This window comes from Comamonas sp. Z1 (assembly GCF_008121555.1).
Classification (GTDB): domain Bacteria; phylum Pseudomonadota; class Gammaproteobacteria; order Burkholderiales; family Burkholderiaceae_C; genus Comamonas; species Comamonas thiooxydans.
This window is the reverse complement of record NZ_VOQT01000002.1, coordinates 284,571-340,909: the sequence shown is the minus strand read 5'-3', so window position 1 is coordinate 340,909 and position 56,339 is coordinate 284,571. Positions and strand designations below refer to the sequence as shown.

The 56,339-nt window shown below is 57.9% G+C and carries 52 protein-coding genes and 2 pseudogenes (2 of these 54 cut by a window edge); 38 read left to right on the top strand and 16 right to left on the bottom strand.

Annotated elements, in window-relative coordinates:
• Positions 1-974, bottom strand: the 5' portion of a protein-coding gene (locus FSY45_RS04935) for an AMP-binding protein (protein WP_148747944.1). The gene continues 736 nt to the left of window position 1, outside the view; the window shows 974 of its 1,710 coding nt (coding positions 1-974); the start codon lies at positions 972-974; its stop codon lies beyond the left edge, outside the window.
• 185 nt (positions 975-1,159) lie between these two features.
• On the opposite strand from FSY45_RS04935, the gene FSY45_RS04930 reads away from it, so the two are divergent.
• Entirely contained in the window at positions 1,160-2,167 is a 1,008-nt protein-coding gene (locus FSY45_RS04930; protein ID WP_148747943.1) for a triacylglycerol lipase, read from the top strand.
• On the opposite strand, the gene FSY45_RS04925 is transcribed toward FSY45_RS04930, so the two are convergent.
• From FSY45_RS04925 to hppD, 4 genes are all read right to left on the bottom strand, one after another.
• Positions 2,107-4,500: a DUF3772 domain-containing protein gene (locus tag FSY45_RS04925; protein WP_255443196.1), complete on the bottom strand. Its 2,394-nt coding sequence runs from the start codon at positions 4,498-4,500 to the stop codon at positions 2,107-2,109. The two genes, FSY45_RS04930 and FSY45_RS04925, sit on opposite strands and share 61 nt — an antisense overlap.
• Before the next feature lie 295 nt (positions 4,501-4,795).
• Positions 4,796-5,680, bottom strand: a complete 885-nt coding sequence (phhA, locus tag FSY45_RS04920; protein ID WP_003068006.1) for a phenylalanine 4-monooxygenase — start codon at positions 5,678-5,680, stop codon at positions 4,796-4,798.
• Between the two features lie 94 nt (positions 5,681-5,774).
• A complete protein-coding gene (locus FSY45_RS04915) occupies positions 5,775-6,809 on the bottom strand; it encodes a tripartite tricarboxylate transporter substrate binding protein (RefSeq protein WP_003068008.1) in 1,035 nt (344 codons plus the stop codon).
• 301 nt (positions 6,810-7,110) lie between these two features.
• Positions 7,111-8,232, bottom strand: coding sequence for a 4-hydroxyphenylpyruvate dioxygenase (gene hppD, locus FSY45_RS04910; protein ID WP_012839929.1), 1,122 nt, complete (start codon positions 8,230-8,232; stop codon positions 7,111-7,113).
• 219 nt (positions 8,233-8,451) lie between these two features.
• Here hppD and FSY45_RS04905 point away from each other — a divergent pair, with 219 nt between their 5' ends.
• From FSY45_RS04905 to FSY45_RS04860, 10 genes are all read left to right on the top strand, one after another.
• On the top strand, positions 8,452-8,934 hold the full coding sequence (locus FSY45_RS04905; RefSeq protein ID WP_034354614.1) for an Lrp/AsnC family transcriptional regulator: 483 nt from the start codon (positions 8,452-8,454) through the stop codon (positions 8,932-8,934).
• A 143-nt stretch (positions 8,935-9,077) separates the two neighbouring features.
• Positions 9,078-9,800 (top strand): GNAT family N-acetyltransferase, encoded by a 723-nt coding sequence (locus FSY45_RS04900; protein WP_034354611.1) that lies wholly within the window; start codon positions 9,078-9,080, stop codon positions 9,798-9,800.
• Between the two features lie 188 nt (positions 9,801-9,988).
• Entirely contained in the window at positions 9,989-10,870 is an 882-nt protein-coding gene (locus tag FSY45_RS04895) for an HlyC/CorC family transporter (protein WP_003068015.1), read from the top strand.
• Between the two features lie 152 nt (positions 10,871-11,022).
• Positions 11,023-12,684: an apolipoprotein N-acyltransferase gene (gene lnt, locus FSY45_RS04890; protein ID WP_148747941.1), complete on the top strand. Its 1,662-nt coding sequence runs from the start codon at positions 11,023-11,025 to the stop codon at positions 12,682-12,684.
• A gap of 189 nt (positions 12,685-12,873) precedes the next feature.
• Positions 12,874-13,398 (top strand): bifunctional 3-hydroxydecanoyl-ACP dehydratase/trans-2-decenoyl-ACP isomerase, encoded by a 525-nt coding sequence (fabA, locus tag FSY45_RS04885; protein ID WP_003073442.1) that lies wholly within the window; start codon positions 12,874-12,876, stop codon positions 13,396-13,398.
• The gene (gene fabB, locus FSY45_RS04880; protein ID WP_003068018.1) at positions 13,395-14,618 is read left to right on the top strand and encodes a beta-ketoacyl-ACP synthase I; all 1,224 of its coding nucleotides are present in this window, start codon (positions 13,395-13,397) and stop codon (positions 14,616-14,618) included. Before fabA ends, fabB begins: the two co-directional genes overlap by 4 nt.
• Positions 14,619-14,697: 79 nt before the next feature.
• Positions 14,698-15,285: an HAD-IIIA family hydrolase gene (locus FSY45_RS04875; protein ID WP_003068019.1), complete on the top strand. Its 588-nt coding sequence runs from the start codon at positions 14,698-14,700 to the stop codon at positions 15,283-15,285.
• Between the two features lie 131 nt (positions 15,286-15,416).
• A complete protein-coding gene (locus tag FSY45_RS04870; RefSeq protein ID WP_148747940.1) occupies positions 15,417-16,157 on the top strand; it encodes a 1-acyl-sn-glycerol-3-phosphate acyltransferase in 741 nt (246 codons plus the stop codon).
• 13 nt (positions 16,158-16,170) lie between these two features.
• Positions 16,171-17,163, top strand: coding sequence for a M48 family metallopeptidase (locus tag FSY45_RS04865; protein ID WP_057093635.1), 993 nt, complete (start codon positions 16,171-16,173; stop codon positions 17,161-17,163).
• A gap of 26 nt (positions 17,164-17,189) precedes the next feature.
• Positions 17,190-17,606: a rhodanese-like domain-containing protein gene (locus tag FSY45_RS04860; protein WP_003068022.1), complete on the top strand. Its 417-nt coding sequence runs from the start codon at positions 17,190-17,192 to the stop codon at positions 17,604-17,606.
• 24 nt (positions 17,607-17,630) lie between these two features.
• Here the strand turns inward: FSY45_RS04860 and galE are convergent, their stop codons facing one another.
• Both galE and lysM read right to left on the bottom strand, forming a co-directional pair.
• Positions 17,631-18,653, bottom strand: a complete 1,023-nt coding sequence (galE, locus tag FSY45_RS04855; protein ID WP_148747939.1) for a UDP-glucose 4-epimerase GalE — start codon at positions 18,651-18,653, stop codon at positions 17,631-17,633.
• Positions 18,654-18,732: 79 nt separating this feature from the next.
• Positions 18,733-19,203 (bottom strand): peptidoglycan-binding protein LysM, encoded by a 471-nt coding sequence (gene lysM / locus FSY45_RS04850; RefSeq protein ID WP_012839922.1) that lies wholly within the window; start codon positions 19,201-19,203, stop codon positions 18,733-18,735.
• Positions 19,204-19,373: 170 nt separating this feature from the next.
• Here lysM and FSY45_RS04845 point away from each other — a divergent pair, with 170 nt between their 5' ends.
• From FSY45_RS04845 to rfbC, 5 genes are all read left to right on the top strand, one after another.
• A complete protein-coding gene (locus FSY45_RS04845) occupies positions 19,374-20,147 on the top strand; it encodes a type III pantothenate kinase (RefSeq protein WP_034400350.1) in 774 nt (257 codons plus the stop codon).
• A 48-nt stretch (positions 20,148-20,195) separates the two neighbouring features.
• Positions 20,196-21,266 (top strand): dTDP-glucose 4,6-dehydratase, encoded by a 1,071-nt coding sequence (rfbB, locus tag FSY45_RS04840; protein WP_148747938.1) that lies wholly within the window; start codon positions 20,196-20,198, stop codon positions 21,264-21,266.
• A complete protein-coding gene (gene rfbD / locus FSY45_RS04835; RefSeq protein ID WP_148747937.1) occupies positions 21,263-22,168 on the top strand; it encodes a dTDP-4-dehydrorhamnose reductase in 906 nt (301 codons plus the stop codon). The genes rfbB and rfbD overlap by 4 nt, the downstream gene beginning before the upstream one ends.
• 62 nt (positions 22,169-22,230) lie before the next feature.
• Complete coding sequence (rfbA, locus tag FSY45_RS04830; RefSeq protein WP_043006833.1) at positions 22,231-23,115, top strand: glucose-1-phosphate thymidylyltransferase RfbA; 885 nt, start codon at positions 22,231-22,233, stop codon at positions 23,113-23,115.
• Positions 23,112-23,663 (top strand): dTDP-4-dehydrorhamnose 3,5-epimerase, encoded by a 552-nt coding sequence (rfbC, locus tag FSY45_RS04825; RefSeq protein ID WP_043375288.1) that lies wholly within the window; start codon positions 23,112-23,114, stop codon positions 23,661-23,663. Before rfbA ends, rfbC begins: the two co-directional genes overlap by 4 nt.
• Here rfbC and FSY45_RS04820 read toward each other — a convergent pair.
• Complete coding sequence (locus FSY45_RS04820; RefSeq protein ID WP_148747936.1) at positions 23,660-24,526, bottom strand: LysR substrate-binding domain-containing protein; 867 nt, start codon at positions 24,524-24,526, stop codon at positions 23,660-23,662. The two genes, rfbC and FSY45_RS04820, sit on opposite strands and share 4 nt — an antisense overlap.
• A 346-nt stretch (positions 24,527-24,872) precedes the next feature.
• On the opposite strand from FSY45_RS04820, the gene FSY45_RS04815 reads away from it, so the two are divergent.
• From FSY45_RS04815 to FSY45_RS04800, 4 genes are all read left to right on the top strand, one after another.
• The gene (locus tag FSY45_RS04815; protein ID WP_148747935.1) at positions 24,873-25,922 is read left to right on the top strand and encodes a putative 2-aminoethylphosphonate ABC transporter substrate-binding protein; all 1,050 of its coding nucleotides are present in this window, start codon (positions 24,873-24,875) and stop codon (positions 25,920-25,922) included.
• Positions 25,923-26,101: 179 nt separating this feature from the next.
• Positions 26,102-27,178 carry an ABC transporter ATP-binding protein gene (locus tag FSY45_RS04810; RefSeq protein WP_148747934.1) on the top strand — a complete coding sequence of 359 codons (1,077 nt, stop codon included), beginning with the start codon at positions 26,102-26,104 and terminating at the stop codon, positions 27,176-27,178.
• A gap of 2 nt (positions 27,179-27,180) precedes the next feature.
• Positions 27,181-28,941 (top strand): putative 2-aminoethylphosphonate ABC transporter permease subunit, encoded by a 1,761-nt coding sequence (locus FSY45_RS04805; RefSeq protein ID WP_148747933.1) that lies wholly within the window; start codon positions 27,181-27,183, stop codon positions 28,939-28,941.
• A gap of 97 nt (positions 28,942-29,038) precedes the next feature.
• Complete coding sequence (locus FSY45_RS04800) at positions 29,039-30,154, top strand: TIGR03364 family FAD-dependent oxidoreductase (protein ID WP_148747932.1); 1,116 nt, start codon at positions 29,039-29,041, stop codon at positions 30,152-30,154.
• Between the two features lie 106 nt (positions 30,155-30,260).
• Here FSY45_RS04800 and FSY45_RS04795 read toward each other — a convergent pair whose 3' ends face one another.
• From FSY45_RS04795 to FSY45_RS04785, 3 genes are all read right to left on the bottom strand, one after another.
• Complete coding sequence (locus FSY45_RS04795; RefSeq protein ID WP_148747931.1) at positions 30,261-31,355, bottom strand: TFIIB-type zinc ribbon-containing protein; 1,095 nt, start codon at positions 31,353-31,355, stop codon at positions 30,261-30,263.
• 88 nt (positions 31,356-31,443) lie between these two features.
• Entirely contained in the window at positions 31,444-31,827 is a 384-nt protein-coding gene (locus tag FSY45_RS04790; protein WP_050873941.1) for a VOC family protein, read from the bottom strand.
• Between the two features lie 29 nt (positions 31,828-31,856).
• Positions 31,857-32,966 carry an SPFH and helix-turn-helix domain-containing protein gene (locus FSY45_RS04785; RefSeq protein WP_003051020.1) on the bottom strand — a complete coding sequence of 370 codons (1,110 nt, stop codon included), beginning with the start codon at positions 32,964-32,966 and terminating at the stop codon, positions 31,857-31,859.
• 390 nt (positions 32,967-33,356) lie between these two features.
• Between FSY45_RS04785 and glyQ the strand changes: the two genes are divergently transcribed.
• The 11 genes from glyQ to FSY45_RS04730 all read left to right on the top strand — a co-directional run bounded on the left by glyQ (position 33,357) and on the right by FSY45_RS04730 (position 44,944).
• Entirely contained in the window at positions 33,357-34,295 is a 939-nt protein-coding gene (gene glyQ, locus FSY45_RS04780; protein WP_003051022.1) for a glycine--tRNA ligase subunit alpha, read from the top strand.
• A 97-nt stretch (positions 34,296-34,392) separates the two neighbouring features.
• Positions 34,393-36,507, top strand: a complete 2,115-nt coding sequence (gene glyS / locus FSY45_RS04775) for a glycine--tRNA ligase subunit beta (protein ID WP_043375271.1) — start codon at positions 34,393-34,395, stop codon at positions 36,505-36,507.
• A gap of 198 nt (positions 36,508-36,705) precedes the next feature.
• Entirely contained in the window at positions 36,706-37,107 is a 402-nt protein-coding gene (locus FSY45_RS04770) for an FdtA/QdtA family cupin domain-containing protein (RefSeq protein ID WP_043375270.1), read from the top strand.
• Entirely contained in the window at positions 37,104-37,568 is a 465-nt protein-coding gene (locus FSY45_RS04765) for an acyltransferase (protein ID WP_080731601.1), read from the top strand. Before FSY45_RS04770 ends, FSY45_RS04765 begins: the two co-directional genes overlap by 4 nt.
• On the top strand, positions 37,565-38,671 hold the full coding sequence (locus FSY45_RS04760; protein ID WP_043375267.1) for a DegT/DnrJ/EryC1/StrS aminotransferase family protein: 1,107 nt from the start codon (positions 37,565-37,567) through the stop codon (positions 38,669-38,671). The genes FSY45_RS04765 and FSY45_RS04760 overlap by 4 nt, the downstream gene beginning before the upstream one ends.
• Positions 38,668-39,927, top strand: coding sequence for an O-antigen translocase (locus FSY45_RS04755; RefSeq protein ID WP_043375265.1), 1,260 nt, complete (start codon positions 38,668-38,670; stop codon positions 39,925-39,927). Before FSY45_RS04760 ends, FSY45_RS04755 begins: the two co-directional genes overlap by 4 nt.
• On the top strand, positions 39,924-40,856 hold the full coding sequence (locus tag FSY45_RS04750) for a glycosyltransferase (RefSeq protein WP_051962254.1): 933 nt from the start codon (positions 39,924-39,926) through the stop codon (positions 40,854-40,856). Before FSY45_RS04755 ends, FSY45_RS04750 begins: the two co-directional genes overlap by 4 nt.
• Positions 40,849-42,138, top strand: coding sequence for a hypothetical protein (locus FSY45_RS04745; protein WP_144244972.1), 1,290 nt, complete (start codon positions 40,849-40,851; stop codon positions 42,136-42,138). Before FSY45_RS04750 ends, FSY45_RS04745 begins: the two co-directional genes overlap by 8 nt.
• On the top strand, positions 42,135-43,226 hold the full coding sequence (locus FSY45_RS04740) for a glycosyltransferase (protein WP_144244971.1): 1,092 nt from the start codon (positions 42,135-42,137) through the stop codon (positions 43,224-43,226). The genes FSY45_RS04745 and FSY45_RS04740 overlap by 4 nt, the downstream gene beginning before the upstream one ends.
• Entirely contained in the window at positions 43,223-44,131 is a 909-nt protein-coding gene (locus FSY45_RS04735; protein ID WP_144244970.1) for an NAD-dependent epimerase/dehydratase family protein, read from the top strand. The genes FSY45_RS04740 and FSY45_RS04735 overlap by 4 nt, the downstream gene beginning before the upstream one ends.
• A 12-nt stretch (positions 44,132-44,143) precedes the next feature.
• Positions 44,144-44,944, top strand: a complete 801-nt coding sequence (locus FSY45_RS04730) for a glycosyltransferase family 2 protein (RefSeq protein ID WP_043375258.1) — start codon at positions 44,144-44,146, stop codon at positions 44,942-44,944.
• 169 nt (positions 44,945-45,113) lie between these two features.
• On the opposite strand, the pseudogene FSY45_RS04725 reads toward FSY45_RS04730, so the two are convergent.
• The 3 genes and pseudogenes from FSY45_RS04725 to FSY45_RS04710 form a co-directional block, all read right to left on the bottom strand.
• Positions 45,114-45,239, bottom strand: a pseudogene (locus tag FSY45_RS04725) (IS5/IS1182 family transposase); the annotation flags it as partial.
• Between the two features lie 387 nt (positions 45,240-45,626).
• Positions 45,627-46,448 (bottom strand): IS3 family transposase, encoded by an 822-nt coding sequence (locus tag FSY45_RS04715; protein ID WP_003060102.1) that lies wholly within the window; start codon positions 46,446-46,448, stop codon positions 45,627-45,629.
• A complete protein-coding gene (locus tag FSY45_RS04710) occupies positions 46,445-46,759 on the bottom strand; it encodes a DUF1153 domain-containing protein (protein WP_148747930.1) in 315 nt (104 codons plus the stop codon). The genes FSY45_RS04715 and FSY45_RS04710 overlap by 4 nt, the downstream gene beginning before the upstream one ends.
• A 138-nt stretch (positions 46,760-46,897) precedes the next feature.
• Here FSY45_RS04710 and FSY45_RS04705 point away from each other — a divergent pair, with 138 nt between their 5' ends.
• Positions 46,898-47,467, top strand: coding sequence for an integrase core domain-containing protein (locus tag FSY45_RS04705; protein ID WP_255443195.1), 570 nt, complete (start codon positions 46,898-46,900; stop codon positions 47,465-47,467).
• 31 nt (positions 47,468-47,498) lie between these two features.
• Here FSY45_RS04705 and FSY45_RS04700 read toward each other — a convergent pair.
• Positions 47,499-48,268, bottom strand: a pseudogene (locus FSY45_RS04700) (IS5 family transposase).
• An 81-nt stretch (positions 48,269-48,349) separates the two neighbouring features.
• Positions 48,350-49,459 (bottom strand): glycosyltransferase, encoded by a 1,110-nt coding sequence (locus FSY45_RS04695; protein WP_051962253.1) that lies wholly within the window; start codon positions 49,457-49,459, stop codon positions 48,350-48,352.
• Positions 49,460-49,609: 150 nt separating this feature from the next.
• Here FSY45_RS04695 and argB point away from each other — a divergent pair, with 150 nt between their 5' ends.
• The 6 genes from argB to FSY45_RS04665 form a co-directional block, all read left to right on the top strand.
• Positions 49,610-50,509 (top strand): acetylglutamate kinase, encoded by a 900-nt coding sequence (argB, locus tag FSY45_RS04690; RefSeq protein ID WP_043006795.1) that lies wholly within the window; start codon positions 49,610-49,612, stop codon positions 50,507-50,509.
• A gap of 157 nt (positions 50,510-50,666) precedes the next feature.
• Positions 50,667-51,386 (top strand): response regulator transcription factor, encoded by a 720-nt coding sequence (locus FSY45_RS04685; RefSeq protein WP_003051054.1) that lies wholly within the window; start codon positions 50,667-50,669, stop codon positions 51,384-51,386.
• 129 nt (positions 51,387-51,515) lie between these two features.
• Positions 51,516-52,868, top strand: coding sequence for a sensor histidine kinase (locus FSY45_RS04680; RefSeq protein ID WP_148747929.1), 1,353 nt, complete (start codon positions 51,516-51,518; stop codon positions 52,866-52,868).
• 175 nt (positions 52,869-53,043) lie between these two features.
• Positions 53,044-53,739: a nucleoid occlusion factor SlmA gene (gene slmA / locus FSY45_RS04675; RefSeq protein ID WP_057093604.1), complete on the top strand. Its 696-nt coding sequence runs from the start codon at positions 53,044-53,046 to the stop codon at positions 53,737-53,739.
• A gap of 187 nt (positions 53,740-53,926) precedes the next feature.
• A complete protein-coding gene (locus tag FSY45_RS04670) occupies positions 53,927-54,721 on the top strand; it encodes a TetR/AcrR family transcriptional regulator (RefSeq protein ID WP_255443194.1) in 795 nt (264 codons plus the stop codon).
• A 77-nt stretch (positions 54,722-54,798) separates the two neighbouring features.
• Positions 54,799-56,339, top strand: partial view of an acyl-CoA dehydrogenase C-terminal domain-containing protein gene (locus FSY45_RS04665; RefSeq protein WP_148747928.1) — the 5' portion only. It continues 256 nt past the right edge of the window; only the first 1,541 of its 1,797 coding nucleotides appear in the window; its start codon is at positions 54,799-54,801; the stop codon falls past the right edge of the window.

Below are 56,339 nucleotides of genomic sequence, written 5' to 3'. Positions count from 1 at the left end.
AAGGTGTTCACGGCTGGCAGCACATGGAAGGGCCGCTTCTTGAGCACCTTCACAAATTTCGGGATATCGCGTGGGTTGGGAATCAGACTCAGACTGCCGCCCAGTCGCATGGCGAACAGGCTCACGGTGAGCGCGAAGATGTGATAGAGCGGCAAGGCCGCCACGATATGGGTCTCATTGGCCTTGACCCTGCCTTCCAGCGCTGGGGTGAACCAGGTATGGGCCTGCAGCGTGGCGGCGACGATGTTGCGATGGGTCAGTACCGCCCCCTTGGACAGGCCTGTGGTGCCGCCCGTGTATTGCAGAAAGGCGATCGAGTCCAGCGTGGCCGTGCTGGGGATGAGCTTGCGTCCTGCGCCCTCGGTCAGAGCCTTGCTGAACTGGGTGACCTGGCGCTGCTGGCTGCCGGCGCCTGAATCCGAGCCAAGGGGCAGGTCAAAGGCCGGCACCATCTTGGCCAGGTGGCGCACGGCAAAGGTGATCCAGCTGCCGTACAGGCCGCCGAGCAGATCGCCCATGCTGGTCAGGCAGATATGGCGGATATGGCTGCGCTCCAGCACCTGAGCCAGGGTGTGGGCAAAGTTCTCCAGAATGATGATCGCCGTGGCACCCGAGTCTTTGAGCTGATGCTCGAGCTCGCGCGCGGTGTAGAGCGGGTTGACGTTGACGCAGGTAAAGCCTGCACGCAGCACGCCGGCCATGCTGACGGCGAACTGCGGCACATTGGGCAGCATGATGGCCACGCGCGCCCCTGGTTCCAGACCCAGACTCTGCAGCCAGGCCCCCATCTGTGCGGATAGCCTGTCCAGCTCTGCATAGCTCATCCAGCGGTCCATGCAGACCGAAAACGGCCGCTCTGCATGCTGGCTGAAGGCCTCTTCGAGCAGGTGCACCAGCGAGCGGTACTGCTCGGGCTGCACATCGTGCGGCACATTGGGCGGATAGTTCTTGAACCAGGGAGCGGCAGCGTCCATAAAAGAGGTACCTTGCAGAAGCCGCTCGTCGTCCAGGGAAGCGGGCGGCGGGTTGAACAAAGAAGGCTAGCGTGCAAAACCTGCGCTGCGGCTGATTCTGCGGATGCGCTCTGTCAGGGTCTACGGGGGCTTGTCCTAGGCGCTGAGCGGCATGCTTGCTACGCTAGCGCCTGGAGGTGCAGGCTTTGAATACCTGGTTCTGGCGCGCAGTGGTGATGGGCAGCTGGCTGGCGCTGCTGCTCTGGTGCGGCTATTGGTGGCCGCGCTCAGTGGCTGTGGCACTGCTGGGTGCGGGGCTGATTGCGAGCGGAGCCGGGCTGCAGCTCGGCACGCAGATGCTGATGATGCGTGCGGTGCTGCGCGGTCGTGGATTGCCGCTGCCGCCTGCCATGGTCGCGTTGCGGGCCTGGTTTGCCGAGTGGCGCTGGGCCTGGCGGCTGTTCGGCTGGCAGATTCCTTTTGGCGAGCATGCAGAGCCCGATGGAGTGCCTGTGGATCGCGAGGGCAAGCAGGTGCAAGGGCAGGTGGGCGTGGTACTGGTGCATGGCTATTTCTGCAACCGTGGCGTGTGGACCGTCTGGCTGCGCAGGCTCAAGGCACGCGGCATTCCCTGCATGGCCGTGACGCTGGAGCCGGCTCATGGCAGTCCTGTCGATGCCATGGTGGACGATCTCGACAGATGCGTGAAAGCCATGGTCCAGCAAACCGGCTGTGCCCCGCTTCTGGTTGCGCACAGCATGGGCGGTCTGGTGGTGCGGGCCTGGCTCAAGCGGCTCGATGCAAATGAGCGTGCGCGTTTTGCAGCCCATGTGGTCACGGTGGCCACGCCGCATGGTGGCGCCTGGCTGGCGCGGTTTGCGCAGCGCCTGCCGGCCGTGGAGATGCGCGAAGGCAGCGACTGGCTGCAGCGGCTGGGGCCGCCGCCCCAGGATGTGCCATTCAGCTGCTGGTGCAGCAGCAGCGACAACATCGTCTTCCCCCCCGACCTTGCGATCTTGCCGAATGCGCAGTGTCGTCAGGTCGACGATGCAGCGCATATGCAGCTGCTGTTTGACCCGCGGGTTTGGCAGCACTGCCTGCAGCTGCAGGCGCAACTGCAGGCGCGACCTCAAGAGCGATCGCAGGAGCGGTATCAGGCAGCCGAGGTGGGCGCCTCCGCAGCCGACGCCGGGGCACGGGCCTGCGGGTCCTGAATCAGGTGGATGTCGGTCGCGGAAACCAGGGCGATCTTCTGCTCGGCGCAGCGCTGCAACAGGCCGAATAGCAGGTCGCTGCGCGTGCTGTAGACATTGCGCGAACTGGAGACATGGCCGAAGCTGGTGATGTTGACCACGCTGCCATTGATGGAGTCCACATACATTGAAGGGGCCGGGGTGCTCAGCACGGCCTCATGCTCGGCATAAAGGCCCAGCAGCACCTCGCGCAGCTTGACGATATCGGTGTTCAGCGGCACCGAGAACGCGATCGAGATGCGGCCCAGCGCGCCATCCATGGTCAGGTTCTGCACGGACTTGGTGATGAACTCCGAGTTGGGCACGATGACGGTGGATTTGTCATCGGTCTGGATCTCGGTGGCGCGCACGCTGATGCGGCGGATGTCGCCGACCTGATCGCCGATGCGCACGCGGTCGCCCAGCTTCACGGGGCGCTCGGCCAGCAGAATCAGGCCCGAGACGAAGTTCTGCGTGATGGCCTGCAGACCGAAGCCGATGCCGACGGACAAGGCGCTGGCCAGCAGAGCCACTTTTTCAAAGCCTATGCCCAGGGCGGCCAGCGTCCATAGGCCGGACAGCAAAATGCCCATATAGCGGGCCACGGTGCTGATGGAGTTGCGTGCGCCTATATCCAGCTCGGTCTTGGGCAGAAAGGTCTCCACCAGCCAGTGCTGCAAGGCACCAAACAGCGTCAGCCCCGCAACCAGCACCAGCAGGCCGCGCAAGATCGTCATGGGGCGCAGGAAGGAGTCGCCAACGGGCAGACCGTTGGTCAGCGTATCGGCCAGCACGATCAGGCTGCTGGAGTTGCCAAAGGGCGCGATCAGCGCCATCAGCCCCAGCAACAGCAGACAGACACGCGTGAGAGCCGATAGCAGAACGCCGATCTGTTCCAGGCGCGAGGGCTTGAGCCCCGTGCCGGCAGCGAAGCCCTGGCCGATACGGCTCTCGCTGGAGCACAGCCAGGTAAAGACGTCGTCGGCAAACTTCATCAGCAGCGAGGTGGCCAGAACCACCACGGTGATCCAGACCATTTGCGTGGCTGCGAATACCGAGAAGTTCAGATAACCGATCAGCGCTGCGATGAGCGCGGCCAGCACCGTCAGATGCCCGCCCAGCCAGGCCAGCATCAGCCAGCGACTGGTTGCCGCAGGCCGGTAATCGTCACCATGATGAGCGGCCTTCTCACGCTCGGCCAGTTGCTGGCGCTTGCGTTGCTTGTTGATGACCATCAGCACCGACATGATGAGCAATGCATAGACGAGCGCAATCAGTCCGTCCAGGGCCACGCTGCTGACGGCACTGGTGCGTGCGGCAATGTCTACCGCGTTGAGCATCATGGAGAACCAGGTCAGACCGGCGGCTCCCCAGGCAAAGCGTGTGAGCGCAGGGGCGGCGATGTCGTCGATGTTGAGCAGTCGCCAGGTCGGACGCTTGGGCACCAGCAGGCAGGCGCTGACGGAGAGGAAGAAGGCTGCGACAAATGAGGATTGAATCCAGGCATCGGCCACGGTCTGCAGGCGCGGTGCAATCGCGTCTATGGAGCGCAGGCTCTCGATGAATACCAGGCTGGCCAGGCCGGGCAGGGCCGTGCCCACTACCAGCATCCAGACAGCCAGACCCGTGCGGCGCAGCCGTCCGTTGGGCGCGCGTTCGGAGGACGCAAATTTTCGGCCCGCATAGCGCAGGCCGATGCGCAGCGGAAACATCACGAACAGCGCCAGGGCGATGCCGTTCAGCGTGGCCGACCAGCCATGCTCGGCAATGGCTGCCGCAAAGCTGGCCTGGCCCTGGCGTGTCAGGGCCGCAATGCGCTGCAGGTCGGTCGGCAGATGCTCGGCAAACTGCTTCCACAGCGAGGGCGACAGCGGCGATGCCACCTTGCGGGCGATCTGTGCGTTGAACTGCTGGGTGCGGATTTTCTCGATGCTGTCCGTGGTCTGTTTGGCCTCCATGGACAACAGCTTGCCGCGCTTGAGCGCGGAGTCCAGCTCGCTGTGCTGCTGCGCCAGATCCTTGCGCTGCAGGCTCAGTTCGGGGGATTCCTCGCTGCCTTCGGCCACCGGACCCAGCTGGGCAATGCGAGCGTCGATTTGCTTGAGCAGCGGCTCCAGCGCCGTGACGGCATTGTCGGCATCGCGTTTGGACTGCAGGGCTTTTTCGGACAGTGTCTGCAGCGTTTCGGAGGTGTCGGCGTCATCGAGCGACTGGCGTACCTTGTCCAGGGTGTTCGATGCCTGTTGAATCTGGGCGATGGACGTGGTCTGGATATCGCCATTGGCAGGCAGCTCGGCCGCGACGGCCAGACCCATGCAAAGTTGGAGCGCTAAAAGCCAGCGCAGCAGTTGGTTGCAGCAGTAATGCATTGTGAAGAAGTGAGTGGGCGGCAGTTTGCCTCTGGCGCTCACTATAGGTGCAATGCTGCGGTCAGGGTTTCAGGGCGCAGCCAAGTCATGCAGGGCTTGCAGCCTGGATATTCTGCGTCGGATGCTATTGAAAATGGAGCTTTATACGCTTTTCTGGAAAGGAATAGAGCCGAATTCTCATCTGACAATTCGGCTCTTGACCTCGCGCTTGCCATGGCGCGTGCCGGTATACATCCGCTGACTAAATCAGCTGCTCGCCGGGCAGCAACTCCTTGGCGCCAATGGTGGGCAGCTGACGCAGCTGCTCGTACAGCGGCGCAAAGTCGGCATCGGCCAGGTTCAGCAGGTGGGGCATGTCATCAATCACGAAATAGGTCTGCTGATAGGTGTCGATCTTGTAGAGCGTGCGCATGGTGCGCTCCAGTTGCAGCGGCAGACGATGCGGCTGCGGGCTGTTGACGCTGTACTCCAGCTCGCCCACGGAGCTGAGAATGCCTGCGCCATAGGCGCGCACGCCGCCGCTCTCACGGATCAGACCGAATTCCACCGTGTACCAGTACAGGCGCGACAGCATCTCGCAGGCGCCGAGCTCGGCGGCCTTGAGGCCGCCCTGTCCGTAGGCCTGGATGAAATCGGCCATGACGGGGTTGAACAGCAGCGGCACATGGCCGAAGAGGTCGTGAAAGATGTCGGGCTCGACGATGTATTCAAACTCCTCGGGCTTGCGTATCCAGTCCGTGACCGGGAATTTGCGCTGGGCCAGCAGCGAGAAGAACGGTACCTCGGGAATCAGACCTGGAACGCCGACGATCTCCCAGCCCGTTGCCTTGAATAGTCGCTCGTTGATTTCCTCGAAGCGTGGAATGCGCTCCTTGGCGCCCAGCGACGGCAGGGCGTCGATGAAATGCTGGCTGGCGCGGCCCGGAAGCAGCGCGGATTGGCGCTCGTAGAGGCGGTGGTAGGTGTCGTGCTCGGCCTCGGTATAGGCGGCATAGTCCTGCGTGCAGGTGTAGTCGGCATGGGCACGCGTGTAGTCGCCGCGTGGCGGGCGGTCGGACTGGCCATAGACGACGGGGGCCGCGCCGATGCCGCCGGTCATGGTGGCGTTGTTCTGGATGCTGTTCATAAGGCACTCCCTGAGATGAGGGGTCGCGAAGGCTGCGACCAGAGCTCGTGGCCGGGGCGCAGCAGGGAAAAGGAGAAGCGAGCCGAAAGCTGGCTCAGTGCATCTGTATCTGGGCGCGCTTGACGAGCTGTCCGTAGCGTGCATGCTCGGCCTGCACCAGGCGGGCAAAGTCCTGCAGACGCAGGTCGTCGCGCACCACGCCCATGGCGTCGAAGTACTGCTGTATATCGGGCCTTTGCAGCGTCTGGGCAAAAGCCTCCGACCAGCGTTTGGCCTGGCTGTCCGTGATGCCGGCAGTGGCAAAGATGCCGAACCAGGTGGTCAGATTCATGCCCTTGATGCTGTCGTCCAGGCTGGGCACTTCCGGCAGAGCCGGCAGCGGCGAGCGCCAGGTCACGCCAATGGCCTTGAGTCTGCCGGCCCGCAGATGAGGCAGAGCCGAGGCGATGTTGTCGAACATCAGATCGGCCGTGCCCTCGAGCAGAGCCGACAGAGCCGGTCTGGCCCCGCCAAACGGCAGGTGCTGGAGCGGAACCTGGGTCAGCGACTGGAACCACTGGCCCGCGATATGGCCGATGCTGCCGTTGCCCGCCGAGGCATAGCGCAGGGGCTGCCGGTGCTTGGACATGAAGCGCAGCAAATCCTCGGGTGTGTAGATGCGCCACTGCATGGCCAGTTCGCTGCGCATGACCAGTACATGAGGCATGCGGGCCACGAGTGTCAGCGGCTGAAAGTCGCGCAGCGGATCGTAGGGCAACTGGGGGTTGAGCCAGGGAAGGATGGCATGTGTGGCCACGGCACCCATCAGCAGCATGGGCTCGCGCGCTCCTGCTCTGGCCACCATGGCTGCACCCGTGGCGCCACCGTCGCCTGCGACATTGAGTACATTGATATTGCCCAGGGCCGTGGTTTCCTGGGTCAGCTTGCGCGCTGCCCGATCCAGCGGCCCGCCCGCCGCATAGGGAACGACCAGCGAGAGTTCGTTGCGGCTGCGGCTGGAATTCGACGGCAGGGCGCTCGCATCCCTGGCAGCATGCGCGCTGTCCGCGATCAGGGATGTCGCCGAAGCCACCGCCAGCGACATGGCCTGGCGGCGGGAAAGGCGCCAAGTGTCGGCAGGCGCGTCCATCCCCGGTGATCTGCAGTCCTCTGGGGCTGTAGCGGGTGGCTGATGTGGTCGCGACACTGGATCCTTCCGGGCGTTGAAGCTGGCGGCAACGCCTCACGCCAGGCGTGGATGCGGCAGTGCAGCATGGCGGGAAGTATAGGGACGGAAATCGGTCGCCACATGGTCCGTTTGATGGAGTGGTAACCATTGGTATCTTTTTGATGTATTGCGTAGCGACGGAGTCCACGCCGGCCATGCTGCAAGCGAGCAGACGAGGCGGGTGCAGGCCGAGGTGGCGCATGGCAGACTCCGTTGATCTGGCTCAGGTCTTGAGCACGCCGCGGCGCATCTGGTCGAGTTCCATGGTCTCGAACAAGGCCTTGAAATTGCCCTCGCCAAAGCCGCTATTGCCCTTGCGCTGGATGAACTCGAAGAAGATGGGACCCAGCTGGTTTTCGCTGAAGATCTGCAGCAGCAGCTCGCCGGGCTGGCCGTCCACAAGGATGTTGCGCGCCAGCAGCTCGGGAATGGGTTCCTGCAGGTCCGGGATGCGCTTGGGCAGCAGCTCGTAATAGGTCTCGCTGGTGTTCAGCAGCTTGATGCCGTTCATCTGCAGACCGTCCACGGTGTCGTAGAGATTGGTCGATCCCAGCGCGATGTGCTGTATGCCTTCGCCGTGGTACATGTCCAGATACTCCTGAATCTGGCCGGCCTTGTCGTTGCCTTCCTCGTTGATGGGAATGCGGATCTTGCCGCAGGGGCTGGTCATGGCCTTGCTCTTGACGCCTGTGGCCTGGCCTTCGATGTCGAAGTAGCGGATCTCGCGGAAGTTGAAGATGCGCTCGTAGAACTCGGCCAGCTCGGCCATGCGGCCGCGGTAGACGTTGTTGGTCAGGTGGTCGATATAGGTCAGGCCCAGGCCCTCGGGATGCAGATCGGCACCGGGCAGAGGCTCGAAGTCCACGTCGAAGAAGCTGATATTGCCGAGATCACCGTCCTTGGCGCCATTCTTGCCGCGCCATTTGTCGATGAAATAGATCAGGGAGTCGCCAATGCCCTTGATGGCGGGAATGCTCAGTTCGCCGGGGGCGGCCTGCTGGGCATAGCCCCAGGCACCCAGCGAGGTGGCGCGCTCATAGGCGTACTTGGCGTCGTTGACGCGGATGGCGATGGCGCAGACGCTGGGGCCGTGCAGACGCGCGAAACGCTGGGCAAAGCTGTCGGGCTCGGCATTGATGATGAAGTTGATCTCGCCCTGGCGATACAGGGTCACGTTCTTGCGGCGGTGCTTGGCAATGGCCTGAAAGCCCATGCGCTCGAACAGCTGACCCATGGCCACGGGATCGGGGGCCGCGTATTCGACGAACTCGAAGCCGTCCGTGCCCATGGGGTTGTCCCAGGTCTGGAACTGGCTGGCATTGCTTTGGGTCAACGGGGCGTTCATGGCAGAGGTCTCCATCGGGTAGGGGCGCAACACATGAAGAACAGGTGTCGACGATGGATGCACTGTAGGACAGGGCGCGGACAAGCTTCATGCAAAAATGCCTTGGCTGCAAACAGCTCAATGCATGAAAATTGCATGGAAAATTGATTTCATGCAATTTAAATGGTTATCAAGGGTTAACCATTAATAAAAACTGCGCTTTTTTTATAATCTGCCGCCATGAGTTCCATGCACACCATCGACAAACTGGATAAGGCAATTTTGCGCCGATTGCAGGCCAATGGCCGAGAAACTTATGACGTCATCGGGGAGCAGGTTGGCCTGTCGCCCAGCGCCGTGCTGCGCCGTGTCAAGCGGCTGGAGGAAAACGGTGTCATCGATCGCTATGTGGCTTTGGTGCAGCCCGAGACCGTGGGCCTGGGGCTGACGGCCTATATCAATGTGCGTCTGGAAAAATACACCGAAACCAGCAAGCGCAATCCCATGGATGTGTTCCGCGCCAGCGTGCAGACCTGGCCCGAGGTGGTGGAGTGCGTCTCCCTCACTGGCGAGATGGACTATCTGCTGCGGGTGGTGGTGGCGGACATGCAGCATTACAGTCGTTTCATCATGGACACGCTGCTCAAACACCCCAGTGTTCAGGATTGCAAAACCAGCTTTGTCATGGACCGGGTCAAGGTCACGACGGCCGTGCCGCTCTAAGCCTTCGTAGAGGTCCTTCATATGGACCATGACCTAGCCGGAAACAGAAGCTAAGGTGTTGAATTAGCGGAAAATCCTTACAGGATTGTTGCAATGCAATATGCGGCTTGTGAAACCTCGGGTTTTTACCTATATTTCAGGCTATGAACCTCCCCAAAGACTGGTTGACATCGCCCTGGCAGGCCGGCTCAGGCTGGCTGCGAGACATGGGCAAGTCCCATGGCGCCGAGCGTCGCTCGCCGTCCTTGGTCCCCATCCGTTCGCTGAGCCCGCGCCATCGCGACCGCATCATCAAGCATCTGCTCAAGCTGGATGCGCGTGATCGCTATCTGCGCTTTGGCTATGCAGCCAACGACGAGCAGGTGCGCCGCTATGTCGAGCAGCTCGATTTCGAGCGCGACGATATCTTCGGCATCTTCAACCGCCGCCTGGAATTGATCTCCATGGCGCATCTGGCCTTTGCCGGCCACCCCGAGCATGAGAAATGCGCGGAATTCGGCGTCTCCGTGCTCAAGAGTGCACGCGGCAAGGGGCTGGGGGCACGTCTGTTTGCACGTGCAGTGCTGCATGCGCGCAGCAAGAACGTGAGCATGATGTTCATCCATGCGCTGTCCGAGAACACGGCCATGCTCAAGATTGCGCGCAACGCGGGTGCCACGGTCAAGCGAGAAGGTTCGGAATCCGAAGCCTATCTGGAGCTGCCGCCTGCCGACTTCGAGACCCATGTCAGCGAGCTGGTGACGGAGCACCTGGGCGAGATGGACTACCAGCTCAAGAAGCAGGCCGTCAATTTCTGGGCTTTCCTGGCCGGCGTGCAGGAAGTGCGCAAGGGCGTGCAGGAAGGCCGCCATAAATCAGGCGAGTAAATCGTCTTGTGAAGCCGGCAAGGCTGCAGCCCAATAAAGACAAGCGCAAGCAGATATCAAAATAGCTTTGACTGAGTGCGCTCGGTGACAGCCGTTCATGGCTTTTGTGAGCTAGCAAGCCGTCTGTCAACACAATCCGTTATTCTTGGGGACTTGTTCGACTACCGCACGTCCTGCACTCCAAGACAGTGTCTGACCCCCATCCTGCGCGACTTCCCGAGAAGGAAGACAAGCGAAGCTTCCTGCAAAAGGTGGCTGAGTTCATCCATCCGGCACCGGAGTCTCCCGATGAACTGATCGAAACCCTAGCCGAAGCCGAAGACAACCAGGTCATCGGCACCGAGTCGCGTGTCATGCTGGAGCGCGTGATTCGCATGGCCGACATGAGCGCCGGAGAAGTCATGGTGGCCGCGCCACGCATGGATCTCATCAATATCGATGCTCCGTATGAAGAAATCCTGCACCAGGTTCTGACCACGGCGCATTCGCGCTTTCCGGTCTACCAGGGCGAGCGCGAGAACATCATTGGCATTCTCATGGCCAAGGATTTGCTCAAGCTGCAGCGCTCTCCCACCCTGAACATTCGTGCTCTGGTGCGCCCGGCCGTCTTCGTGCCCGAGAGCAAGGGCCTGAACGACCTGCTGCGTGAGTTCCGCGCCAATCGCAATCATCTGGCCGTCGTCATCGACGAGTTCGGCCGTGTGGCCGGCCTGGTGACGATTGAAGATGTGCTGGAAGAAATCGTCGGCGAAATCGAGGACGAGTTCGACATCCCCGAGGACGAGGGCGATATCTTTGCCCTGGCCGACAACAGCTATCGTGTTGCGGGCGATGCCAGCATCGAGCATGTGAGCGAGGAGTTCGAGACTTCGCTGCATGCCAGCGACCCCGATGCCGAGTTCGATACCATTGGTGGATTGATTGCCCATGAAATCGGCCATGTGCCCAAGCGCGGCGAGCAGATTCATCTGGGCGGGCTGGAGTTCACCGTGCTCCACACCAAGGGCGGCGCGGTGCGCTGGTTCAAGGTGGTGCGCGATCCTTCGCCGGATAGCTTGGTTCGCAACTGATCGCGACCTGCGCAAATCCGGGTCAGGCCTGGTGTGATGCCGGTGGAAATACTGGTTGTGCCTCTTGGTTTGCACAAGTCTTGGCGATACCTCGTATGCTTGAATTCACCCAACCGCCCGGTTGGGTGTTTTGTTAGTGCCTGCTGATTCCTATGACCACCACTGCCTCTACCGTTCAGACCGCTGCTGCCAGGCCTAAAGGCTGGATGAGCTGGCTTTTGATGCTGATTGCAGGCGGACTGCAGGCCTTTTCTCTGGCCTGGCCCTGGGCTCGCGGCCAGGGCGACGGCTGGCTGAGCTTGGTCGGAGGCTATGGCCGTCCGTTGTGGTGGCTGCAGATCCTGTCGCTGGCGTTGCTGGTTCATGCGCTGCTGGCTGCCCGTACCGCCGCTCAGGCGGCAGGCCGGGCCTGGCTGTTCGGCACGGCCTGGCTGGCTGCCACCTTCTGGTGGCTCTTCATCTCCATGCACACCTATGGGGGATTGGCGGCGCCACTGGCCGTAGCTGCCGTGCTGGCGCTGGCGGGCTTTCTGGGTGGCTATTACAGCGTGGCTGCATGGTGTTTCAAGCGTCTGGCAAGGACGCCGGATGCATTGTCAGCGCTGGTCTTTGCGGCACTCTGGACGCTGGCCGAGCTGGCGCGCGGCTGGCTCTGGACCGGTTTCCCCTGGGGGGCTGCCGGCTACGCCCATGTGGAAGGCCCGCTGGCCGTGCTGCCGCGCTGGATTGGCGTCTATGGCACGGGCTTTGTGGCGGCCTGGGCTGCAGCCTGGCTGGCGCTGCTGGTCTGGCGCATGCGAAGCAGGTCGGCGGTGCTGAAATTCAAGCCGGCCCTTGCATCTGCGGTGGCCCTGGGTCTGGTCTGGGGCGGGCTATGGTGGTCGCGTGATGCCGCCATTGGAGCACCTGGTCAGCAGCCCGGCATGAGCGTGGAGCTGCTGCAGGGCAATATTCCCCAGGATGAAAAGTTTGAATTGGGCTCGGGCGTGGTGGTGGCGCTGCGCTGGTATGCCCAGCAGTTGCATGACGCCAGTGCCCAACTGGTGGTGGCGCCCGAGACAGCCATTCCGCTGTTGCCTCAGCAGCTTCCCGAAGGCTATCTGGACTATGTGCGTGCACCTTTTGTCGCCAAGGACTCCAGCCGTGCGGCGCTCGTGGGGCTTCCGTTGGGCAACTGGGAAAAGGGCTTTACCAATACGGTCGAAGGCTGGCTGCCCGGGCAGGCTCAGCCGTATCAGTACGACAAGCACCATCTGGTGCCGTTTGGTGAGTTCATTCCGCCCATGTTCCGCTGGTTCACCGAGCTCATGAATATTCCGCTGGGTGACTTCAATCGCGGTGCACTGGGCCAGCCTTCCATGAGCTGGGCGGGTGAGCGCCTGTCGCCCAATATCTGCTACGAGGATTTGTTCGGCGAAGAGCTGGCGGCCCATTTCGGCAATGCGGCGACGGCACCCACGGTGCTGGTCAATCTGAGCAATATCGGCTGGTTTGGCGACTCCGTGGCCATCGATCAGCATCTGTCCATCAGCCGCATGCGCGCGCTGGAGTTCGAGCGCCCCATGTTGCGCGCAACGAACACCGGAGCCACAGTGGTGATCGATCACAAAGGGCAAGTGGTGAAAGCACTGGCGCCTTTCGAGCGCGCGGTGCTGCAGGGCCGGGTTCAGGGGCGCGACGGGCTGACGCCTTATGCGCGCTGGGTACATGCCCTGGGCCTGCTGCCTCTGACTCTGTTGTGCCTCGTGTTCTGCGCGCTGGCCTGGATCTCCTTGAGAAAGACCGAGGAAGGCGTAGTGTCCCGCACGGAATAAGCCACCTCGGCATCAGCGGCTGTGGCATTTGTGGCAGAGTCTTGGGCCTGAAAACGGGTATTGTGTCCCGGGTAGGGGCGCGAGCCTTGATAATCCCTGGTTGTACCGCCCGCAGTGGGCGCGGGTCCCGTCACCCAAAATACAGAGTAACAGGTAGCTTGCACAGGCTGCCGCGGAGCAATTGAGAGAATGGCTGAATCTTTTTCCTACGAACAACTGATCGCGTCCGGCGAAGGCAAGCTGTTTGGTGCCGATAGCGGACGTCTGCCCCTGCCTCCCATGTTGATGTTCGATCGCATCACACATATCTCCGAGGACGGCGGTGCCCACGGTCTGGGCAAGATTGTTGCGGAACTGGACGTCAAGCCCGACCTGTGGTTCTTTGATTGCCACTTCCGTGGCGACCCCGTCATGCCCGGTTGCCTGGGCTTGGACGCCATGTGGCAGCTGATCGGCTTTTACCTGACTTGGCTGCGTTTGCCGGGGCGCGGTCGTGCCCTGGGTGCAGGCGAAGTCAAGTTCACAGGTGAAGTAGGCCCCGATGTCAAACTCGTGACATATGAAATTGATATCAAGCGAGTAATCAAGCGCAAGCTGAACATGGCCATCGGCGACGCACGCCTGCTGGCCGACGGCAAGGAAATTTACGTGGCCAATGACCTGCGCGTGGGTCTGTTCCTGCGTGAAGGTGATGCCAAGGGAACGGCAGCATGAGCAAGAAGCGGGTAGTGATCACCGGCGCGGGCATTGTCTCGTGCATCGGCAATGACCTGGCAACCGTGGAGGCCTCGCTGCGCGAGGGCAAGAGCGGCATCAAGGCCATGCCCCAGTTCACGGAACTGGGCATGCGCTCGCAGGTGGCAGGCATTCCCGAGATCGATATCGAAGCGCGCATCGACCGCAAGCAGTTGCGTTTCATGGGCGATGCTGCGGCTTATTCGCAGATCGCCCTCGAAGACGCGATCAAGCAAGCGGGCCTCACGCCCGAGCAGGTGAGCAGCCCGCGCACCGGTCTGATCATGGGCTCGGGCGGCGGTTCGCCGGCCAACCAGATCGAGGCAGCCGATACGCTGCGTGAAAAAGGCATCCGCCGCGTCGGCCCTTACCAGGTCACACGCTGCATGAGCTCCACGGTGTCGGCCTGCCTGGCAACCAACTTCAAGGTCAAGGGCATCAACTACTCCATCACCTCGGCCTGCTCCACCTCGGCCCACTGCATCGGTGCTGCGGCCCAGCAGATCGCCTGGGGCATGCAGGATGTGATGTTTGCCGGCGGCGGCGAAGAGCTGTCCTGGGGCATGTCGCTGCTGTTCGACGGCATGGGTGCCATGTCCAGCAAGTACAACGAGACGCCAGAGAAGGCCTCGCGTGCCTACGACGCCAACCGCGACGGCTTTGTGATCGCCGGCGGCGGCGGTGCCGTGGTGCTGGAAAGCCTGGATCATGCGCTGGCACGCGGTGCCAACATCCTGGCCGAAGTGGTGGGCTTTGGCGCCACCAGTGACGGTGAGGACATGGTCGCTCCTTCGGGCGACGGCGCCATCGCCTGCATGAAGCAGGCCATGGAAACCGTGGATGCCCCCATCGACTACATCAACACCCACGGCACATCGACCCCAGTGGGCGATATGCAGGAAGTTCGTGCCATGCGCGAGCTGTTCGGTGACCAGGTGCCTCCGTTCTCGTCCACCAAGTCGCTGACCGGCCACTCGCTGGGCGCGACCGGTGTGCAGGAGGCGATTTACTGCCTGATCATGCTGAACAAGGGCTTTATCGCAGGGTCCGTGAACGTGGAGACGCCCGATCCGCTGCTGGGCGATATGCCTCTGGTCACCCAGACCCGCGATGCCGAACTCAAGACCGTGCTGTCCAACAGCTTTGGCTTTGGCGGCACCAATGCCTCCCTGGTGCTTAAGCGCTGGGAAGGGCAGTAAGCGCCGGAGTCTTGGATCGCGAGCCCGCTTGGCCTTGAGGTAAGCGGGCTTTTTTCTGTCGTCGACTACTGTCTCCCCCATGAAGATCGCAATTCTTGACCGTGATGGCACCCTGAACCAATGGGGAGCTCAAGGTTTCATTGGCCGGCCCGATGAGTGGGTTGCAGTCCCCAGTGCGCTGGAGGCGGTTTCGCGCCTGAACCGTGCTGGCTGGCATGTGGTGGTCGCCACCAATCAACCTGGGCTGGGTCGCGGGCTGTTCGATGTGATCGAGCTCAACGCCGTGCACGCCAAGATGCACCGGGAGATGGCAGCCGTCGGCGCGCGGGTGGAGGCCGTGTTTTTTTGTCCGCACGCTCCCGATGAAGACTGCCAGTGCCGTAAACCAGGCGTAGCGCTGTTCGAGCAGATTGCCGATCGCTACGGCGCGGAAGGCCATGAAATCTGGGCCATTGGCAGCGGCGTCGAGCATTTGCAGGCGGGCAAGGCTCTGGGCGCCCATCTGGTGTTCGTGGAGTCCACCGCCAGGCCCGAGTGCAGCAGCGATGCCGACCTGCCTGAAGGCAGCGAGCGCTATCCGGATCTGGAGGCCGTGGTGAATATGCTGTTGCCGCTGGGAGGCGATGAGGATGCTCAACCCCTGGATTCGGCGCCTGCCCCGCATTGAGCTCGGGTTTCAGGTCAAAATAGACTCAACTGCTTGAAAGAGCAGCGCAAGCTGCTATGTTTCTTGTTGATAACCGTGCCAAATCAATGGGCCAGACTTCAGGTCTGTGCTCACGTCATTCGATTGCTGTCATGTCCCTGATTCGCTCCGTCCTCCACATGTTGTGGATGGCTATTACCGTCATTCCCTACACTTTCGCGGTGCTGCTGGCCAAGTGGACCAGCGGCTCATCGGCCAAGGCATACAGCGCTGCCCGCGCCTGGCTCAAGCTCTCGGTGGACAGCGCCCGCGTGATCATGGGGGTGCGGTATCAGGTGCAGGGCATGGAGAACCTGCCTGCGGACCCGAATCAGGGGGTGGTGCTGCTGGTCAAGCACCAGTCCACTTACGAGACCTTTCTCATGCCTGCCATCATGCCGCGCCCGCTGGCCTATGTGTTCAAGAAGGAGCTGCTGAAGGTGCCATTTTTCGGTTGGTCCATCGGTGCACTGGACATGATCCACATCGACCGGGCCCAGCGCTCGCGCGCCTTTCACAAGGTGGTGGAGCAAGGCAAGCGCCTGCTCGATCAAGGCATCTGGGTCATCATGTTTCCCGAAGGTACACGTGTGAATCGTGGAGAGGTGGGCGAGTACAAGACCGGCGCCACTCGTCTGGCCATCATGACGGGTGCGCCCGTGGTACCCATCGCTGTTACCTCGGCCAAGTGCTGGCCGCGCAAGGCCTTCATCAAAAGGCCCGGCGTGGTGGATGTCTCCATTGGCAAGCCCATTTCTTCGGTGGGCCGCAAGCATGACGAGCTGATGGTCGAGGTCGAGGCATGGATCGAGTCCGAAATGCAGCGCCTGGACCCCGAGGCCTACCGCAGATAAGGCAAAACTGCCCATGTCCACAGGCGATAGCTTGCAGCAAGCTTGGCAATGGCTGGTGCCGCCTGTGGTAGGGGATGGGCGGGGCGGGTTGATGCCGCGCAAGCGCCGGCGCAGCGGCCCTGAAGCCATTGAGCAGCGTTTGGATCAATCCGAGCTGGAATTTGAGAATAGTCAGCTTGTAGCACCTGCCAATATTTCAGTGGGTGCTATTGATTCTGAAGAGAATGAGCTGCCTGCAGAGCCCACACTTCTGGTGCATCCGGAAGCCAGCCACAGCGCCCGCTTGCAAGGGCGCGAGGTGGCTTATCTGCTGCGCCGTTCGGCGCGCCGCAGCATAGGCTTCAGCGTAGGGCAGCAAGGGCTTGAAGTCACCGCTCCGCAATGGGTGGCCATGCGCGAGATCGAATCAGCGCTGCAGACCAAGGCCGGCTGGATTGTGCGCAAGTTGCAGGAAGCCGGACAGCGACAGCAGATCAAGCAGGAAGCGCGCATTCTCTGGCAGGATGGAGGCGTGCTGGACTATCTGGGCCAGCCCATGAGTTTGCGGCTGACCGGGGATACGTCACAACTGCTGCGTACCCGCCAGACGCATAGAGAGCAGGGGGTCGATGGCTCGCAAAGCCTGCATCTGTCCTTGCCGACAGGGGCGCCGCCTGCCCAGGTGCGCGCAGCCGTTCAGGCCTGGATACTGCGGGAGGCGCGCAGCTATTTCACGGCTCGCATGCTGCACTATGCCGCACTCATGGGTGTGCGCTGGAATGCGCTGCGCCTGACAAGTGCCAGCACGCGCTGGGGCAGTGCCAACAGCAGCGGGATCATTCGTCTGAACTGGCGGTTGATGCAGCACAGCCCGCAAATCATCGACTATGTGGTGGTGCATGAGCTCGCCCATCTGCATCATATGGATCACAGCCCGCAGTTCTGGGCCGTGGTGGCCCAGGTGCTGCCCGACTGGAAGCACTTGCGCAGAGCATTGAGAGACAGGCCTCTGCCCGTTTGGGAATAGCGGCAATGATCGAGACGAGGAATGAAATGAGCAATACAACCCAAATCCAACCCGCTGCCGGCTATGCCGGCGATGTGCCGGCGGAGCTGGCCTGGCAATGGCTGCAGGCTGGTGAAGCGGTTCTGGTCGATGTGCGCACCGATGCCGAGCGCGAGTGGGTGGGCAAGGTGCCAGGCGCCGTTGCCGTGGCCTGGAAGCAGTGGCCCGGCATGGCAGCCAACCAGAACTTTGACGCCGAGTTGCGAGCAGCGGTACCCGAGGGCAAGAAAGTGGTGCTGCTATGCCGCAGCGGTGTGCGCTCTGTTGCGGCTGCCCAGCGTGCTGCGGGCCTGGGAATCGAGGCCTACAACATTCTTGAAGGTTTCGAAGGCGACGTTGACGCCAACGGCCAACGAGGCCAGTTGGGTGGCTGGCGCAAGCGCGGCCTGCCCTGGCATCAGTAATGCGCAGGGCCTGGCCTGCAGCTTCTAGACTGAGCGATAGCCGTTGGGGTTCTGGCTTTGCCAGCGCCATGTGTCGGTGCACATGGTGTCCAGATCATGCTCTGCTTGCCAGCCCAGGGTTTTCAGGGCGTGATCAGGGTCTGCGTAGCAACTGGCCACATCCCCGGGGCGGCGGTCTGTAATCGTATAGGGAAGGGCCTTACCGCAGGCTTTTTCGAAGGCATGCAGCACTTCGAGCACGCTGTAGCCATTGCCTGTGCCCAGGTTGATGGTCAGCAACTCGGGCTTGGCCAGGCCGGCCAGCTTCTCGAGAGCCTTGACATGACCTCGGGCCAGGTCGACGACATGGATGTAGTCACGCACACCGGTGCCGTCCACGGTGTCGTAGTCGCCGCCAAAGATCTGCAGCTTTTCACGACGGCCCACGGCGACCTGTGCCACAAAAGGCAGCAGGTTGTTGGGAATGTCCGAAGGGTCTTCACCAATCAGGCCGCTGGCATGGGCACCAATGGGATTGAAGTAGCGCAGCACGGCCAGCGACCATTGGGAGTCGGAGTGGTAGAGGTCCGACAGAATCTCTTCCACCATCAGTTTGCTTCGGCCGTAGGGATTGGTGACCGAAGTAGGGTGCACCTCATTGAGAGGCAAATATTGTGGCGAGCCATAGACTGTTGCCGAAGAGCTGAACACCAGATTGCGCACATTGTGCTTTTTCATGGCGCGCAGCAGCACCAGGGTGCCATTGACGTTGTTGTCGTAGTAGTCCACAGGCTGGGCAACGGACTCGCCCACTGCTTTTTTGCCGGCAAAGTGCACGACACTGTCAATGCCATGCTCCTGCAGGGCCTGCTCAAGCGCAGCTTGATTGCGGACATCGCCATTGATCACGGCAATAGTGCGTCCAGTGATTTGCTCCACGCGGCGGATTGCTTCAGGATGGCTGTTGCTGAAGTTGTCGAAAATCACGACTTCATGACCGTGGCTGATCAGTTCGATGGCTGTATGGCTGCCGATATAGCCGGCACCGCCTGTGAGCAGAGTTTTCATAAGCTGCAGTCTAACTTCGAGTCAAATGAAAAAAGCGCTCATGCGAGCGCTTTTTGCGGCTGAATTTACAGAGCCAGATTCAGAGCGCCGGAATGCGCAGCTTCTGGCCAGGATAGATCCTGTCCGGGTTGCTGAGCATGGGCTTGTTGGCTTCAAAAATCACGTTGTACTTGTTGGCATCACCATAGTACTTCTTGGAGATGGCCGACAGGGTGTCACCGCGTACCACATCGTGGTATTGGGCTTCTGGCTCGGGGTTGGTGACCGCCATCAGGTTGTCCACGGACTGGACATTGGCCACATTGCCGCAGCACAGCGTCACTTTTTCCTTGACAGCCTGAGTGGGTGCCGTGCCATTGACTGTTACCTTGCCTTGAGAAGCATCGAATTGAACCTGCAGATCGGATACGCCCAGATTCTGGGTATTGATATAGCTGGCGATCGCCTGAGCCGCCTTGACATTCAAGTCTTCGGCCGGTGCGGCCGCATGTGCGTCGCTGCCGCCAAACAGTTTTTCTCCGGCTTCCTTGATGAAACTGAACAGACCCATGGTTTCGACTCCTCAAAATTAGTGGAAGAAGGCGGTTCACTTTAACGGGAAATCGAAATGAATCCTTGCAGGATATGGACTGAGCGCTTTCTTTGACAATTTCCTGCCCGCTTGTAATGAATGTGACAAACGGCTGTCTGACAAAGAGAAAAGTGCTGATAATCCGCCGCATGACATTTTTGGCCATAGACATTGGCAACACCCGTTTGAAGTGGGCCATGTATGAAGATCATCGCCCGGGTGCTGCCTTGCTGGCCCATGGAGCGGAGTTCCTGGAGCATATAGAGCGCCTGGCAGAAGGTGCCTGGGCGGGGCTGCCGGCTCCCGAGCGCATGCTGGGCTGCGTGGTTGCCGGCGAGACGGCAAGGCGCAGGGTGCACGAGCAGATCGAGCTCATGCTGGGCTGGAATTTCGAGCCTCAGTGGGTCGTTCCTTCCGTTGCAGAAGCCGGCGTGACCAATGGCTACGACCATCCCTCCAGGCTTGGGGCGGATCGCTGGGTGGCCATGATTGGTGCGCGTCACCACATGTTGCAATTGGGAGAGGCCAAGCCCTTGATCACGGTTATGGTGGGCACCGCAGTGACGGTCGATGCCATGGACGCGCAAGGCCATTTTCTGGGCGGCCTGATCATTCCAGGGCATGGCATCATGCTCAGGGCCCTGGAAGGTGGTACTGCGGGCCTGCATGTGCCTACCGGTGAAGTCCGATGCTTTCCCAAGAACACCAGCGATGCGCTGACCAGCGGCGGCACTTATGCGATTGCAGGTGCCGTGGAGCGCATGTACCAGCATCTGGCAGAACACTGCGGCGCAGAGCCCATGTGCATCATGGCGGGCGGTGCCGGCTGGAAAATGTCTCCCAGCATGACCCGACCTTTTGAGCTGATCAACAACCTGATCTTTGATGGCTTGCTGGTGATGGCTGATAAGCGCTGGGCTTGAGTGCATTGCGACCTGCAATGATTCGAATTTTGATTTGAGGCTGTTTCCATGATTTTTGTAACCGGCGGTGCAGGCTTTATCGGCGCCAACTTTGTTCTCGACTGGCTGGCACATGTGGATGAGCCCATGGTCAATATCGACAAGCTGACCTATGCGGGAAATCTCGAGAATCTGGCCAGCCTGAACGGCGATGCCCGCCATGTGTTTGTGCAGGCCGATATCGGCGACAGTGCAAAGCTTGCGCAATTGCTGGCGCAGCACCAGCCTCGCGCCGTGGTGAACTTTGCGGCCGAGTCGCATGTGGATCGCTCCATTCATGGTCCCGAGGATTTCATCCAGACCAATGTGGTGGGCACTTTCCGCCTGCTGGAAGCGGTACGCGCCTATTGGCATGGTCTGCAAGGCGAGGCCAAGTCCGGCTTCCGCTTTTTGCATGTCTCTACCGACGAGGTCTATGGCACGCTGGCGCCGACCGATCCAGCGTTTACCGAAGAGCACAATTACGAGCCCAACAGCCCGTACTCGGCCAGCAAGGCAGCCAGCGACCATCTGGTGCGGGCCTGGCATCACACCTACGGCTTGCCGGTGCTGACGACCAATTGCAGCAACAACTACGGCCCGCTGCATTTCCCGGAAAAGCTGATCCCGCTGGTCATTGTCAATGCGCTGGCGGGCAAGCCGCTGCCCATCTACGGCGACGGCATGCAGGTGCGTGACTGGCTCTATGTGCGCGACCATTGCAGCGCCATCCGCCGTGTTCTCGAGGCTGGCCAGTTGGGCGAGACCTATAACGTGGGCGGCTGGAACGAGAAGGCCAATATCGATATCGTCAAGACCGTGTGCAGCTTGCTCGACGAGTTGCGCCCGCGCGCCGACGGCAAGACCTATGCCGAGCAGATCACCTATGTGACCGACCGTCCCGGCCATGATCGCCGCTATGCGATCGATGCACGCAAGCTGGAACGCGAGCTGGGCTGGAAGCCTGCCGAGACCTTCGAGACCGGCATTCGCAAGACCGTGCAGTGGTATCTGGCCAACCCCGAGTGGGTGGCCCATGTGCAGTCCGGCGCCTACCGCGACTGGGTGCAGAAGCAGTACACCGACGAGGCTTCGGCATGAAGCTGCTGCTGCTGGGCAAGAACGGTCAGGTCGGCTGGGAGCTGCAGCGCAGTCTCGCGCCTTTGGGCGAGGTGATTGCGCTGGATCGCCAGAGCGTGAATGTGGATGGAAACAGCCTGTGCGGCGATGTCGGCGATCTGCAGACGCTGGCGCAGACCATTCGCAGCGTGCGCCCGGATGTGATCGTCAATGCCGCAGCGCATACGGCGGTGGACAAGGCCGAGGGCGAGCCGGATCTGGCTTGGCGCCTGAACGCCGAGGCGCCCGAAGTCATGGCGCTCGAAGCCAAAAGCCTGGGCGCCCTGCTGGTGCACTACAGCACCGACTATGTCTTCGACGGCTCCGGCAGTGCGGCACGCAAGGAGGGCGATGCGACGGGGCCGCTATCGGTCTATGGCCGCACCAAACTTGAAGGCGAGCAGCGGATAGCGGCCACAAACTGCCGTCATCTGATTTTTCGCACCAGCTGGGTCTATGCGGCGCGTGGTGGCAATTTTGCCAAGACCATGTTGCGTCTGGCGCAGGAGCGGGAAGCGCTCAGCGTGATCAACGATCAATGGGGCGCGCCGACCGGCGCCGATCTGATCGCCGATGTCACGGCCCATGCCGTGCGCCATATGAGCGCTCATGAAGGCGATGGCGGTCTCTACCATCTGGTTGCGTCAGGAGAGACCAACTGGCATGCCTATGCCAGCCATGTGATCGAGCGCGCCCAAAGCCTGCGCCCCGATCAGGACTGGAAGGTGCAAAGCATTGCCGTTGTTCCGACCACGGCCTTCCCGACACCGGCCGCGCGACCCTTGAACTCGCGTCTGGATACACAAAAGCTGCAAGCGGCCATGCAACTGCATCTGCCTGCATGGCAGCATGGCGTGGAGCGCATGCTGCGCGAAATTCTCTAATTTTCAAAACCTCGCTTCAAACGCTTATCGGTAAAGCGCTGGAAGCTTTTTATTGATTCATCATGACGACAAAGCGCAAAGGCATCATTCTGGCTGGCGGCTCCGGTACTCGTTTGCACCCCGCCACGCTGGCCATCAGCAAGCAGCTGCTGCCGATCTACGACAAGCCCATGATCTACTATCCGCTGAGCACGCTGATGCTGGCGGGCATCCGGGACATTCTGATCATCAGCACGCCGCAGGATACGCCGCGCTTCGAGCAGTTGCTGGGCGATGGCAGCCAGTGGGGCCTGAACCTTCAGTATGAGGTGCAGCCCAGCCCGGATGGCCTGGCCCAGGCCTTCCTGATTGGCGAGAAATTCATTAATGGTGCACCTAGCGCACTGGTGCTGGGTGACAATATTTTTTATGGTCATGATTTCCCGCGCCTGTTAAAGGATGCGGACGCCAAGGAGCACGGTGCGACGGTATTTGCTTATCACGTGCAAGATCCTGAGCGTTATGGCGTTGCTGAATTCGATGCCAAGGGGCAGGTGCTCTCTCTGGAAGAAAAGCCTGTGGTTGCGAAGTCCAACTATGCCGTCACAGGGCTCTACTTTTACGATGCCCGTGTGGTGGAGCTTGCCAAGTCTGTCAAGCCATCGCCAAGAGGTGAACTGGAAATCACGGATCTGAACAAGATTTATCTGGCGGATGGCGCCTTGAATGTGCAAGTGATGCGCCGTGGTTATGCGTGGCTGGATACCGGTACGCATGATAGTTTGCTCGAGGCAGGCCAGTTTATTGCAACCCTGGAACAAAGGCAGGGCCTGAAGGTTTCTTGCCCTGAGGAAATAGCTTTTCGCTCGGGCTGGATTGATGCTCTGCAAATGGAAAAACTGGCGCAGCCACTTTTAAAGAATGGATATGGGAAATATTTGATGCACTGCTTGAATAGTGTCCTATGAAAGTAACTGAACTGAAGCTTTCTGGACTCATGCTCATTGAGCCTCGATTGTTTCTTGATGATCGCGGATTTTTTTTCGAAAGCTTCAGTCAACGGGAGTTCGAGGCCGAAACAGGCTCCCAAGTTGATTTTGTGCAAGACAACCACAGCCGGAGCCTTCGGGGAGTCTTGAGGGGCCTGCATTATCAAATGCCTTCATCCTCCCAAGGAAAGCTGGTGCGGGTCGTACGAGGTTCAGTCTGGGATGTAGCTGTAGATATCCGGAAAAGCTCAAAAACTTTTGGCCAATGGGTTGGTCAGTTGTTGACAGAAGAAAATCATTTGCAGATGTGGATCCCTCCGGGGTTTGCGCATGGGTTTGTGACTCTTAGCGATTCGGCAGAATATCTGTATAAGACCACAGGCTACTACGATCGCAGTGCCGAGCGTGGCATAGCCTGGAACGACCCCGACATTGGCATCGAGTGGCCCCAGCTCGATATCGCTTTTTCCTTGTCCGAAAAGGACAGGAATCAGCCCGCATTCAAGCGGGCCGAACTGTTCGACTAGCGCTTTCTTGATTCGGCCATCTGCAGAAACGGCTGAATCAGTTGCGCATCGCATCGCTCGCGCAGGCAGTACAGGTATTCGGGCAGACAAGGCACCTCGCCTTTCAGATCAAGCACGACGAGGTCCGGGTGGGCCGATGCTTCGTGCCGCGCAAAAATGCTGATGCCCATCTGGCGGATCACGGCTTCGCGTATGGATTCGCGGCTGGCAATTTCCAGAATCCGCTGCGGGCTGACCTGGGCGGCTTCCAGCATCTGCTCGGTCATCTGCCGGGTCATGGAGCCACGCTCGCGCAGGATCAGCGTGTTCTTTGCCAGATCCCTGATATCGACGGCCTTCTGCCCGGCCAGCGCATGCTGCCGGTGCACGACCAGGGCCAGCGGATCGCGCCCCAGCTCCAGGCGCAGCAGGCGCGGGTCGGTGTCCAGATGCGAGGAGGTTGCCAGGTCCACCTGGTACTCGGCCAGCGCCTGAATCATCTGGCGCGAATTGCCATTGACGATGCTCACCTCCACCAGTGCATATTGCTGCTGATAGCGCTTGACGATGTCCAACACATAGTAGGGTGCGGTGGCGCCTATGCGCAGCTGGCCCTGGTTGACATGGCCCGACTGGCGCAGCGCCGATTCGATCTGGGCCGACTGCAGCAGCAGCTTCTCTATCCCGGGCAGCAGCTTCAGGCCTGCATCGGTGATGGCCAGCCTTCCGCTCTGGCGCGTGAACAGCTCGACCTCATATTGCTCCTCCAAGGCCTTGATCTGCGCCGTGACCGTGGGCTGGCTCAGCCCCAGCTGGCGCGCAGCTTGCGTGATGCTGCCGAGACGGGCGACCCAGAAAAAGGATTTGAGGTGTGTGGCAAACATGACCAAGTCTTCAAGAAAGCGGTCCCCGGATTTCAACATGAACGCTGCAGCCGGCAATGCAGATGGATTGCTTTGATTTCAATAGCTTCTTACGCTTATATGTGTTTGTATTTGGATGGTTTTATATATAAATATGAGACAGATAAAGCGAAATATGCTTTTGAATCAATAGCATTTCGGTGGTGAACACTGGTGCGGTGCGCTGACTACAAAGTTTGCTGATGACATCCTTGGCAGATTTCAGTTCTGTGACACCAGCGTTTCATAGTGAGTTTCTACAGTTCCCTCATGTCGCAAATGACCGCGTTGGTCAGGCGGCAAAGATCAATCCAAGGGACTGTTATCCATGCGTCACGCTTTTGCACCCGCCACTCGCCGCTTCACCTTGAGCGCTTTTGCCACGGTTGCCACGGCCTTGTTGGGCCTGGCTTCCGCCGCCCAGGCCAGGACCGATCTGCTGGTGTATTCGGCCCTGGAGGCCGACCAGATCAAGGCCTATAAAGCGGCATTTGAAAAAGCCCACCCCGAGATCGAGCTGAAGTTCGTGCGTGACAGCACAGGCATCATCACCGCCCGCCTGCTGGCCGAAAAAGCCAATCCCCAGGCCGATGTGATCTGGGGCGTGGCCGCCACTTCGCTGATGCTGCTGGACAAGCAAGGCATGCTGCAGCCCTATGCGCCCAGGAACCTGGCCAGGGTGCGCTCCAGCATGCGCGATGCAGCAGCCACGCCGAGCTGGGTGGGCATGGATCTGTGGTCGTCGGCCGTCTGCTTCAACACCGTGGAAGGCCGCAAGCGCAAGCTGCCCATGCCTGCGAGCTGGGCCGACCTGACCAGGCCCGAATTCAAGGGCGCGATCACCATGCCCCACCCGGCGTCCAGCGGCACGGGCTATCTGATGGTGGCCGCCTGGCTGCAGATGATGGGCGAGGACAAGGGCTGGGCCTATATGGATGCGCTGCACCAGAACATCGGCGTCTACACGCACAGTGGCTCCAAGCCCTGCCGCCAGGCCGGCGCGGGCGAGTTTCCCGTGGGCCTGAGCTTTGAATACCGCGCCAACAAGACCAAGAAGGATGGCGCGCCCATCGACATCGTCTTCCCCCGGGAAGGCCTGGGCTGGGATGTGGAAGCCACGGCCATTCTGAAGACCAGCAAAAAGCAGGAGGCCGCCAAGGTCCTGGCCGACTGGGCGGTGACGCCCGATGCCAACAAGCTCTACGCCGCCAACTTCGCCGTCCTGGCATTGCCTGAGGCCCAGGAAAAGCACGAGTTCATTCCGGCCGATCTGGAAAAGCGCCTGGCCAGAAACGACTTCAACTGGGCAGCGGCCAATCGCGATCGCATTCTTTCCGAATGGAGCCGCCGCTATGAAGCCAAGGCGGAGAAGAAGTAACACCCCCTGAGGCGCTTCGCCTTGGCGGCGCCGTGCCTTCCCCCTCTCTGGCGCTGCGCGCTGGAGGGGGACACTGCCCTCGCTGCGGGGCGGCCCTTGCTCGGCAGTTCTGAGCTGGGTCAGCGCCAGTTCTACGCAGCAGGTCTCTGAAATTTTTTGCACGTTGAAAGTGATTGCAGATGCTGCGCATAGACCATATTGCCAAGCAGTACAAGGAAACGCCGGTGCTGCGCGGCATTGACCTGTTGGTGGAGGGGGGCGAGTTCGTCAGCCTGCTCGGCCCTTCGGGCTGCGGCAAGACCACGCTGCTGCGCATTCTGTGCGGCATCGAGCAGGCCGATGCGGGCTGCATTGTGTTTCAGGGCGAGGACATCACACGCTGGCCCGCCGCGCGCCGGGGCTTTGGCGTGGTGTTCCAGAGCTACGCACTGTTTCCGAACCTGACGGCGGCCCAGAACGTGGCTTTCGGCCTCAAGGGCCAACCCGTGGCGCAGGTGCAGGCCCGGGTGCAGGAGATGCTGGCTCTGGTAGGCCTGGGCGCGCAGGCGCAGCGCTACCCGGCGCAATTGTCGGGCGGCCAGCAGCAGCGCATTGCGCTGGCCCGCGCACTGGCGCCGAGCCCGCGTCTGCTGTTGCTGGACGAGCCGCTGTCCGCACTGGATGCCCAGGTGCGCACCGAGCTGCGCAGCGAAATCCGCCAGTTGCAGCGTCAACTGGGCATTGCCTGCGTGATGGTCACGCACGACCAGGAAGAGGCGCTCTCCATGGCAGACCGCGTGGTGCTGATGCACCAGGGGCGTATCGAGCAGCAGGGCTCGCCCGAGCAGCTCTACGCCGAGCCGGTCAGCCACTTTGCGGCCGGTTTTGTGGGCCGCATGAATTTGCTGCCCGCCGTGGCCGAGTCGGGCGATGCGGTGCGCGTGGGCGAGGGGAGGCTTGAATGCTGCACTGCCGGCTTTGAGGCCGGTGATGACTTGCTGGTGGGCGTGAGGCCCGAGAGCGTGGTGCTGCACCCGGCCCAGCCCGCAGCACTGCCCAATCTGTTCCGGGCGCGGGTGGTCGAGACCTCGTTCCTGGGCTCGCTGGTGCTGGTGCGCGTGTTCAGTCCCACGCTGCAATGCCAGATCGATGTGCAATGGCCGCTGCGCCATGACGCGCGTCTGCCCGACTGGCTGCAGGGCGAGGTGCTGGTTGAGTTGCCGGCTGCTGCGCTGCAGTCGCTGGCAGCACCCGAGCTTCTGCGAAAGGCGGCATGAGCATGGATGCCTCTTCTTCTGCGCTGCCCGTGGGGAGCTATGCGCCCGCAGCGGCATCGTGCCAGCAACACAGCATCAGCCCTGCGGCGCCACGGAAAACGCGATTCTTCCATTGGGAAAAGCTCTGGCTGGGCGCGCTGGTGCTGGGCCTGCTGGGCGCGCTGCTGGTGGCCATTGCACTGCCCGTGGGAGCGCTGCTGGGCCGCAGCTTTGTGTCGGCCGATGGCAAGTTCTTGGGCCTGGCCCAGTACCTCGCCTACGCGCAAACGCCGGGCGTAGGCCAGTCGCTGTTCAACAGCCTGTGGCTGTCGGCCGTCAGCAGCACCTTGTGTGTGGCCCTGGCCTATGGCTATGCCTATGGCGTGATGCGCAGCTGCATGCCGCTGGCCAGGTTCTTTCGCGCGATCGCCCTGGTGCCTCTGCTGGCGCCGTCGCTGCTCATGGCCATCAGCCTGATCTATCTTTTTGGCGCACAGGGTCTGCTCAAGAGCTGGTTGGCGGGCGGCACGGCCTACGGCCCGTTTGGCATCATTCTTGGCTCGGTGCTGTGGACGTTTCCGCATGCGCTGATGATTCTGTGCACCACGCTGGCCTCGGGCGATGCGCGCCTGTATGAGGCCGCCGCCACGCTGGGCGCGGGCCGCTGGCGCAGCTTCTGTCAGGTCACGCTGCCAGCCAGCCGTTACGGGCTGATGATTGCCTGGTTTGTGGTGTTCGTTCTGGTGGTGACTGACTTTGGCGTGCCCAAGGTGATTGGCGGCAACACGCAGATGCTGGCCACCGATATCTACAAGCAGGTGATTGGCCAGCAAAACCTGTCCATGGGTGCCGTGGTGGCCATGCTGCTGCTGGTGCCTGCGGGCCTGGCCTTTGCTGCCGAGCGCCATTTGCGTGTCCGGCAGGCCGCTGCCATGAGCGTGCGGGCCGTGCCTCTGGTGCCGCAGCCCTGCGCGGTGCTCGACCGCGCGCTGCTGGTGTATTGCAGCCTGATGGCTTTGGCGCTGCTGGCGATGATGGGCATGGCCGTGCTGGCATCCCTGGTCAGCTTCTGGCCCTACAACCTGAGCCTGAGCTTCAAGCACTACCAGTTCGACATGATGGACGGCGGCGGCTGGGCCAGTTACGCCAACTCGCTGACCATGGCCGTGGCCACGGCAGTGACCGGTGCGTTGCTGAGCTTTCTGAGCGCCTATCTGGTGGCCAGGCCCACAGGCTGGGTGCGCGCGCGCCAATGGCTGCACGCGGTGGCCACGCTGCCCATGGCGGTGCCAGGGCTGGCGCTGGGTCTGGGCTATATCCTGTTCTTCAATGCGGGCGGCAATCCGCTGCACTTTCTGTATGGATCCATGGGCATTCTGGTGCTGTGCTCGGTGGCGCATTTCTTCTCGGTGGCACACATCACCCAGCTCACCGCCTTGCAGCAACTGGACGCCGAATACGAGCGCGTGGCCGATTCCATGGGCGTGCCGTTCTGGACGCTGCTGTGGCGTGTGCATCTGCCCGTGTGCCTGCCTGCGGTGATGCAGGTAGCGGGCTACTTCTTCGTGAATGCCATGACCACGGTGTCGGCAGTGGTCTTCTTGTACTCGCCCGAAACCACACTGGCCTCGGTGGCCGTGCTGACCATGGATGACGCAGGCGACATCGCTCCCGCCGCCGCCATGGCCACGCTGATCTTTGCCACTGCAGCCGCGGGTCGCCTGCTGATTGCGCTGCTGGATGCCTGGCTGCAGCGGCGTACCCAGCACTGGCGCCAGCGCTGAGGACTTTCTCCACATCACGTGATTCTCCGAACGTCTCTCGCTGCATCGCCTGGGCGCTGCGGCAGGGACTTGGCTTGTCTGCTTTTTCTGTAACGCTATGAAAAACTACGATCTGATCGTCGTCGGCGCCGGCATTGTCGGCCTGGCCCATGCCTATACCGCTGCCACGCGCGGGCGCTCCGTGCTGGTGATAGAGCGCGACGGTGCCTGCCTGGGCGCCTCGATTCGCAACTTTGGCTTTGTCACCATCACGGGCCAGCGCGCCGGTGCCCATTGGCGGCGCGCCATGCGCTCACGCGATGTCTGGGCCGAGATTGCGCCCAAGGCCGGTATCGATGTCCTGCATTCCGGCCTGTGGCTGACGGCGCGCCGTCCTGCTGCCGCTGCAGTGCTTGAAGCCTTTATGCACACCGAAATGGGCGCAGGTTGTGAACTACTGACGCCAGCCCAGGCCGCAGCGCGCCATTCGGCGCTGCGCACCGACGCGCTGCAGTCCGTGCTCTACAGCCCACATGAGCTGCGTGTGGAGTCGCGCACGGCCATCCCGCAACTGGCACTGTGGTTGCAGCAGGCGCTGGGAGTGGATTTCGCCTATAGCGAAAGCGTGATGGAAGTGGCAACGCCGCGCGTGACCACTTCGCGTGCCAGCTATCACGCCGAACGCGTGGTGGTCTGCAACAACGCCGATCCAGGCGGGCTGTTCGCGAGTGAATGGACTGACAACCAAGTGCAGCTGTGCCAGTTGCAGATGTTGCGCGTGCAGCCGCAAGCAGGCTTCAAGCTTGAGGGATCGGTCATGGGGGATCTGAGCCTGGTGCGCTACGAGGGCTATAGCGCGCTGCCCGAAGCCGCTGCATTGCGCGCCGAGCTGGAGGGCGAGGAGGCGCAAAGCCTGAAGCACGGCATCCACCTGATTGCCGTGCAAAGCGCCGATGGCTCGCTGGTGGTGGGCGATTCGCATCACTACGGCAGCGCGCCCCAGCCTTTTGCCGGCGAAGCCGTCGACCAGCTCATGCTGCGACATATGAACGAGGCACTGCATATCGACAACGCCCAGGTCCTGGAGCGCTGGACGGGCATCTACCCCTCCAGTGCCGAAGCCCCTTGTTTTGTCAAAGCACCCGATGCAGCGACACGCGTGGTGGCCGTGACCAGCGGCTCGGGCGCGAGCACGGCTTTTGGTCTGGCCGAGGAAGTCTGGATGGCCTGGTAACTGCTACGGATTGAATAGCTGCTAGCGCTTGCAGGCTGTCATATTTCAAGAAAATGAAATCAAAAACTATATCTGACAAGCGCAAGAAGCTATCAAAGAATGAGCGTCACTGCTGCACGAAAAGCGGCGCAATCAGCATGACGAGCAGGATGGCGGCCAGCACGGCAAACAGGATCTTGACCCAGCTGTAAGGCCGTTCGCCCGCAATCTGGCCGGTGTAGCCATTGGCCACGATCTGGTAGGTCTTGCTGCCATAGGTGTAGCCGACCAGCCAGACCGGCACCAGCGTGTGCTTGAAGCTGCGGCCCGAGTACTGCCGCTGGACCTGCAGATTGCGCTGCGTGTCGCCCGGCACCTCGCGCGAGCACATGCTGCGCAGCTGGCTGTCCATGTCTTCCTCGTTGATCCTGGCGGCCTTGGAGAGGTCCACCTGGTAGCGCTCCACCGTCCAGCCGCGCACGAACTCCGGGCTGTAGGGCTTGAGGTCGGTGGTGGTCGGGAAGGGCTCCACCTGGCGCAGCAGATGGGCGTGCACGCCCACGGTGCCTGGCACCAGCTCATCGTCGAAGAAATGCTGCAGGCTGCCCGATGCCGGCTCCCAGCGCACATGCTGGACCTGGCGGGTCTGCAGATTGCCGTTGCCGTCGCGATAGGACTCGGTGGTGTAGTAGTAATAGCCGGCCTCTGCCCACCACTGGGCGCTGGCATGGGCGTCAAAGGTCCAGTAGGGCAGATAGACGCCGTGCAGCGTGTCCGTCAGCGCGGCGCTCTTGAGCTTGCTGGGAGCAAACCAGCGGCTGCCATACCACTGGCGGATCTTGTCGCGAATCTGGCCGTCGCTGATCTTGAACGGCAGGATGCTCTGCGGCGTGATGGCGTCGCTGCGCTCCTCATGGGCGACGATGGCCGGCGAGCCACAGAAGTCGCAGCGCTGGGCCACGTGCTTGCCGAGAAACACCGAGATGGCGCGGCAGTTCTGGCACTGCACCTCATAGCGCTCGTCCGAGCCCCAGCCGCGACCGCTGGCCGGGTTGCGCAAGGCCTCGGCCAGATCCTGCTCCACGACGGCACGTCCCGGCTCGGGCTGTGTCTGCTCGCTCCAGGGAACGATGGTGCCGCAGTAAGGACATCTGAGCGACTGGGCCTTGGCATTCCACTCCAGATTGCCACCGCATTCGGGGCAGACATGCCTGCCCACCATGGAGGGGGGCGCCGTCTCGGAGACAGGGGTGAATGCAGATCCGGAAGAGCGAGAAGAGGAAGCGGGTGTGGCCACGGCAAAAACGGGTTCAGGCGGCAGCAGCGGCGGGATGGGTTTCGTAGAAGGTCACGCAGTTGCCATCTGCGTCGAGAAGACTGAATTCCCGGGTGCCCCAGGGCTGCTGGCGCAGACCGCCATTGGGGTGAACCGCATTCTCGGCCAGACACTGCGCATGCAGGGCGGCAATCCCCACCACCTGGATGCGGCAGCTGGTCTGCCTGGGAATCTCCGGGTCCTGGCAGGCCCAGAAATGCAGCTCCAGCCCGCCCAGCGAGACGATGCCGTACTCGCCGGGCTGGGCGTGGACGGTTCTGGCGCCCAGCACGCGGGCGTAAAAGGCCACGGTGCGCTCCATGTCCAGCGATGCCAGCACCGGAGTGGTGCTGATGAAAACCGGTTTGTGTTCATTCATGACGTGCACCCGAGGCCATGGATTGCGGATCAGCCGCGCAGGAATTCGTCCAGCGCAGCCTGGGCGATGCGCCACTGGCTGCCGATCTGGCGGGCCTTGAGGTTGCCGGCCTGGATTTCGGCCAGCACATCGGCTTCGGCCACGCCCAGCACCTGGGCCGCCTGGGCGGGAGTCAGCACCTGCAGGCCGGCGGCGACCGGGGCAGCAGGCGTCTGCGCGGCTTGGGCTGCCGCCGGGGAGAAGGGGTCTGCCACTGCAGCGGCTGGCGTGCCTGCCGCACCGCCGCCCTGCATGCCCTTCATCATTTCCTGGGCCATGCCGAAGCCCATGGCCATGGTGGCCGGAATGGTGGCTGCGGCAGCGCCTTCGCCGCCGTTGGCCATGGCCTGGCCCATCTGGTACTTCACATAGTCGTTGAGGTTGCCGATGGCGCCCATGCTGGAGCGCTTGTCGATGGCCTGCTCCACTTCGGGCGGCACGGAAACGTTTTCCAGCAGGAAGCTGGTGATTTCCAGGCCGTATTTCTCGCTGACGGCCGGGTTGATGAGCTGCAGCAGCGCGTCGCCGAGCTCGCTGTAGCGCTGGGCCACGTCGAGTGCCGGTACCTGGGCCTTGGCCAGGGCTTCGGAGAAGATGCTGACGATGCGCGAGCGCATGGTGTCGGCAAACTCGTCGATGCGGAAGTTCTGGTCCGTGCCCGCCACTTCCTTGAGGAACAGGGCGGCGTTGGTGATGCGGAAGTCATAGGTACCGAAGGCGCGCAGACGGATCACGCCAAAGTCCTTGTCGCGCATCATGATGGGGTTGGAGGTGCCCCATTTGTTGCCCGTGAACAAGCGCGTGTTGATGTAGTAGACATCGCACTTGAAGGGAGAGTTGAAGCCGTACTTCCAGCCGCGCAGCGTGGACAGGATCGGGATGTTCTGCGTGGTCAGCAGATAGCGGCCCGGGTTGAACAGGTCTGCGAACTGGCCTTCGGAGACGAACTGCACCTGCTGCGACTCACGCACGATGAGCTGGGCGCCGTTCTTGATTTCCTTGTCTTCATCAGGCCAGCGATACGACAGCGTGTCGCGCGAATCATCGGTCCATTCGATGATTTCGATCAGTTGCTTGGTGATGATTTTCATGAAATCCATGACGTGCTCCGAAAGAGGATGACGGGAAAGGAATCATTCTAGGAGGCAAACCGCAGCAGCCGGCTCCGGGATGCATGGCAGTTGCGCGGAAATTGTTAAAAAGTGAGCGCACTGCGCTCGCTATCCAATAGTTTCAGGATCGATTGATGTTGCATCTGTCTATTCATGAGTGGTAAGTGCTAGCGTTTTGTTTTTCACAGTTTGAAATCACCGACCGGGGCCGTTTCGTGAAAATGCCCGCTGTGGGGCCGCGCAGACAGACTACGTCCGTGATCAGTGGCACAGACTTAGAATCTACCGCTTATGCGGTCGATACCGCCCAGAACACCTCTTAATGAAGATGCCGCCCGCAATCGCCACTGATTGCTGGCGCGCGAACGTATACAAGTCATGCTGACCTTCCAACAAATCATTCTGAAACTGCAGTCCTACTGGGCCGAACAGGGCTGTGCATTGCTCCAGCCCTATGACATGGAAGTCGGCGCCGGCACTTCGCACACCGCGACCTTTCTGCGCGCCATCGGCCCCGAGCCCTGGAAGGCCGCCTATGTGCAGCCCAGCCGTCGTCCCAAGGACGGTCGCTACGGCGAGAACCCCAACCGCCTGCAGCACTACTACCAGTTCCAGGTGGTGCTCAAGCCCGCACCCGACAATATTCTCGAGCTCTACCTGGGCTCGCTCGAAGCCCTGGGCTTCGATCTGAAGAAAAACGACATCCGCTTTGTCGAGGACGACTGGGAGAACCCCACGCTGGGCGCCTGGGGTCTGGGCTGGGAAGTCTGGCTCAACGGCATGGAGGTGACCCAGTTCACCTACTTCCAGCAGGTCGCCGGCATCGACTGCAAGCCCGCCACGGGCGAGATCACTTACGGCCTGGAACGCCTGGCCATGTATCTGCAGGGCAAGGAATCGGTGTACGACCTGGTCTATACCGACGGCCTGTCCTATGGCGACGTGTTCCACCAGAACGAAGTGGAGCAGTCCACCTACAACTTCGAGCATTCGAATGCCGAGTTCCTGTTCAGCGCCTTTGCGGCCCATGAAGGCACGGCCAATCAGCTGATCGACGCCCAGCTGGCGCTGCCCGCCTATGAGCAGGTGCTCAAGGCCGCCCATACCTTCAACCTGCTGGACGCCCGTGGCGCCATCTCGGTGACTGAGCGCGCTGCCTATATCGGCCGCATCCGCAACCTGGCCCGTGCCGTGGGCAAGAGCTATCTGGACAGCCGTGCACGTCTGGGCTTCCCCATGGCTTCCAAGGCCCATGCCGACGAGGTGCTGGCAGAACTGGCCAAGGCCGCAGAGCAGGCAGCCAAGAAAGCCGCCTGAACCTGCCTGAGCCGCTTTCACGCTACCACCGTCCCATATTCCAAAATTTCAGCAGCCAGCCTTGATCTGACAAGCGCTGACTGCTATCAGAATCATCATGAACGCATCGAATCTACTGGTTGAACTGTTTGTCGAAGAGCTGCCTCCCAAGGCGCTGCAAAAGCTGGGTGACGCTTTTGCTGCCGTCATCTTCGAGCAGCTCAAGGCCCAGGGACTGCTGGCATCGACCGAGTCGCGCCTGACGGCCTACGCCTCTCCCCGCCGCCTGGCCGTGCACATCACCGAAGTGCTGCCCCAGGCCGAAGACAAGGCGGTCTCGCAAAAGCTGATGCCAGTCTCCGTGGCGCTGGATGCCGAGGGCAAGCCCACGGCTGCACTGCTGAAAAAGCTGGCGGCCCTGGGTGCCGACGAATCCGCTGTGGCCGCTCTGAAGCGCCAGGGCGAAGGCAAGGCCGAAGCCCTGTTCTACGAATCCACGGCCAAGGGCGTGCTGCTGACCGATGGCGTGCAAAAGGCTCTGGACGAAGCGCTGGCCAAGCTGCCCATCCCCAAGGTCATGCGCTACCAGTTGCAGGACGGCTGGACCAGCGTGCACTTTGTGCGTCCGGCCCACGGTCTGGTCGTGCTGCATGGCACCCAGGTGCTGATCGGCGTGAAGGCCCTGGGCCTGACGGCCGGTGCCGCCACCCATGGTCACCGCTTTGAAGCCGCTGTGGACCCCGTGGTCATCCAGAACGCCGACAGCTATGCCGAGCAACTGCGCGAAGAGGGTGCCGTGATCGCCAGCTTCACCGAGCGTCGTGCCGATATTGCCCGCCAACTGCAGGCAGCTGCCGAGCGCATTGGCGGCGGCGTGATCCCCATCGACGACCCGGCCCTGCTGGACGAGGTGACGGCCCTGGTCGAGCGCCCCAACGTGCTGGTCTGCGAATTCGAGAAGGAATTCCTGGCCGTGCCCCAGGAATGCCTGATCCTGACCATGAAGGCCAATCAGAAGTACTTCCCGCTGCTGGACGCCAACGGCAAGCTGACTCACCAGTTCCTGATCGTCAGCAACATCCAGCCCCAGGACGCTTCGGCCGTGGTCGGCGGCAACGAGCGTGTGGTGCGCCCGCGTCTGGCCGACGCCAAGTTCTTCTTCGACCAGGACCGCAAAAAGACCCTGGCCAGCCGCGTCGAGCAACTGGACAAGGTGGTCTACCACAACAAGCTGGGCACGCAGGGCGAACGCATCGCCCGCGTACGCGCTATCGCCAAGAGCATTGCCCAGCAACTGGGTAACTCCGAGCTGAGCCGTCTGGCCGATCAGGCAGCCATGCTGGCCAAGACCGATCTGGTCACCGACATGGTGGGCGAGTTCCCCGAGCTGCAAGGCATCATGGGCCGCTACTACGCCCAGAACGACGGCCTGGATGTGGCCGTGGCCGACGCCATCGAAGACCACTACAAGCCCCGCTTTGCCGGCGACGAACTGCCGCGCGGCGATGTTGGCGTGATCGTGGCCCTGGCCGACAAGCTCGAAACCCTGGTCGGCATGTTCGGCATCGGCAACCTGCCCACCGGCGACCGCGATCCTTTCGCCCTGCGCCGTCATGCGCTGGGCGTGATCCGCATGCTGGTCGAAAAGGATCTGGAGCTGGATCTGGAAACCCTGCTGGTCAGCACCCTGCCCGCTTTCGGCGACAAGATCCAGGACGCTACGCCCCAACTGGTCGAATTCATCTACGACCGCCTCGCCAATATGTTCCGCGAACAAGGCTATAGCGCCCAGGAAGTGGAAGCCGTGCTGGCCCTGCAGCCCCAGCGCCTGTCCGACGTGCAAAAGCGCCTGGAAGCCGTGCGTGCCTTTGCGACCCTGCCAGAAGCTCCAGCCCTGGCGGCGGCCAACAAGCGCGTGGGTAACATTCTGAAGAAGGCCGAAGCTGACGTTCAGCCCCAGGTGAACGACGCGCTGCTGCTGGAACAGGCCGAAAAAGACCTGTATGCGGTGCTGCAGCAGGTGGCACCGAAAGCTCAGCAACAGTTTGCAGCAGGTGATTACACCGCCAGCCTGCAAACCCTGGCAGCATTGCGTGCTTCGGTCGATGCGTTCTTCGAACAAGTCATGGTCAATGCGGAAGATCCAGCCCTCAAGGCCAATCGACTGGGTTTGCTGGCCGCCTTACATGAGACGGTGAACCGGGTTGCGGATCTTTCGCGATTGGCAATGTAAGCAAGATACAGAACAGCTCTTGCGCAGTGGGCAATCTTTCTGATTTTGCAGGCAGAAAGTGGGTCCTCTGTGCATCAGTGAACGGCAACTCTTTTCGCAAAGCCTATTTGTCACTGTCATGACGCTAGAAAAAAGTATGTCTGTCTAGTGCGAATCAGGCATGGCTTTGAATCATCGTTTTTTAACTAGGCCCACTGCATGTCACTCATTCACTGGACTCATTTCCCCCCGCTGGGCGACGATCGGGGCTCTTTGGTTGCGTTAGAGGGCAAAAAAACCGTCCCTTTTGCCATCCAGCGTGTGTATTACCTGTTTGGTACCAAGTCGGGTGTTTCTCGTGGCTTTCACGCTCACAAAAAGCTGCAACAAGTGGCTGTTTGCGTGACAGGCCGCTGTCGCATGGTGTTGGACGATGGCAAAGAGCGCGAAGAAGTGTGGCTGGATTCGCCCACCACAGGTCTGCTGATCGGCAATATGATTTGGCGAGAGATGCACGACTTTAGCCCTGACTGCGTATTGCTGGTTTTGGCGAGCGAGCATTATGACGAGGCGGATTACATTCGGAATTATGAAGATTTCATAAGGTTTGCCAGAAAATGACCGTCTCGATTCATCCTCTGTCAGATGTAAAATCCACAGCGATTGGTAAAAACACTCGTATATGGCAATATTCTGTCATTTTTGAAAATGCACAACTGGGTGAGGGCTGTAATATCTGCGCTCATACTCTGGTTGAGTCTGATGTGATCATTGGCAACAATGTGACAGTTAAATCTGGTGTTTATATTTGGGATGGGACCCGCATTGAGGACAATGTGTTTCTAGGTCCAAACGCGACGCTAACCAATGATCCAATGCCACGTTCAAAACAGTATCCAGAAAGATTTTCGGGGATCACTCTGAAAAGAGGATGCAGCATTGGTGCCAATGCAACAATCCTTCCTGGTATTACGATTGGTGAAAATTCCATGGTTGGTGCTGGTGCTGTCGTCACCAAAGATGTTCCAGCCAATACTGTTGTGGCTGGTAATCCTGCAAAAATTATTCGTTATCTGAAATGACCCCCTTTCTTGACCTTCAAGCTATTAATGCACAATACCGTGCTGAGTTGATTGCTGCCTGTACCCGTGTCATTGACTCCGGCTGGTACATTGGTGGCAAAGAACTCAGCCAGTTTGAACAGGAGTTCTCCGCGTATTGTGGCAGCGGGCATTGCATTGGGGTGGCCAATGGCCTGGATGCACTAATCCTCACCTTGCGTGCCTGGTTGGAAATGGGGCGCTTGCAGCCCGGTGACGAAGTTATTGTGCCTGCCAATACCTATATCGCCAGTATTCTCGCCATCAGTGCCAATGGCTTGACCCCGGTTCTGGTAGAGCCCAACGCTGCCAGCTTCAACCTCTGCCCTGTCAATGCGAGGGCTGCAATTACAAACAAGACCCGTGTAATCTTGCCCGTGCATCTGTATGGCCAGTTGGCTGATATGCCCGCCATCATGACTCTGGCACACGAGTATGGTCTATTGGTTTTGGAGGATGCAGCTCAGGCTCATGGGGCAGCCATTGGAGGAAAAAAGGCCGGTAGCTGGGGTGATGCCGCAGGCTTTAGCTTTTATCCCGGAAAAAACCTGGGTGCCCTGGGTGATGCTGGTGCCATCACCACTCATGATGCCGATCTTGCGCAAACACTGCGAGCCCTGCGCAACTATGGAAGCCATGAGAAGTACAAGAACCTGTTCAAGGGGGTAAACAGCCGCTTGGACGAAATCCAGGCAGCCATGCTGCGTATCAAGCTGCAGCATTTGGAGCTGGAAACGCAAAATCGGCGAATGATTGCGCGTGTTTATCTTGAAAATATCCGTAATCCTGCTGTCCAATTGCCGCAGCTTACAAGCGACGAGCAGCATGTATGGCATTTGTTCGTCGTCCGCACGAGCCAACGCGATGCTCTACAAAAATATCTGGCGGAACAAGGCATTCAAACGCTGGTTCACTATCCGATCCCGCCACATCAGCAGCAGGCTTATCAAGAGTGGAATGCACGAAGCTATCCGTTGACGGAAGGCTTGCACCAAGAAGTAATCAGCTTGCCTATGGGGCCAACGCTCAGCCAGTTGGAGGCACTGCGAGTGGTTGCTGCGGTAAATGACTTTACCCCCACATGACACTGATCAAAACAAGTTTGCTCAATGCCATTGCGGTGGTAATAAAGATGCTCACAATGTTGGGCATCAATAAAATACTTGCTGTTTACGTTGGCCCTTCAGGCTATGCGGCATTAGGACAATTCCAAAATGCGGTGCAGATGATTACCACATTTGCCAGCGGGGCAGTTAATACCGGAGTTACGAAATACACAGCGGAATATTTTCAAGATCAAGATAAGCAGATTTCGCTCTGGAGAACTGCCGGAACAATATCTATTGTAGGCACCCTGGTTAGCTCCATATTGATAATATCTTTCAGTAAATTCTTGGCTGAGTGGTTTTTAAAAGACAAGAGTTTCTACAGTGTTTTTATCTATTTTTCTTTGACATTGGTTTTTTTTGTTTTCAACTCTCTGTTCATGGCTATTATTAATGGAAAAAAGGAAATTTTTCATTATGTCGTGGCTAATATTTCCGGAAGCATCTTTTCACTGGTTATTACTGGGATTCTGGTAAATAGGTTTGGCATTTATGGTGCATTGGTATCGTTGGCTGTGTACCAGTCATTTTCTTTTTTTGTGACTTTTTTCATTATATGTAAAAGAAAATGGTTTCACATTAGCTATGTATTGGGGCGGGTCGACAAGGGAATCGCTATAAATTTGTCGAAGTTCACCGCAATGGCCTTGGTCTCTGCCGTATGCGTTCCACTTAGTCATATATTTATAAGAGATTATTTGGGAAAGTCTTTAGGCGCCGATGCTGCTGGATTCTGGGAGGCAATGTGGCGATTGAGTGGCGCGTACTTGTTGCTAGTAACGACTACGTTGAGTGTTTATTATCTTCCAAAACTTTCTGAGCTGTCATCGACCTCCCGAATAAGAAATGAAATTCTTTATGGGTTTAAGCTGATTGTCCCGCTGGCTGCAATTTCAGGATTTGTTATTTATCTTCTAAGAGAATTTATAATTCTTTTCTTGTTCACGAAGAATTTTTTGCCAATGAGTGAGCTTTTCGCGTGGCAAATGTTCGGCGATGCTTTGAAGATCTGTTCATGGATAATTTCCTACTTGATGCTGAGTAAAGCAATGGTGAGAATCTATATATGTACAGAAATTATGTTTTCTATTTTTTTCTATGTTCTTGTCTATCTTTTTGTGGAGTATTTTGGATTAAAAGGTGCTGCAATGGCTCATGCGGCAAATTACGGGGTTTACCTGCTGGTCATGTATAAATTGGTGTTTGCTGAATTAAGGAAAGATGCTGCGCAATGATCCCATCAATAACCGTTGCTGTCATCGCATTTAATTCTGAAAAGACAATTGAAGAGACACTCAATAGCATTGCTGCGCAGAATTTTCCGCTTGAGAAGGTTGAGCTCATTATTTCCGATGATCACTCGACCGATGGGACATTGGATATTGTTCTGAAATGGGCTAAAGCGCACAAGGATTTATTCTCTGAATTCATTGTTATTGAGAGCTCAATGAATCATGGTGTATCAGCAAATTTTAATAGAGCGGCAAAGAAAGCAACTGGTGATTGGTTTAAGGTAATTGCTGCCGATGATTTGCTGAAGGAGGATTGTTTATCAAGGAATATAGCTTTTATCAAAGCTAATCCTGACGCAAAAATTGTGTTTTCCGGGATGCTCAAGTTCTCTGGATCAATTGAGAACAGTGTTGAGTTGCCATTCGATGCGGACTTCTTTGCGAGAAACGCGAAGAATCAGAATGAAATTCTGAAAGATGGCTGTCATATTTATGCACCTACATCTTTTATTAAGAGAGAGTCTTTGAGAGATGTCGGATATGCGGATGAACGCTTTCCCATGCTCGAAGACTATCCACTTTGGTATAAGTTGACGAAAAATGGCGAAAAACTTTACGCATATAAAGAGCCTACTGTTTACTATAGAGCTGGCGATAGCTTATCCCAGCAATCAGATCGAATTGGCAGTATTTCTTATATTTCATCACTATATTCGTTTCAGAGAACTTGTATTTGGCCTGATCTTTCGACGCGTGATTTTCTTAAAAAATGGGATGATTTCATTCTGTATAAAGAGAAGTTCATTGGAATAAAATTTTTTAGAAATAAAAGAGAAACGCCATATAAAATTTTCAGGGGTGTATTGTTTATTTTTAGACCCCATAGAATTTATACATATCTATCAAGATTTTTGAGAAAAGAATATGTTTGAATTCTTTCTGACTTCTGTTGTATTTCTATTTTCACTGCTTCTTCTCAATCGGCGTGTTCGAATTTTATCAACTCGGCCATCTGTGCTGGGTTTTACCATAATCATCACTGTACTTGTACAAATTATTCCAGGAATAATTCTGGTTTCTTTGTTTGAGTATCCAATGAGTTACGGAGTTCATGATTCTATTTCTGCGAGTACGAGGATTTTTACCTTGTGGTATACGCTAGGATCTCTGGCTATACTATTTTTTTCTTTATGGGTGGTAACTCTATTCGTTGATCTGGATGTTGACTTCTCAAAAGCACTAGCAAATAAGCAGATTGCTTATGTGGTTTTTCTTCTTGCGCTTTTGGTTATTTTCATAAAGGTTGCCTCTGTAGGTGATATTCCCTTATTGACGGCATTAAGAGGCGATGGGGAGTTGGCAGCTCTGCAAAAGGCGAGAATCCTTCGAGGAGATGTCGGGGCAGGTGGATTCGTAATTGGTTATTTATTTGTTTATTTTCCATATGTCGCTCTGGTGTATCTATTTTTGGCCAGAAGCCAGAAAAAGGTGGAGCGATGGTTGTTTCTGGCATATTTGGTGCTGATTGCATTTTATTCTCTATACGATCTTCAAAAATATAAATTTGGCTTCCTGGTATTGATGCTGATGCTTCTAAGAATATATTTCTACGGTATGAATACGTGGAGAATTTTCCTTGCTTCTGTATTGATAATAATTTCGTTATTCCTTTCTTTCTATTTGTTAGGCGATTTGCCACTTGATGAAATATTAAATGCAATCGCCTCGAGGCTATTTATTGGCCAAATGGAGGGTTCATATATGATCTATGAATCTCTGGTTCCGGACTTTTCTAGACTACTTTACGGGATGCCAATGGCATTCTTGTTTGGCGATCGTTCCGTGATGGATCCCGCAGCTGAAGTTATTGGTATATTTTTCCCTGATGCTGGAGAGGCATGGGTTAATTCAAATACCTATGTTCTAGCGCATGCGTGGAGTATTTTTGGATTATCCGCCATTTTTATAATGCCATTGATCGTTGCAGGAAATGTCATGGCATTCGCATTTCTTCGGAATGTTTTTTCTAAATTTATTGGTGGATTATCTTTGTCGATTTATTTTGTGTTGATAATGACGCTGCAGCTGAATAATGATTTTTCTTTTTTCTTGTATTTTAAGTCTATAGTGGCATTTTGTGTTCTGGGTGTTTTTTCCGTAGCTCTTATTTCATTTGCAAGAGTATTTAAAAATAGATTGAGGAGACAGCAGTGAATATTTTAAATATTGTTGGCAATGATATTGAACTGGGAAATGGTATTGGTAGACTTATTCCTGAAATGATTCAGATGCAGAATAAGTATTCTGAAAAAATTGATTCAAGCCTTTTGTTATTGAAAAAGCAGAATATAGATTTTGATTTCAAGTATTATTTCTTTGATGATGTAAATCTGAAACCTGACTTTTATCGATCATTTGATTTGGTTATTTTTCACGGTGTGTACTTTTGGGACTTCTTGGCAATAGCTTCTTTGCTTAAAAAGAATAAAATTCCCTATTGCATAAAGCCGCATTCGAGCTTTATGCGAATTGCCCAAGAAAAATCGTGGCTGAAGAAGACTGTAGCTAATTTTTTATTTTTTGATAGATTTATAAATCACTCTAATGGAATAATTTATACAAATAAGGATGAAGAAGTTAACTCGAAGTTTTATGGAGTTAAGAAATTTATAGAAGCTAATGGAATAGATTTCCCTTACGAAGATCCAGTGCGTGATGTTAATCAGTATGAAAAGAAGAAGAGATTTATCTATCTTTCAAGAATTGATTTTAACCATAAGGGCATTGACGTATTGCTTGAGGCACTGAAGATTCTGCATGCAAGGGGCTTTTCAGATCAGTATGAATTTAGATTCTATGGAAAAGGAAGCTTGGAAGATGAGCGGAGACTAGAGCAATCCTTGAAAGGGATAGGGAGCCCTTCCTTGAGATTCTACGGTCCTTGCTATGGTGAAGAAAAAATCGCAGCCTTTAAGGAAAGTGATGTTTTCGTCCTAACGTCAAGATATGAAGGTTTTCCCATGGCACTATTGGAAGCCATGCACCAGAGACTTCCATGCTTGGTAACTCCTGGAACTAATATTTCAGAGATAGTAGCTAATTTTGATGTTGGCTGGTTGGTGGATTTTAAGGCTGAAAAGATTGCAGATGGGTTTGAAAAGATAATAAAAGAATCGCATGCTCAAATTTTGAAGAAAGGGGAGAATGCGAGAGCCTATGTCCTCAATAAACATGATTGGAAAACTCTGATTGGAGAGTCAGAAGATACCTATCAGAATATTATTCAAGGAGGTTCATCTTGAAAACGGTCATGTTATTTGGTGGTGCTGGATTTATTGGAAAGAATATAGCGAAAACGCTTTTGAATTTAAACTTCAAAGTTGTTATATTTGATCGAAGTGATCCAGAACTTGAGCATGAGCGGTTGGTATATGTAAATGGATCTCTCGGGGATTTGGATACTTTGAGGGATGCTCTCAAGGAACATTCAGTTCTTGAATTTGTCTACTTGGTCAATAATATACCTGTTAATGCAGGTGGTGTGAATATTGATGATTTGCTGGAGATAAATAAAAAATCTATTGAGATAATATATCAATATGTGAATAGATTGGTTTTTTTCTCATCAGGTGGCAGGGTTTATGGTCAAGGTAGTCTTGCTCACAGTGAGGAAGATGCATTGATTCCAATATGCGCATATGGAACGTCTAAGGTTATTCTGGAAGAATTCATACTGGACTTGTCGGCTAAGAATAATAAGAAGACCTTAATTTTAAGGCCATCAAATCCATACGGGCCTTATCAGAATATATACGGAAACCAAGGGCTTATTTCTATAATTCTCGGAAATATAATTTCCGGAAAAAAAATAGAAATTTGGGGAAGTGGGGATGAGGTTAGAGACTATATTTATATTGATGACTTATGCCTGATGTTTTTGAATTTATTTTTGGCAGAAGAATTGCCTCATCATATCTATAACATTGGGTCAGGACGAGGGTGTAGCACCAATCAGATCGTCGACATCTGTGTTGCTCTGAATGATAGCTTTAAGCCAAATATTGTTCATAAAGAAGCTACTAATCTTGTAAGAAAAAATATATTGAATATAGGACGATATACGTCTATTTTTTCTGAGCCGGAATTTATTCCAATCGATAGAGGTATTAAGGAATACTATCATTTCCTTTTGCGTATGAAAATTTGATGAAATATCAAAATGTCCTTTGATAATATTTCTAGACCGTTGGTATCGGTTATTACACCTGCATTTAATTCTGAAAGTTATATCAATGAGGCTATAGACTCAGTCTTGTCCCAAACCTACAAAGAGATTGAGCTAATTGTGGTGGATGACTGTTCATCAGACGGAACTCAGTCAATTGTTGAAGAATATATTCGATTTGATGATAGAGTTAAATATGTTCGGATGCAAAATAACTGTGGAGTTGCGGAGGCAAGAAATAGTGGAATTAGATTGGCCAAGGGGCGTTTTATAGCTTTTCTCGATAGTGACGATATCTGGTATCCTCAAAAGATAGAGCGACAAATAGAATTTATGCGGGAGATGAAAGCCTCATTGATTTTTTGCGCATACGAGAAAATAAATGAGCATGGAGATGTGTTTGGAGTGGTTTCTGTCCCAGCTAAAGTTGAATATTCTCAGCTTTTGAAAACTTGCGTTATAGGATGCCTGACGGCTATGTATGATGTAGATAAGCTCGGGAAAGTTTATATGCCGCTCAACACGCGTAGAGAAGATTTCGCTACCTGGCTGTCAATACTCAAAAAGATCGATTATGCGTTTGGATCTCAAGAAGTTTTGGCGAAATATAGAGTTTACTCTTTGCAAAGTTCTTCAAAGAAGATGAAGATGGCTGCTGAGAATTGGAATTTGTATCGAAAAATTGAGAAACTAGGGTTATTGAAGTCTGCTTATTATTTCTCTCACTATGCTGTAAAAGGAGTTTTTAGAACAAGGTTCCCAAAGTTGGCAAAATTGATGGGTTTTCTGGATTGACATTCATTGTCGGGTTGTGGATTAATTAAGTTATTTTTGAAGCCATTCTTGTTTTTTAAGAGATTTTTCTTCACCTGCTTCTTTCTTGTTTCAATGACTCTTTCTATAAAGACTGGCGCTGTTGCATAAATCAGCCTCAGGTCAGACCTCCCCCAACCCCCAAACATGGCTATGCCACAGCCACCGTTTGCGGACAGCCCAGTTCAGTGAAGCGATTGAGAATGGCGGCTCCGATGTGCAGTTCGTTGGCCTGGTGCTCGAAGGTTCTAGACCTGATCCGCTCGCCCAGGCGCTTAGATGTACGGTCCCAGGAAGTCATGGTGCATTCTTCAGCCTGGAACAGGAGAAAGCACTATGGCAACCCGCCGGCATGGCAGCGCCCGCACAACGCCGCGTATCCGCGCAGAACTCCAGCGAGCGACCGGATCCCATCGGTCCTTGGCCAAGCTCTATGGCCTCAACCCCAAGACCGTGGCCAAGTGGCGTGCGCGCACCTCGGTGCTCGATGAGCCCATGGGTCCTCGGGACACAGCAAGCCAGCATCTTTCCCAGGAGCAAGAACACCTGGCGATTGCATTGCGCAAGCAAGGGCATCTGTCGCTGGACGATCTCATGGGGCAGATCCTGGAGACAGCCGCCTTGCATCGATGCCTGTGTATTGACCCAGCAGAACCTGCACAGGTCAGGCCGCTAATGCGAATGCCTCAGCGGGTGTTCTCATGTTCAACGCCTGATGCGGGCGTCGGTGGTTGTAGAAGTGGATCCAGTCCCCGATCAGGCGACTGGCATGCTGCAGCGATTCGAAGCGATGCCGATGCACGCATTGCTCCTTGAGCGTACGGATCACCCTCTCGACCAAGCCGTTCTGCTCGGGGCTGTGTGGCGTGATGAACTCCTGGCGCAGCCCATAGCTTCTGACCAGCGAGGTGAAGCTGCGGCTGGTGAAGACCAGGCCATTGTCTGAACGCAGCAGGAACGGCTCAGATACTCGGCCCAGCGTGCCGAAGCGCGCGATCAGGGCCTGCTCCAGTGCTGACTCCGCCGTCTTCGATTTCCCACTGCGCGACAGGTGCCAGCCCAGCAGTTCGCGGCTGTGGCAGTCGATCACCAAGGCCATCGTCGTCCAGCCATCACGCCCGGCCCAGACCCGGCACATATCCGTGGCCCAGCGCTCGTTGGGCGCCTTGGCCACCGAGGGCAGCGACTGGATCCGGGGCCTGAAGCCCACCGGGCGCTTGCGCACCTGCCAGCCCTTGAGCTGGAAGATGCGCTGCACCGTGTTCTTGTTGAACCCCAGCAGGTGCGCCACGGTTCGGTACCCGAAGGACGGGTTCTCCTCGATCATGGCCTTGATCGGGGCCACGAAGTGCCCCTGCAGCGTGGGGGCAGCCTTCACCGGCCGGTAGTACACGCTGCGCCGCGGCACCTCGAACCACCGGCACAGCTTGCTGATCGAGACGGTGATGCCGTCGGCCTGCAGTCCCTGGCGGATCGTCTCGATCACTTCTCGTCCTCGCCCAGCAGGGACTGCAATTTTTTTCTTGCGCGCAACTCCAGCATCGCCTCGCCGTAGGCCTCCTGCAACTCCTTCAGTTGGCGCTCGTACTGCTCGCGCACATCCTGCGGGTTGGCCTTCAGCGCATTCTCCATGCCCTTGCAGCCATCTTCCACCCAGCCCTCAATCTCCGACGGCGGCAGGTCATAGGTTCGACTGGCCTCCGACACGCTGGTCTTGCCCTGGATGATCTCCAGGATCAGTGCCGTCTTGCGCTTTGCGGTCCAGCGTTTGATCTCTTCTTCCATCAATGTGCTCATGGTGTCTTTCTCTCGACGGTAACACCTGAGCCGGTTTTCACTGGGTCAATACACCTGCAGCGTCACGGAATCAGTCGACAGCCCGCAACGCAGTTGCCACGAAGGCACGGAAAGTTTGAAGAAACGACGCTGGGCTTCGTGCACATCGACAGCGCCGAAATGAAGATCTCCTGCGGCAGACAGCGCATGCTCGTCGCCATAGACCGCATCACAAAATTCACGCATGTCGCGTTCTTTGACAGGGCCACGAAAGCCAACGCAGCGCAGTTCCTTCGGCAGGTGCTTGTGGCCTTCCCGTACCGCATACATACCGTTCTGACGGACAACGGCATGGCCTTCACAGGGCAAGAACGCTTCAGAGGCGGCGTCATCGACACATGCATCGTGTCACATCTTCGAGCGCATCTGCAAGTTCAATGGCGTCGAGGAAAGGCATACCAAGCGGTACCCCCCTGGACGAACGGCATGGTCGAACGCATGAACCCGGCCATCAAGGAATCCACGCTCATGGCGTACGCGTACGCGAACGAGGGACTGGAGCAGCGACGGGAGCATGTCCAGGCCTTCGCTCAAAGCTACAACTTTGGCAAGCACTTGAAGGCGCTCAGGTGGAAGACACCATTCCGGGCGATTTGCGAGGCATGGGAAAAAGATCCAAGCCACTTTAGACTTCATCCGCACCATCTCACTGTGGGACTGAACATCTAATGCAGTGGATCTTGGTCTCCACCAGGCGGCGTCAGTGGTAACCACTCCAGTTTTTCCAAAGCTTGCGCCCGAAGCGTCTGCATGCGGCAATCGCCGCATTGCGGTGCGCAAAGGCATCGTCTTTGCGCAGCCTGGCATTCTTTCTCGGAGGAGTGAGGGGGGTGGCATTGCGCTACATGACCACCGCATGCACGGGCTGGGTGTCGTAGGCCCCATCGCCGGTTACGGTCAGCAGCGGTTCTTGGGCGGGAACCTGTGCGAGCAGCTCAGGCATTACGGCAGCGTCACTGACATTGTTGGATGTGACACAAATAGCTCGTACCTGCAGCGTTTGTGCATCAATGCCGCTATGCATCTTGCTCCATTGGCGCCGGCGCTACGCCCCATGCTTTTTGCATCTCTACTCACCTTTGGAACCCGATGCCCATGGAGCCAACCAGCAGATGTAGGCCATCCGAGCTGGTGCGGTATGCCACTTGGACATCCAGGCTGCGCTGGCGGCGACACAGCGTGCTGGAGTCGGGGACTTGGTCACGGCAGCCCAGACAACGCCGGCAGAGACTGAACAAAACCTGTGGTCTGCCGCAAGGCCAGTCCGAACAGGTTCTCGGTGGTCAGGCAAAACTGGATGGCGGAATCGGAGAAATGCGGGCCGCGCCCGCGTTTGCCACTGGCAGCGGCAAACCAGGACATGTTCTTATCCAGCCAGATGGTCAGAGAGCCTCGCGCTTTGAGCGCTGCGTTGTATTGCTTCTAGTTGGTGGTGCGGTAGCGGGGCTTGGGCTGCAGGGACTGACTCATTGTCCGAGGCTACCTGAGGCTGACCGGTGATTTATGCAACAACGCCGATTCACATACGTCAGATCGACCCCAAATACCGTTCTATCTTGGAGGAATCCAACGAAAATATGCCAGCTTGCTATAAAACGTTAGGTAGCACACTACGCTGATGACAAAGCAGCCGCCTGTCAGCCATTTGTTCTGGTAGGTGAATACTGCCATAAGACAAGGCACAGCCGCATACATCCAAAGGAAAGGCGATGTCAAGCCATTCTGTATTGGTTTGGAAAATCCGGAAAACACTTTCTTGGCCCAGCGCTTATTAGCCAGCATGTGCAGATGTACGCCATCGGGCTGGCTTGGGTGGTAGCCTTCTCGAATCGTTTTTCTCACAAAGCTGAAACCAACTTCAATAATGGGGTAGGAGCAGATCAACAGACTGGTCCACGGTGAAACTGAGGCATTGCGCTCGGGTAGTAAAACCGAAATCCATGCCAGCATGAAACCCAGAAAGTAGGCCCCGCCATCGCCCAGAAAAATCTTACCTGCAGGCCAGTTAACCGCGAAGAATCCCGCGACTGCGCCTGCAATGATGAGGCAGGTGAAGGCCAATGGAATATCACCGACCTGGCGTGCAATAAAGCCAAAAGCCGCGAGCATGATGATGGCCGTGCCTGCCGTCAGACCATTGAAGCCGTCGATGATATTGATGGCATTGGCCACTCCACCTACAGCAAAGGCCGTGAATATAACGGAAATTAGGGTGAAGCCCAAAAGCCAGTCCATACCCCAGATATCGACGTGTGTCAGAGAGGTGCCTGTAATACCCCATCCCAGCACACCGGAGGCCATGGTGGCGAGCAGTCGCACCTTGACCGAGACTTTCTTTGTGACGTCTTCCATGAGGCCGAAAACAAAGGCCGGTATGCCTGCAAGCAGGATGGAGCCGAGAATGGCGCGTTTTTCGGCGGCCGCTTCTCCATGACTGGAGGCTGCATAGCCTACGAATACTCCAATGGCAATTGCGATACCGCCAATTCGAGGTGTAGGGTTGGTATGGAATTTTTGCAAGCCGTCTGTGGTGTCCATTGACAGACTGCCATGCCATTTCTTGGTGGTAACCAGCAACACGCAAGTAATAAACGAAGCCAAACCTGCAAGAAACGCGTCATACCTGAATAACTCTTGAACAGAGAAAATAATCGAATTCATGGAGTGAGTGGATGTGGAATCGTTTTAAGTTTTATATCGAGAGGGTAGCTGACTCGGGGAAGTTGGCATCTTGCTCGTCTCCAAGAGCATTTGCGGCACAATGCAGCCCATCTGACTTGAACATTGTCCCACGGGACAGAGCCTTGATCTATGACCACCATTGACACCACCACCCAGATCGCACCCCGCGACAAAGCTGAAATCCTGGCGCAGGCGCTGCCCTACATCCGCAAGTTCCATGGCAAGACCATGGTCATCAAGTATGGCGGGAACGCGATGACCGATCCTGCCTTGCAGGCCGACTTTGCGGAAGATGTGGTGTTGCTCAAGCTGGTGGGGATTAACCCTGTGGTGGTTCATGGTGGTGGACCTCAGATCGAGGCGGCGCTGGGCCGTCTTGGCAAGAAGGGTGAATTCATTCAGGGCATGCGTGTCACGGATGAAGAAACCATGGAAGTGGTGGAGTGGGTGCTGGCCGGCGAGGTTCAGCAGGACATCGTGGGTCTGATCCATCAGGCGGGTGGCAAGGCCGTGGGCCTGACGGGGCGTGATGGCGGCTTGATTCGTGCCAAGAAGCTCAAGATGCTGGACAACAAGGATCCAAGCATCGAGCACGATGTGGGTCAGGTGGGCGATATCGTTGCGATTGACCCCAGCGTGGTGAAGGCGCTGCAGGACGATGCTTTCATTCCGGTGATCAGCCCTATCGGTTTTGGTGAAGAGAACGAAAGTTACAACATCAACGCTGACGTGGTTGCAAGCAAACTCGCAACAGTGTTGCAAGCTGAAAAGCTGGTGCTTTTAACCAACACTCCGGGTGTGCTGGACAAGGCGGGCAATCTGCTGACGGATCTGACAGCGCGCGAGATCGATGGTCTGTTTGCCGACGGCACGATTTCCGGCGGAATGCTGCCCAAGATTGCCGGCGCCCTGGACGCTGCCAAGGCCGGCGTGAATGCGGTGCACATCATCGATGGACGCGTGCCGCACTCCATGCTGCTGGAAATCCTGACCGACCAGGCGTATGGCACGATGATTCGCAGCCATTGACGAGCCTGTCTGGCCCTGACATGTGCTTGTGCTTGCCGGCTGACTTTTCGCAGAAGGCGTTAACATCGCTGCAGGGCTTTCCCGGGCGGAGCCGTGCCCGGGACTCTGCCGCAAGCCGCCTTTGGGCGGCTTTTGTTTTTGAGCGAGGTAGGACTTTATGCGTTTGCTTCTGGTGGAAGATGATGTGATGGTGGCCAGCGGTATCAAGCTGGGTCTTTCCGATGCCGGTTATGCAGTGGATTGGGTGGGCAGTGCCGAGCGCGCACTGGAGGTGCTGGCCCAGGAAGCGTTTGACGTGGCGGTGATCGATATCGGCCTGCCGGGCATCAATGGCCTGGAGCTGACGCGGCGCCTGCGCAGCAGCGATGTGGAGAGCAAGGCCATGCCGGTGCTGATCCTCACGGCGCGCGATGCGTTGCAGGATCGGGTGCAGGGCCTGGACTGGGGCGCCGACGACTATATGGTCAAGCCTTTCGAGCTGCCCGAGTTGCTGGCGCGCCTGCGTGCGCTGATGCGCCGCTCCCAGGCGGCGACTTCGGCGGTGCTGAACTTCGGCTGCATCGAACTGGATACGGCGGGCCGTCGCGCCGGCGCACGCCAGCTGCCTCAGGAAGGCGAAACCGAAGGTCGCCTGCTGCCCATCGATCTGGGGCCGCGTGAATGGACGGTGCTGGAGTATCTGCTGCTCAATGCTCCCAAGCCCGCCAGCAAGGAAAAGCTGCTGCAGGCCCTGACCGGCTGGGACCGTGAAATCACGCCGAATGCCGTGGAAGTTTATGTGTCCCGCCTGCGCAGCAAACTGGAGCCGCATGGCGTGGCCCTGCGTTCCATTCGCGGCTTCGGTTATCGGCTGGAGCTGATGCCCGAATCCGTTTGATTCTCTATTTGATAGCTGCTTGCGCCCGATTGATATGGGATTTGGTTATTTATATAGCTGAACTGGTTATTAATGAAGCGCTTGCAGCTATGAAAATGGAATACTCAAAGTTTCATTAAATAAGCATTAATGACCGCCAATCTGCGTTTTCGGCTGCTGGTTCTGCTTTTGGTGCCGCTGGTGTCGCTGACGCCCAGTGTCGAAGATTTTTTGCGCAATCAGGGCGACGAAGCCGGCTATGCCGTGGGCGATCTGCAAGGCAATGTGGTGGCCGGGGATGCCTGGATCAGCTTCGATGTGCCGGCGACCGGCACGGCGGAATTCCATAGCCAGGAGCATGACGGGGTGACCTATCGCGTTGCCGTGCTCAAGGCCGAAACCTATGGCGCCGGCGAAATGGTCGTCATGCTGGCTGACAGCAGCGATGTGCGCCAGCAATGGGTGCGCCAGCTGCTGATGCATGTGCTGCTGCCCAATCTGCTGCTGATCGCCGGCGCGGCCGTGGCCATTTACTGGTCGGTGAGCCGGGCCTTCAAGCCGCTGCACAAGCTGACCCAGGCGGTGGAGCGCCGCTCGCCGCGCGATCTGAGCCCGATTGACGAGCAGACTTCGCCGGCCGAGGTGCGGCCCCTGGTGCGCTCGCTCAATCGTCTGTTCTCGCTGGTCAATGCGCAGGCCGAGGGCCAGCGTCGTTTCGTCGCCGATGCGGCTCATCAGCTGCGCACGCCGCTGGCGGCCCTGCAGACCCAGGTGGAAGCCTGGGCCCTGAGCGGGCAGGAGGCCAGACGCCTGGCCAAGCGGACCGGGGAGCCGGCACAGGTCGTGCTCACGGTGGAGCAGATCGAGCAATTGCGTGATGCAACGCGGCGCACCTCGCAGCTGGCGCGTCAGTTGCTGGCCCTGTCGCGTGCCGATGCGCGCAATGCCGAGGTGCAGCCGCTGCAGGAGGTGGATCTCAAGGAACTGTGCGAGAGCATGCTCGAGACCTTTATCGATCGCGCGTCGATCAAGGAGCTGGACTTCGGTCTGGAGGTCGAGCCGGCATCGGTCTGGGGCCATAGCTGGTTGTTGCGCGAACTGGTTTCCAACCTGGTGGAGAACGCCATCAAATACACGCCCCGAGGCGGCAGCGTCACCTTGCGCTGCGGTCTGCGCTCGCGGCCCGTGGGCACGGACGACGCCACCCTGCTGCAGATGGCGGGCGTGCAGCAATGGGCTTTTGTCGAGGTAGACGATGACGGACCCGGCGTGCCCGAGGAAGAGCGTAGCCAGATTACCCAGCGCTTTTATCGCGCTCAGGGCGTGGTCGAAGAGGGAACCGGTTTGGGCCTCGCAATTGCGGACGAAATAACGCAATTGCATCAAGGTGTACTGAGTTTTGCAGATGGAAGTTTCGGTAAAGGCTTATTAGTAAGACTTGAAATTCCGGTTCAATCAGTTTCAGAAGGCATTCATGCGGTATCTGAAGCTCTCAAAGGTTAATTTCTCGGTTACGCTTGCGTGTTGGTGAGAGCGGGGGTGAAAGTTGGGGTGGAGACCGCAAGCCTGCTGTTTATTAAGGTTGGTTTGACGCACCTGACGCCTGCCGGTAAGGATAGTCGTGTGCTTAACAGTGCAACTGGCTGTGAGAAAATTGCTAATAAATACTGAGTCGCCTATGTCTGAGTCTGAAGTCCTGTCGCCTGTTTCCAATATTGAAAATCCCGCGGAGGACAGTCCTTCCGCTCCTGCCATGGCTCCTGCGCGCAAGCGCCCCAAGCCCGGCGAACGCCGCGAGCAAATCCTGCAGGCATTGGCCTCCATGCTGGAAAAGCCCGGTGCCGACCGTATCACCACGGCAGCTCTGGCTGCCCATCTGAGCGTGAGCGAGGCTGCCCTGTACCGCCACTTCGCCAGCAAGGCCCAGATGTTCGAGGGACTGATCGAGTTCATCGAGCAGTCCGTCTTCACGCTGGTGCAGCAGATTGTGGGCCGCGATGTGCCCGAGGCCGCGCATGATCCGGTCACGAGCGTGCGCAATGCCAACCGCGTGGTGGCATTGCTGCTGCAGTTTGGCGAAAAAAACCCCGGCATGGTGCGCGTGATGGTCGGCGATGCCATCGTTTTCGAGCACGAGCGTCTGCAGACCCGCATGAACCAGTTCTTTGACCGCATCGAGTCCACCTTGCGCCAATGCCTGCGCCCTGCCGCCGGCGCCATGGGCTCTGCTGCACCGACGGCCGAAGCATCGGTTGCTGCCAGTGTGCTGACCTCGTTTGCGCTGGGACGTCTGCAGCGCTATGCCCGCTCGGGCTTCCGCCGCCTGCCCACCGAGCACCTGGATGCCAGCCTGGCCATGATGGTCGTGGTCTGAGTCGCTCCTCAGGCACTCTTTCAGGAACGCCGCAGTCTCAGGACTGGCGGCGTTTTTTATTGCGCATCGAGGCAGCTGAGTCGGCAAAAGTCCTGACAGGGAAAGGCTAAGTATTTACCCTTGATGGATTCAAAACCGGCCGGAAATTGTGCAAAATAGAACGAACGTTCGTTTTATTGAGAGTTTCATGGCTTCGTCCCACGCTTCCCGTTCTTCAACTTCGCCCGCAGGTCGGGATGTGGCGCACCCGGCTGGCCGCGAGGGGGCTGCGAGCAGGAAGACCAGCGCAAAGTCTCGCAAGCTGCACGCCGAGGCGCAAGCTGCGGTTAGCCCCAGTAAGGCGGTGGAGGGGGTTGCCACCAAGTCTGCGGGCCGATCGCTCGCAAAAGGTCAGCAAACCAAGGCCACGATTGTCGAGGCTGCGCTCAATCTGGCCACCCATATCGGCCTTGAAGGCCTGTCCATTGGCGCGATTGCCGAACTCACGGGCATGAGCAAATCAGGTGTGTTTGCCCATTTCGGCTCGCGTGAGGAATTGCAGATTTCCGTGGTGCACGAGTACCACGACCGTTTCGAGCAGGAAGTCTTCTACCCCGCCATCGAGGCGCCGCGCGGCATTCCGCGTCTGCGCGCGCTGTTTGGCAACTGGATGAAGCGCACCTCCATAGAGATCGACTCCGGCTGCATCTATATCAGCGGAGCAGTGGAGTTCGACGATCGCACGGGCCCGGTGCGCGATGCGCTGGCCGAGTCCGTCGGCACCTGGCTGGCCGCCATGCGCCGCACCATTGTGCAAAGCCAGGAATGCGGCGATCTGCGTGCCGATGCCGATGCCAGCCAGTTGCTGTTTGAAATTCACGGCCTGATTCTTGCCCTGCATTACGAGGCGCGCTTTCTGCATAGCGAGGGCTCGATAGAGCGGGCTCATGCAGGCTTCAACAACATTCTGGCGCGCTATGCCAGCGAGCCGCCAGCCGCCTGACGCCATTCACAACCTGCGTCAGTTCCAACCCCAAAAAAACAAACCGTTCAACGCGCAACCATCACAGGAGACGACAAATGCCCAGCTACAACCCGCCACTGCGTGACATGCAATTCCTCATGCACGAGGTCTTCAAGGTCACCGAGACCTATCAGCAGATTCCCAAGTACGCGGAGGTCGATGCCGACACCATCAACGCGGTGGTCGAAGAGGCGGGCAAATTTGCGGCCAATGTCACCTTTCCCTTGAATATCTCCGGCGACGAAGAGGGCTGCACGCTGAACAAGGAGACCCACGAGGTCACCACGCCCAAGGGCTTCAAACAGGCGTATGCGCAATTCATCGAGGGTGGCTGGCCGGCACTGTCCTGCGATCCGGAGTATGGCGGCCAGGGCCTGCCCTTCGTGCTCAATTCGGCGCTGTATGAAATGCTCAATAGCGCCAATCAGGCCTGGACCATGTATCCCGGTCTCTCGCATGGCGCCTACGAGGCTCTGCATGCCTACGGCACGCCGGAGCAGAAGAAGACCTATCTGGGCAAGCTGACCAGCGGCGAGTGGACCGGCACCATGTGCCTGACCGAGCCCCATTGCGGCACCGACCTGGGCCTGCTGCGCACCAAGGCCGAGCCGCTGGCGGACGGCAGCTATCGTGTCACCGGCAACAAGATCTTCATCTCGGCCGGCGAGCATGACTTCACCAGCAACATCGTGCACCTGGTGCTGGCGCGTCTGCCCGATGCGCCTGTCGGCTCCAAGGGCATCAGCTTGTTCGTCGTGCCCAAGTTCAAGGTGAAGGCCGATGGTTCGCTGGGCGAGCGCAACCCGATTTTCTGCGGTGCGCTGGAGCACAAGATGGGCATTCACGGCAATGCCACAGCCCAGATCAATATCGACGGCGCCATCGGCACCCTGGTGGGCGAGCCCAACAAGGGTCTGCAAGCCATGTTCGTGATGATGAACGCGGCCCGCCTGGGCGTGGGCAACCAGTCGCTGGGGCTGACCGAAGTGGCCTACCAGAATGCGCTGGCCTATGCCAAGGACCGCCTGCAGATGCGCAGCCTGTCGGGCGTGAAGGCCAAGGACAAGCCGGCCGACCCCATCATCGTCCACCCCGATGTGCGCCGCATGCTGCTCACGGCCAAGGCCTATGCCGAAGGCGGCCGCGCGCTGTCCACCTTCTGCGGCCTGCTGCTGGACAAGGAGCTGCACCACCCGGACGAGAAGGTGCGCAAGGACAGCGGCGAGCTGGTGGCCCTGCTGACGCCCATCGTCAAGGCCTTCATCACCGACAACGGCTGGACGGCGACGACGCTGAGCCAGCAGGTCTTCGGCGGCCACGGCTTCATCAAGGAATGGGGCATGGAGCAGTTTGTGCGCGATGCGCGCATCAACATGATCTATGAAGGCACGAACGGCATCCAGGCGCTGGATCTGCTGGGCCGCAAGATCCTGGGCAACCAGGGCGCGACGCTCAAGAAGTTCGGCAAACTGATCGCTCAACTGGTGGAGGAAGAGGGCGTCAACGAGAAGATGAGCGAGTTCATCACGCCCATTGCCGTGCTGGGCGAGCAGATGACCAAGTTCACCACCGAGATCGGCTTCAAGGGCATGCAGAA

Excerpts from the sequence above, each read along its gene's own strand:
- FSY45_RS04925 (WP_255443196.1), bottom strand. The coding sequence starts at position 4,500 with ATGGGTCTGGCCGTCGCGGCCGAGCTGCCTGCCAATGGCGATATCCAG.
- phhA (WP_003068006.1), bottom strand. The coding sequence starts at position 5,680 with ATGAACAGCATCCAGAACAACGCCACCATGACCGGCGGCATCGGCGCG.
- FSY45_RS04915 (WP_003068008.1), bottom strand. The coding sequence starts at position 6,809 with ATGGACGCGCCTGCCGACACTTGGCGCCTTTCCCGCCGCCAGGCCATG.
- hppD (WP_012839929.1), bottom strand. The coding sequence starts at position 8,232 with ATGAACGCCCCGTTGACCCAAAGCAATGCCAGCCAGTTCCAGACCTGG.
- FSY45_RS04905 (WP_034354614.1), top strand. The coding sequence starts at position 8,452 with ATGAGTTCCATGCACACCATCGACAAACTGGATAAGGCAATTTTGCGC.
- FSY45_RS04900 (WP_034354611.1), top strand. The coding sequence starts at position 9,078 with ATGAACCTCCCCAAAGACTGGTTGACATCGCCCTGGCAGGCCGGCTCA.
- lnt (WP_148747941.1), top strand. The coding sequence starts at position 11,023 with ATGACCACCACTGCCTCTACCGTTCAGACCGCTGCTGCCAGGCCTAAA.
- fabA (WP_003073442.1), top strand. The coding sequence starts at position 12,874 with ATGGCTGAATCTTTTTCCTACGAACAACTGATCGCGTCCGGCGAAGGC.
- fabB (WP_003068018.1), top strand. The coding sequence starts at position 13,395 with ATGAGCAAGAAGCGGGTAGTGATCACCGGCGCGGGCATTGTCTCGTGC.
- FSY45_RS04875 (WP_003068019.1), top strand. The coding sequence starts at position 14,698 with ATGAAGATCGCAATTCTTGACCGTGATGGCACCCTGAACCAATGGGGA.
- FSY45_RS04870 (WP_148747940.1), top strand. The coding sequence starts at position 15,417 with ATGTCCCTGATTCGCTCCGTCCTCCACATGTTGTGGATGGCTATTACC.
- FSY45_RS04865 (WP_057093635.1), top strand. The coding sequence starts at position 16,171 with ATGTCCACAGGCGATAGCTTGCAGCAAGCTTGGCAATGGCTGGTGCCG.
- FSY45_RS04860 (WP_003068022.1), top strand. The coding sequence starts at position 17,190 with ATGAGCAATACAACCCAAATCCAACCCGCTGCCGGCTATGCCGGCGAT.
- galE (WP_148747939.1), bottom strand. The coding sequence starts at position 18,653 with ATGAAAACTCTGCTCACAGGCGGTGCCGGCTATATCGGCAGCCATACA.
- lysM (WP_012839922.1), bottom strand. The coding sequence starts at position 19,203 with ATGGGTCTGTTCAGTTTCATCAAGGAAGCCGGAGAAAAACTGTTTGGC.
- FSY45_RS04845 (WP_034400350.1), top strand. The coding sequence starts at position 19,374 with ATGACATTTTTGGCCATAGACATTGGCAACACCCGTTTGAAGTGGGCC.
- rfbB (WP_148747938.1), top strand. The coding sequence starts at position 20,196 with ATGATTTTTGTAACCGGCGGTGCAGGCTTTATCGGCGCCAACTTTGTT.
- rfbD (WP_148747937.1), top strand. The coding sequence starts at position 21,263 with ATGAAGCTGCTGCTGCTGGGCAAGAACGGTCAGGTCGGCTGGGAGCTG.
- rfbA (WP_043006833.1), top strand. The coding sequence starts at position 22,231 with ATGACGACAAAGCGCAAAGGCATCATTCTGGCTGGCGGCTCCGGTACT.
- rfbC (WP_043375288.1), top strand. The coding sequence starts at position 23,112 with ATGAAAGTAACTGAACTGAAGCTTTCTGGACTCATGCTCATTGAGCCT.
- FSY45_RS04820 (WP_148747936.1), bottom strand. The coding sequence starts at position 24,526 with ATGTTTGCCACACACCTCAAATCCTTTTTCTGGGTCGCCCGTCTCGGC.
- FSY45_RS04815 (WP_148747935.1), top strand. The coding sequence starts at position 24,873 with ATGCGTCACGCTTTTGCACCCGCCACTCGCCGCTTCACCTTGAGCGCT.
- FSY45_RS04810 (WP_148747934.1), top strand. The coding sequence starts at position 26,102 with ATGCTGCGCATAGACCATATTGCCAAGCAGTACAAGGAAACGCCGGTG.
- FSY45_RS04805 (WP_148747933.1), top strand. The coding sequence starts at position 27,181 with ATGGATGCCTCTTCTTCTGCGCTGCCCGTGGGGAGCTATGCGCCCGCA.
- FSY45_RS04800 (WP_148747932.1), top strand. The coding sequence starts at position 29,039 with ATGAAAAACTACGATCTGATCGTCGTCGGCGCCGGCATTGTCGGCCTG.
- FSY45_RS04795 (WP_148747931.1), bottom strand. The coding sequence starts at position 31,355 with ATGGTGGGCAGGCATGTCTGCCCCGAATGCGGTGGCAATCTGGAGTGG.
- FSY45_RS04790 (WP_050873941.1), bottom strand. The coding sequence starts at position 31,827 with ATGAATGAACACAAACCGGTTTTCATCAGCACCACTCCGGTGCTGGCA.
- FSY45_RS04785 (WP_003051020.1), bottom strand. The coding sequence starts at position 32,966 with ATGGATTTCATGAAAATCATCACCAAGCAACTGATCGAAATCATCGAA.
- glyQ (WP_003051022.1), top strand. The coding sequence starts at position 33,357 with ATGCTGACCTTCCAACAAATCATTCTGAAACTGCAGTCCTACTGGGCC.
- glyS (WP_043375271.1), top strand. The coding sequence starts at position 34,393 with ATGAACGCATCGAATCTACTGGTTGAACTGTTTGTCGAAGAGCTGCCT.
- FSY45_RS04770 (WP_043375270.1), top strand. The coding sequence starts at position 36,706 with ATGTCACTCATTCACTGGACTCATTTCCCCCCGCTGGGCGACGATCGG.
- FSY45_RS04765 (WP_080731601.1), top strand. The coding sequence starts at position 37,104 with ATGACCGTCTCGATTCATCCTCTGTCAGATGTAAAATCCACAGCGATT.
- FSY45_RS04760 (WP_043375267.1), top strand. The coding sequence starts at position 37,565 with ATGACCCCCTTTCTTGACCTTCAAGCTATTAATGCACAATACCGTGCT.
- FSY45_RS04755 (WP_043375265.1), top strand. The coding sequence starts at position 38,668 with ATGACACTGATCAAAACAAGTTTGCTCAATGCCATTGCGGTGGTAATA.
- FSY45_RS04750 (WP_051962254.1), top strand. The coding sequence starts at position 39,924 with ATGATCCCATCAATAACCGTTGCTGTCATCGCATTTAATTCTGAAAAG.
- FSY45_RS04745 (WP_144244972.1), top strand. The coding sequence starts at position 40,849 with ATGTTTGAATTCTTTCTGACTTCTGTTGTATTTCTATTTTCACTGCTT.
- FSY45_RS04730 (WP_043375258.1), top strand. The coding sequence starts at position 44,144 with ATGTCCTTTGATAATATTTCTAGACCGTTGGTATCGGTTATTACACCT.
- FSY45_RS04710 (WP_148747930.1), bottom strand. The coding sequence starts at position 46,759 with ATGAGCACATTGATGGAAGAAGAGATCAAACGCTGGACCGCAAAGCGC.
- FSY45_RS04695 (WP_051962253.1), bottom strand. The coding sequence starts at position 49,459 with ATGAATTCGATTATTTTCTCTGTTCAAGAGTTATTCAGGTATGACGCG.
- argB (WP_043006795.1), top strand. The coding sequence starts at position 49,610 with ATGACCACCATTGACACCACCACCCAGATCGCACCCCGCGACAAAGCT.
- FSY45_RS04685 (WP_003051054.1), top strand. The coding sequence starts at position 50,667 with ATGCGTTTGCTTCTGGTGGAAGATGATGTGATGGTGGCCAGCGGTATC.
- FSY45_RS04680 (WP_148747929.1), top strand. The coding sequence starts at position 51,516 with ATGACCGCCAATCTGCGTTTTCGGCTGCTGGTTCTGCTTTTGGTGCCG.
- slmA (WP_057093604.1), top strand. The coding sequence starts at position 53,044 with ATGTCTGAGTCTGAAGTCCTGTCGCCTGTTTCCAATATTGAAAATCCC.
- FSY45_RS04670 (WP_255443194.1), top strand. The coding sequence starts at position 53,927 with ATGGCTTCGTCCCACGCTTCCCGTTCTTCAACTTCGCCCGCAGGTCGG.